Origin of the sequence: Paraburkholderia nodosa, from assembly GCF_001718195.1 — a bacterium.
In the GTDB taxonomy this organism is placed as follows: domain Bacteria; phylum Pseudomonadota; class Gammaproteobacteria; order Burkholderiales; family Burkholderiaceae; genus Paraburkholderia; species Paraburkholderia nodosa_A.
In genome coordinates this window covers 1-57671 of sequence record NZ_MCNV01000031.1, presented here as the reverse complement: position 1 = coordinate 57671, position 57671 = coordinate 1, and the positions used below count along the sequence as shown (strand labels likewise).

Sequence of the window (57671 nt, the reverse complement as noted above, 5' to 3'; positions counted from 1 at the left end):
ATCGGCTTCCGGCGCCGCCTCAACCGCGGCTTGCGGTGCGGCCTGCATCGTGGTCGACCCTGCTGCACCGCCGAATGCGCCGCCCGTTGCACCGCCGAACGCGCCGCCCGTTGCACCGCCGAACGCGCCGCCTGCATTGCCGCCGCCCTCGCCGCCCGTCGGCACGGCGTTGAGCGCGCCGTGCGCAACCGTCGACTTCTCGACGTGCGTCGCCCCCATCGTGCGCAGGTAGTACGTGGTCTTCAGACCGCGCACCCATGCGAGCTTGTAGATCTCGTCGAGCTTCTTGCCCGATGCGCCCGCCATGAAGATGTTCAGCGACTGCGCCTGATCGATCCACTTCTGACGACGCGATGCGGCTTCGACGAGCCACGTCGGGTCGACTTCGAACGCCGTTGCATACACAGCGCGTAGATCGGCCGGCACGCGGTCGATGCGCGAGAGCATGCCGTCGAAGTACTTCAGGTCGGCGACCATGACTTCGTCCCACAGGCCGCGCGCCTTCAGGTCGCGCACCAGGTAGTCGTTCACCACCGTGAATTCGCCCGAGAGGTTCGACTTCACATAGAGGTTCTGGAACGTCGGCTCGATGCAAGGCGACACGCCGATGATGTTCGAGATGGTCGCGGTCGGGGCGATCGCGATGCAGTTCGAATTGCGCATGCCGTGCGTCGCGATGCGCTCGCGCAGCGACGTCCAGTCCATCGATTCGCTCGAGTCGACTTCGACGTAGCCGCCGCGTGCTTCGGCGAGCAGCTTGAGCGTGTCCTGCGGGAGGATGCCGCGATCCCACAGCGAGCCGCGGTAGGTCGAGTAGCGGCCGCGCTCGGCTGCCAGCTCCGTCGACGCCCAGTACGCGTAGTAGCAGACGGCTTCCATCGAGCGGTCGGCGAACTCCACGGCTTCCTGCGAAGCAAACGGCGTGCGCAGAACGTGCAGGCAGTCCTGGAAGCCCATGATGCCCATGCCCACCGGACGGTGCTTCAGGTTCGAGTTGCGCGCCTTCGACACCGCGTAGTAGTTGATGTCGATGACGTTATCGAGCATGCGCATCGCCACGCTGATGGTGCGCTTGAGCTTGTCGTGGTCGAGCGCGAACGTGCCGTCGGCCTGTTCCACCATGTGCGCGACGAGGTTCACCGAGCCCAGGTTACACACGGCGATTTCGCTGTCGCTGGTGTTCAGCGTGATTTCCGTGCACAGGTTCGACGAGTGGACGACGCCCACGTGCTGCTGCGGCGAACGGATGTTGCACGGATCCTTGAACGTGATCCACGGGTGACCCGTTTCGAACAGCATGCCGAGCATCTTGCGCCACAGTTGCGCGGCCGGCAGCTTCTTGAACAGCTTGATCTCGCCGCGCGCGACCTTTTCTTCGTAAGCCGTGTAAGCCTGTTCGAACTCGGCGCCGAACTTGTCGTGCAGATCCGGGCAGGTCGAGGGCGAGAAGAGCGTCCAGTCGCCGCCTTCCATCACGCGCTTCATGAACAGGTCGGGAATCCAGTTCGCCGTGTTCATGTCGTGGGTGCGGCGGCGGTCGTCGCCCGTGTTCTTGCGCAGCTCGAGGAATTCTTCGATGTCGAGGTGCCACGATTCCAGGTAGGCGCACACCGCGCCCTTGCGCTTGCCGCCCTGGTTCACGGCGACAGCCGTGTCGTTCACGACCTTCAGGAACGGCACGACGCCTTGCGACTTGCCGTTGGTGCCCTTGATGTGCGAGCCGAGCGCACGCACGCGCGTCCAGTCGTTGCCCAGACCGCCGGCAAACTTCGAGAGCAGCGCGTTGTCCTTGAGCGCTTCGTAGATGCCGTCGAGGTCGTCGGCAACCGTCGTGAGGTAGCACGACGAGAGCTGCGAGCGATGCGTGCCCGAGTTGAACAGCGTGGGCGTGGACGACATGAAGTCGAACGACGAGAGCACGTTGTAGAACTCGATCGCGCGCGCTTCGCGGTCGATCTCGTTGAGCGAGAGGCCCATCGCGACGCGCATGAAGAATGCCTGGGGCATTTCGATGCGCGTGCCGCCGACGTGCAGGAAGTAGCGGTCGTACAGCGTCTGCAGACCGAGGTAGCCGAACTGCAGGTCGCGGCTCGCGTCGAGCGCGTTGCCGAGACGCTTGAGGTCGAACTGCTGGAGCTTGTCGTCGAGCAGGCCCGCTTCCACGCCGCGCTTGATGAACTGCGGGAAGTAGTCGGCGTAACGCACGGCCATTTCGGCTTGCGTCACTTCCTCTTCGAGAATTTCGCGACGGATCGTGTGCAGCAGGATGCGCGAGGTCACCTGGCTATACGCCGGGTCCTTTTCGATCATCGTGCGCGCAGCGAGGATGGCCGAGTCGTAGACCTGGCTCATCGGCACGCCGTCGTACAGATTCTTGACCGTCTCCGCGACGATCGGGTCGGCGTTGACCGCGTCGCCGAGACCGTCGCACGACGAGTCGATCAGCGCGCGCAGCGCCTGCATGTCGAGCGGGCGCGTCACGCCGTTGTCCGTGACGTTGATGCCGGGCGCTGCGCTCGCTGCCGTTTCCGGCGCGTTGGCGCGCTCCTGGTTGCGCTTCTCGCGATACAGCACGTAGGCGCGCGCGACGTTGTGCTCGCCGCCGCGCATCAGCGCGAGTTCGACCTGATCCTGGATGTCTTCGATGTGGAACGTGCCGCCGTTCGGACGGCTGCGCACGAGTGCGCGCACGACGTTCTGCGTGAGCTGTTCGACGAGCTCGCGAATGCGCGCAGACGCCGCGCCCTGGCCGCCGTTCACGGCGAGGAAGGCCTTCGTCATCGCGATCGCGACTTTCGAAGGTTCGAACGACACCACGCTACCGTTGCGGCGAATCACCTTGTGGTCGGCGAACTGCTGCGCGCTCGTCTGGCCGTCTTGCGGTTGGCCACCCAGCGTGTGCGCGGCGGGCGCGCCTTCATACCGGGTCGAGACGTTATCGGTCGTTTGCATGTGCAAAGCTCCTGGGTCCTGGAAAGGTGCGAAGAGAGTTCGCGGATTAAGACGGACGCCGACGTCGTGCCCCCGTGTGCACGCTCGATCGGGCAGAGAAAAAAGTCCAGCCTGGCGAGGCTGCCGGATGCGACAAGGCAGATGAATCACGGACTGCTTCGGTCTTCATCGTGGATGTCGCGATCATTGGCTGTACCTTCTCTCTCGATTACAGCCGGTGCGCCGGTTCTCTCGGCCGGCGGCACCGTACAAAGTTTCTGTTTTTTCTATGCCGGTAACGCGCGCGGCGCCTTGCGAGTGAAGCGGGGCGCCGCGGTACAACACAACATATGGTGTGAAGCCTTGTTTCGGGTACCAAGTATAGTGGAAGAAACAGTACGATCAAATGGCTTTTTTTGCTGGTCCTATCTTGACAAGACCACAAGCCAAGCGGCGCGGGGCCTGGCGGCGAATGTCCCTTCGAGTGGTCTGCGAGGCGCGCGCGAAGACCTTGCGTTTGCGCGCGAGCGGTGCTTATTTCTTGCGCAGTTTGAGAGGGTTCAGCAGGCGATCGAACGTGTCACGACGCCGCGTCCTGCGCGCCGTGCCCCTGGATATAGGGGAAGCTGGCATTGGCGAGCTGCGTATCGTGTTTGAGGCGCGCCCAGTCGAAGTGCGGGCCGGGATCGGTCTTGCGCCCGGGCGCGATGTCCGAATGGCCCGCCAGCGCCTCGATCGGATAGTGCGCGACGAGCGCCTTCACGAGCGCCGCGAGCGTCGCGTATTGCGGCGCCTCGAAGGCCGTCGTGTCGCTGCCTTCCAGTTCGATGCCGATGGCGAAATCGTTACAGCGCTCGCGCCCGAAGAAGCTCGACGCGCCCGCGTGCCACGCGCGCTCGTCACACGAGACGAACTGCTCGAGCGTGCCATCGCGATGAATGACGAAGTGCGCCGAGACGCGCACGCCGCGCAGGTTGGCGTCGAAGTACGGATGCGCGTCGCAGTCGAGGCGGTTGAGGAAGAGATCGGCGATCTCGGGGCCGCCGAAGACGTTGGGCGGCAGGCTGATGTTGTGGACGACGATGAGCGTCGGCACGGCGCCTGGCGGGCGGGCCTCGAAGTTGGGCGAAGGCAGTTGGCGTGCGCCGGGCACCCAGCCCTGCGCATCGACTGCGTACGCGCGCGATCCTGGCAGTCCTGGCGATCCAGCAGCGCTCATCGTGCGGGGCGATCCTGGGCCGTGGTGCGCGCGTCCCAGGCACGCGCGTGCTCGGAACTGCAGAACGAGCGCGCGCCGACATTCACCGATTCACTGCGCGGCGCATGCACGCCACACTCTGCGCAGCGCACCATCGGCTCGGGCAGCGCAGCCTTGCCGCTCGTGCTCGCGCCGCCAGTGGCGCTTTGCGCGGCGCTCTGCCCCGGCTGCGCGCCCTGTCCCGGTTGCGCACCGGCGCGCGTCTGCGTCTGCGCACGGCGCAGCGCCTTGACGAACCACTGTCCGACCACGAACAGCAGGACGAGGAGAAGAATCTGTCTCATCGGAACACGCGACTCACACGACTCAAACCACAGGGCGGTGCAGCAGCACCTCGAAGACGAAACGGCTGCCCACATAAGCGAGCAGCAAGGCGATGAACGATGCGATCACCCATCGCAGCGCAGCGCGGCCGCGCCAGCCGGAAATCTTGCGCGCGGTGAGCAGCGCGCCGAACATCAGCCACGAAAGAATCGCGAAGACGGTCTTGTGATCGAGCGAAAGCGGCCGGTCGATCAACTGCTCGCTGAACACGATGCCCGAGACGAGCGTGGCCGTGAGCAGCACGAAGCCCGCGCCGATCAGGCGGAACAGCAGCTTTTCCATCGTGAGGAGCGGCGGCAACGTCTCGATCCAGTTCGAGAGCCAGCCGCCGCCGCGATTGCTCGCGTTGCGCTGGAAGCCGGCGCCCTTGAGCGCATGCAGCCGGCGCTCGACGGCGAGCATCAGCACCGCATGCAGCGCGGCGATCGCAAAGAGCCCGTAGGCGATGTTCGCGATGACGAAGTGCAGCTTGAACATCGGCGCGGCCGCGTAGGGCAGCACGCGCACGCCGCCGAACACGAGCGGCAGGATCGACGCGACGGCCGCCAACGGCAGCAGCAACAGACGCAGGCCGTCGAGCGAAAAGAAAAAGCTCTCGATCCAGTAGATGCCCGCGCCGAGCCAGAACATGGCCGACAACGCGAAGGCGAAGCCGAACACCATTTCGTTGGCGGGGAAGATCGTCATGTGCAGGAGCACGCCGTGCGCGGCGAGCGCGGCGAACAGCAGCGCGCGCGAAAGCGGGCCGAAGGTCCGCGCGCGCAGGGCGTCGCCGCCCGCGCCGAGCGTCACCGGAACGGGAGGCACGCTGCCGAGCAGCGGCGCGGTGCCCGCGCGGCGCAGCGCGCGCCAGTCGGCGGCGCACAATCCGCCGTACAGGAGCACGGTGAGGGCATACAGTACAATATCCATGTTCGAAGTTTACTATAGGCCCCCTGGCCGCGCGCTCCCCTAACGAATCGGCGACGAAACGCGGCGCAGTCCGTTTTGCGCGCGCGGGCCGGGCCGCACTGCTCACCGCCTCCCCATGCTCGACAATCTCACTCAACGGATGGCGCGCGTCGTCAAGACGCTGCGCGGCGAAGCCCGGCTGACCGAAGCCAATACGCAGGAAATGCTGCGCGAGGTGCGTCTCGCCCTGCTCGAAGCGGACGTGGCGCTGCCCGTCGTGCGCGAATTCATCGCCAAGGTGAAGGAGAAGGCGCTCGGCGAAGAAGTGATCTCCAGCCTCTCGCCGGGCCAGGCGCTCGTCGGCGTGGTGCAGCGCGAGTTGACCGCCGTGATCGGCGGCGACTACGAAGGCCGTGCCGCCGAACTCGATCTCGCCGTCACGCCGCCTGCCGTCATCCTCATGGCGGGTCTGCAGGGCGCCGGTAAGACCACCACCACCGGCAAGCTCGCCAAGCTCCTGCGCGAGAAGTACAAGAAGAAGGTCCTCACCGTTTCGTGCGACGTCTACCGCCCTGCCGCTATCGCGCAGTTGAAGACGGTGACGGAACAGGTCGGCGCCGACTTCTTCCCCTCGCAGCCGGACCAGAAGCCCGTCGAGATCGCCGCCGCCGCGGTCGACTGGGCCAAGCGCCACTATCACGACGTGCTGCTCGTCGACACGGCCGGCCGCCTCGGTATCGACGAGGCGATGATGAACGAGATCACCGCGCTGCACGCCTCGCTCAAGCCCGCCGAAACACTGTTCGTGGTCGACGCCATGCTCGGTCAGGACGCGGTCAACACCGCGAAGGCGTTCAACGACGCCCTGCCGCTCACCGGCGTCGTGCTCACCAAGCTCGACGGCGACTCGCGCGGCGGCGCGGCGCTCTCCGTGCGCCACATCACGGGCAAGCCGATCAAGTTCGTCGGCGTCGCGGAAAAGCTCGATGGCCTCGAGGTGTTCCACCCGGACCGCATGGCGAACCGTATTCTCGGCATGGGCGACATTCTCGCGCTCGTCGAGGAAGCGCAGCGCGGCGTGGACGTCCAGGCCGCGCAAAAGCTCGCCGACAAGGTCAAGAAAGGCGGCGACTTCGACCTCAACGACTTCCGCGCGCAGCTCTCGCAGATGAAGAGCATGGGCGGCCTGTCGTCGCTCATGGACAAGCTGCCCGCGCAGTTCCAGCAGGCCGCCTCGGGCGCCAACATGGGCCAGGCCGAGAAGCAGATGCGCCGCATGGAAGGCATCATCAACTCGATGACGCCCGCCGAACGCGCCAAGCCCGAGCTCATCAAGGCCACGCGCAAGCGCCGCATTGCGGCGGGCGCGGGCGTGCAGGTTCAGGAAGTGAACCGCATGCTCAACCAGTACGAGCAGATGCGCACCATGATGAAGAAGCTCAAGGGCGGCAATCTGCAAAAGATGATGCGCGGCATGAAGGGCATGATGCCCGGCATGCGCTGATCTTGCGGGCCGCGCGGCGCACATCGCGCGCACGGCGGCCCCATTCGACGCGGCGCGCGACGGACCGAATGCGCGGGTTTATGCTGTAGCGCGCGCCGCCGTTATTTTCCACACTTCAATAGCTACAGCTACCTTCCCGCCAGAGTCATGAATCGCGAAGAAGCCCTGCACATTTTCCGCCACTCCGAAGAGATCGTTTCGGAGGGCGACGTCAATGCGTCGATCGGCCGGATGGCCGAAGCCATCCGCGCCGAAATCAGCGAGGACTTCCCGCTCGTGCTGTCGGTGATGGGCGGCGCCGCCGTGTTCACCGGCATGCTGCTGCCGCACCTCGACTTCCCGCTCGAGTTCGACTACATCCACCTCACGCGCTACCGCAACGCGATCAAGGGCAGCGCCGAGATGCAGTGGCGCGTGGCGCCGCGCGAGTCGGTGAAGGACCGTGTGGTGCTCGTGCTCGACGACATCCTCGACGAAGGCGAGACCATGGCCGCGATTCGCGACCGCATCATGGACATGGGCGCGAAACGTTTCCTTTCGGCCGTGCTGTGCGAGAAGACGCTGACGAAGGCCAAGCCGCTGCATCCCGACTACTGCGGTTTTTCGGTGCCGGACCGCTACGTGTTCGGCTGCGGCATGGACGCCAAGGGTTACTGGCGCAATCTGCCGACTATCCGTGCGCTGACCGAAGGCGCGTGAAGCGCGCATCGACTGTCTGACCACCATGAAAGAAGCAGCCCGCGGGCTGCTTTTTTGTTGCCTGCGACGCGCGCTGCACGCGGCGTCAGAGGTGATGCACGAAGGTCGCGATGCCCGCGAGGATCATCTCCACCGATATCGCCACGAGCACGAGGCCCATCAGCCGCTCGAAGGCCGTCACTACGCGCTCGCCGAGCCACTGCTGGATGCGCTCCGCCATCACCAGCACGACCGCGCAGATCACCATCGTCACGACGAGCGCGGTCATCCATTCGTAGAGTTTGCCCGGCGCCTGAGAGGTGAGCAGCATGACCGTGGCAAGCGCCGAAGGCCCGGCCAGCGCAGGAATGGCGAGCGGCACGATGAGCGGCTCGCCGCCCTTGTCGCCGCCACCGAACGGGCCGCCCGGATGCGGAAAGATCATCCGCAGCGCGATGAGGAACAGCACGATGCCGCCGCCGATGCGCAGCGAGGTATCGGTGAGCCCCATCATGCGCAGGAAGCTGTTGCCGGCGACCATGAAGATCAGCAGGATCACGAACGCAATCGCGACCTCGCGCAGGATCACGACCGCGCGGCGCTGCTTGGCAACGCCGCGCAGGCAACTGATGAAGAGCGGAATATTCCCGAGCGGGTCGGTGATGAGGAGCAGCAGGACCGTAGCGGACAGAAAACTGTACTCCACGCTCGCAGCGCTCCTTTAACCGGGATGGATCGTCGTTAAACCGCGAGTGCCGCGCGGATCTTCTGCGCCACCGTCTGCGCGGCCTCATCGGCCGCGAGCAGCGTCGCTTCGGTATCGCGGCGGCCCTGGTACTCGATCTTGCCGTCCTTCAGGCCCCGCTCGCCGATCACGAGACGATGCGGCACGCCGATCAGCTCCCAGTCGGCGAACATCACGCCCGGACGCTCGCCGCGGTCGTCGAGGATCACGTCGACGCCCGCTTCGAGCAGTTCGTTGTAGACGCGCTCGGCGTGCTCGCGCACGAGCTCGCTGCGGTCCATGCCCATCGGGCACACGACGACCTGGAACGGCGCGATCGACTCAGGCCAGATGATGCCCTTCTCGTCGAAGTTCTGCTCGATGGCTGCACCGAGGATACGCGTGACGCCAATGCCGTAGCAGCCCATCTGCATCGGCGCGGGCTTGCCGTTCTCGGCGAGGAACGTGGCGTTCATCGCTTCCGAGTACTTCGTGCCGAGCTGGAACACGTGGCCCACTTCGATGCCGCGGCAGATGTCGATCACACCCTTGCCGTCCGGCGAGGGATCGCCCTTCTTCACGTTGCGGATGTCGGCAACGACCGGCTCCGGCAGATCGCGGCCCCAGTTCACGCCCGTGGTGTGGAAATCGACTTCGTTCGTGCCCACGACGAAATCGCTCATGTTCGCGACCGTGCGATCGGCGATCACCTTGACCGGCTTCTCCGTGCCCAGCGGTCCGAGGTAGCCGGGCGGCGTGCCGAACCACTCGACGATTTCCGCTTCGGTCGCGAAGCGGAAGCCGCTCAGACCTTCGAGCTTGCCGACCTTGATCTCGTTCAGATCGTGGTCGCCGCGCAGCATCAGCAGCCAGATCGTGGGCTCGGCGCCTTCGTTGTCCGTCGCGAGGATGATCGACTTGATCGTGCTTTCGAGCGGGATGCCGAGAAGTTCAGCCACAGCCTCGCATTTCGCCGCGCCCGGCGTGGGCGTCTTCGTGAGCGCTTGCGTGGGGGCGCCGCGCTGCGCGATGAGCGGCAACGCTTCGGCGGCTTCGACGTTGGCCGCGAAGTCCGAGGTCGGGCAGTAGGCGATGTCGTCCTCGCCCGTTTCCGCGATCACGTGGAATTCGTGCGAGCCGCTGCCGCCGATCGAGCCGTTGTCGGCCGCGACTGCGCGGAACTGCAGGCCGAGACGCGTGAAGATGCGCACGTAGGCGTCGTACATTTTCTGGTACGAGAGCTTGAGACCTTCGACGTCCTTATCGAACGAATACGCGTCCTTCATGATGAATTCGCGCCCGCGCATCACGCCGAAACGGGGACGGATTTCGTCGCGGAACTTCGTCTGCACCTGATAGAAGTTCACCGGCAGTTGGCGATAGCTCTTGATCTGGCCGCGCGCGATGTCGGTGACGACCTCTTCGTGCGTCGGGCCCATCACGAAGTCGCTCTGCTTGCGATCCTTGAAGCGCAGCAGTTCCGGCCCGTATTGTTCCCAGCGACCCGACTCCTGCCACAGCTCGGCCGGCTGCACGGCCGGCATGAGCAGCTCGATGGCGCCGGCGCGGTTCATTTCTTCGCGCACGATCTGCTCGACCTTGCGGATCGAACGCAGACCGATCGGCAGATAGTTGTAAATGCCGCCAGCGATGCGACGGATCATGCCCGCGCGAACCATCAGCTTGTGGCTGACGATTTCCGCGTCAGCGGGCGCTTCCTTCAGGGTGCCGATAAAGAAACGGGAGGCTTTCATTCAAATTATCCAAAAGCGGCGGCCCGGTGCAGACCGCCCGAAGAAGTGACCAACGGAGGAGTTCACGAACCCGCCATTATGACAACGTGCCGCATGCCGCGCCGATGACGCGGGCCAGATGCCAGACCGATCGCGCCCCGAGACCGTTTTGCGCGGCCGCGGCCATTCGCTCAACTTTCCGGACGGCGGGTCACGGACGGCGGGTGCGTGAGGGCCGTTATCTGTTTATAATCAAAGCAATTTTAAAGGATTCGAAGGTGGTTGTATGCTGGATCGTGAGGGGTTTCGCCCGAACGTCGGCATCATCCTCTTGAACGCGCGAAACGAGGTGTTTTGGGGCAAGCGGGTTCGCGAACATTCCTGGCAGTTTCCGCAAGGGGGCATCAAGTATGGTGAAACCCCCATGCAGGCAATGTTTCGGGAGTTGCACGAAGAAACCGGTTTGCATCCGGAGCACGTCAAGATCGTCGGTCGCACACGCGACTGGTTGCGTTATGAGGTGCCGGACAAGTTCATCAAGCGCGAAGTGCGCGGCCATTATCGCGGCCAGAAACAGATCTGGTTTCTGCTGCGTATGGTCGGGCGCGACTGCGATATCTGCCTGCGGGCAACGGAGCATCCTGAGTTCGACGCGTGGCGCTGGAATGAATACTGGGTGCCGCTCGAAGCGGTCATCGAGTTCAAGCGTGACGTCTATCAACTCGCGCTGACCGAACTCTCGCGCTTCCTGCGCCGGCCCGCGCCGCGTCAGGAGCGTCTGGGCGTGCAGGCTCACGAGGTGCGCTACCCGCGCATCGTGACGTCGGCGCACGCAGACGCGGTGCACGCCGAGCCGTATGAGGCCATGCCGGAAGGCGTAGCCGCACGGACAGCGCGTACGCCGATCGAAAGCGATTGCGAGTCGGCGCAGAGTATCATCGAGCCTGCGCAGGACGAGCAGGATCAAGGGGCTTGAGCCAACGCAAAGAACGCCCGAACCGGCGGGGTCCGGCGCATCACGCGCCGGGCCCCGCCGGTTCGCATTCGCGGCGCAGTTCGTTCGTAACTGACGCCCGTGCTTCGAGGAAAACCAATTTGAAACGATTTGCTCTTGCTGCGGCATGCGCCGCAGGCGGTGTGCTGCTTGTGTCGGGACTGGCCGCGTGCTCCAGTTCCGGTCCCACGAACAAGGACGACAGCGCGTTCGTCTACCTTCTGGACCGCAAGGGCGAATGGCAGGAGAACAAGCTCGAAGGCCTGCCGCCGCTGCCGCAGGCCGGCGCGACGCTGCTGCCGTTCGATGTCTCGAACAACTCGCCGCTCAAGTTCGCCATCGACCCCGCATCGCTCACGGTCGGCACGGATGGCGTCGTGCGCTACACCATCGTCATCTCGAGCCCGAGCGGCGCGCGTAACGTGAACTACGAAGGGATTCGTTGCGACACCTACGAGTGGCGCCTCTACGCGAGCCTCGACGCCGATCACAACGGCTGGGACCAGACCGTCGCGAACAACTGGTCGCGCATCGAGGACGGCACGCTCAATGCGTACCAGTCGAGGCTCTATCAGGACTACTTCTGCGCTAACAAGATGCCGATCGCGAAGGCGTCGACCCTTATCGAGAACCTGCGCTACGGCCGCACGCAGTCGACGCTGGTGCGTTAAGCCGCGCCCCGACATGCTGTGATGGGCATGAAAAAGCCGCTGCGGCCTTTGGCCACTGCGGCTTTTTGACTTTTGGCGCTGCGCGGCTGCGCGGGAACGCTCGTCAAACCAGCACGAGATTGTCGCGGTGAATCAGTTCCGGCTCGAGCATATAGCCAAGGATGCCCTCGATCTCGCCGCTCGGATGACGCTGGATCAGCTTGGTTTCCGCGCTGCTGTAGTTGGTGAGTCCGCGCGCCACTTCCACGCCCGCGCCGTTCAGGCAAGCGATCACTTCACCTCGCGCGAACGCACCCTGCACGCCCGTCACGCCGATGGGCAGCAGGCTCTTGCCGTCCGCCGTGAGCTTCTGCACCGCGCCGTCGTCGATCACGACGTGGCCGCGCACCTGCAGATGGTCGGCCATCCACTGCTTGCGCGCCGCCATGCGCGCCGTACGCGCGATGAGCTGCGTGCCGATCGCCTCGCCCGCAGCCAGACGCACGAGCACTTGCGCTTCGCGCCCGCTTGCGATCACCGTATTCGCGCCGCTATGCGCGGCGCGCTTGGCCGCGAGGATCTTGGTGAGCATGCCGCCGCGGCCGATGCTCGACCCCGCGCCGCCCGCCATTGCCTCGAGTTCCGGCTTGCCTGCATCGGCTTCCTGCACGAGCGTCGCACCCGGGTCCTTGCGCGGATCGGCCGTATACAGGCCGCTCTGGTCGGTGAGGATGATGAGCGCGTCGCCTTCGATCAGGTTCGCGACGAGCGCGCCGAGCGTGTCGTTGTCGCCGAACTTGATTTCGTCGGTGACCACGGTGTCGTTCTCGTTGATGATCGGCACGACGCCCAGGCGCAGCAGCGTGAGCAACGTCGAGCGCGCATTGAGATAGCGTTCGCGGTCAGCCAGGTCGGCATGCGTGAGCAGGATCTGCGCAGTGCGGATATCGTGCTCGGCAAAGCGGCTCTCGTAGACCTGCGCGAGCCCCATCTGCCCGACTGCCGCGGCAGCCTGAAGCTCGTCGATTTCGCGCGGCCGCTTCGTCCAGCCGAGCCGTTGCATGCCTTCCGCGATCGCGCCCGAACTCACGAGCACGACTTCCTTACCCTGCGCACGCAGCGCCGCAATCTGCTCGGCCCAGCGGCCGATTGCCGCATGATCGAGCCCGCGGCCGTCGTTGGTGACGAGGCTCGAACCGACTTTCACTACCAGACGCCGCGAATCGGCGATGACGGAACGCATGCTGCGCGGTCTCCCAAATGACTGATGACGCGTGAAGTTTCCTTGGCGCGACCGGCGCGGCTCGCGCACCGGCCGGTGCGGCGAATTACTCCTGCGGCTGCTGCGCGTTCCCGCCCTGCCCCTCGCGGAAGCGCACGTCCGAGGCGAGGTCTTCGGCTTCGGCCGCACGGCGCGCGTCCGAGTGCGAGGAGACGTAGTCGTACACCGCGTAACACAGGTTTTCGCAGCCCTGCCCCGTGAGCGCGGAAATCTCGAACACGGGACCGTCCCACTCGAAGCGCTTCACGAAGTCGGCAATACGCTCGGCGCGCTCCTCCTCCGGCACCATGTCGAGCTTGTTCAGCACGAGCCAGCGCGGCTTGTCGTAGAGCGTCTCATCGTACTTGCGCAGCTCGCCGACGATCGCTTTTGCCTCCGCAACCGGATCGACGCTTTCATCGAACGGCGCGAGGTCGACCAGATGCAGCAGCAGGTTCGTGCGCTGCAGGTGGCGCAGGAACTGGTGACCGAGGCCCGCGCCTTCGGCGGCGCCTTCGATCAGGCCCGGAATATCGGCGATCACGAAGCTCTTGCTCGGCCCCACGCGCACCACGCCCAGATTCGGCGCAAGCGTCGTGAACGGGTAGTCGGCGATCTTGGGCTTCGCATTCGACACCGAGGCGATGAACGTGGACTTGCCCGCGTTCGGCATGCCGAGCAGGCCGACGTCGGCCAGCACCTTCAGTTCCAGCTTGAGCATGCGGCGCTCGCCGGGCTTGCCGTCGGTCTTCTGACGCGGCGCGCGGTTCGTTGACGACTTGAAATGCAGGTTGCCGAGGCCACCTGCGCCGCCCTTCGCGACCATCACCTGCTGCTCGTGCTCGGTCAGGTCGGCGATCAGCTCGCCCGTGTCCTGGTCGGTGATGACCGTGCCCACCGGCATACGCAGCGTGATGTCGTCGCCGCCCTTGCCGTAGCAGTCGGAGCCGCGGCCGTTCTCGCCGTTGCGCGCCTGGTGCTTCTTGGTGTAGCGGTAGTCGATGAGGGTGTTGATGTTGCGGTCGCCGACAGCGTAGACGCTGCCGCCGCGCCCGCCGTCACCGCCGTCCGGCCCGCCGAACGGGACGAACTTCTCGCGTCGCATCGACGCGCTGCCATCGCCCCCATCGCCGGCGATGACTTCGATCTTCGCTTCGTCAATGAACTTCATGAGTTACTCCGTCCCGTGGATATCGATATTTTGCCCGCCATGGCCAAAACTGGCCAACAACGCACCGCAAGTGAACGCAAGCCCGTTACGACCCCGAAAGACTGCGGATAAATAAAAAGGCCCCGCAAACTTCGCGGGGCCTTCCTTGCGTCGCGTGCAGCCCGCTCGCGAGCGGTCTAAAGCTTGAAAGCTCAGGCCGCTGCGGGGACGACGTTGACCGTGTGCTTGTTGGCTGCGCCCTTGGTCGTGAACGAGACATGGCCGTCGACCAGCGCGTAGAGCGTGTGGTCCTTGCCGATGCCGACGTTGTTGCCCGGGTGCATGCGCGTACCGCGCTGGCGAACGATGATGCCGCCGGCGAGGATGGCCTGGCCGCCGTACACCTTCACACCAAGTCGTTTCGACTCTGAGTCGCGGCCGTTACGTGACGACCCGCCTGCCTTTTTGTGTGCCATTTGTTTGCTCCTTTACCTGCGTGCGCTTACGCGTTGATCGCGTCGATGCGCAGTTCGGTGTAGTTCTGGCGGTGGCCGCCATGCTTCTGGTAGTGCTTCCGGCGACGCATCTTGAAGATGGTCACTTTGGCATGCCGACCTTGCGACACAACGGTGGCCTTGACGGAAGCCCCACTCACCAGCGGCGTACCGAACTTAATCGATTCGCCTTCGCCCACTGCGAGAACCTGGTCGAGCGTGATTTCTGCGTCAATGTCAGCCGGTATCTGTTCTACTTTAAGTTTTTCGCCAACGGCAACCTTGTACTGCTTGCCGCCGGTTTTTATGACCGCGTACATTGAGAACCTCACTCTTCAATAATTTCGGGACACACTGCGCGCCCGAAACCTTAGATTATACATAGAGTTAGCTGCGTGGTCAAAAGGTGTGCAAGTCCGTTGCGCGGGTGCGCGCGAGGGATCTGGCGCCCGTCGGACGGGCGCCTGGGCTATCCGTACGGCATAGCGCCAGCATCCATGCGGCCGTCGGGCCCGCGAGAAAATAGAGGGAGCCATCGGCAGGACGGTAGCGGAGCGTCCGGCATGCAGTCGATTCGCCTTATAATCCGCGGCACTACCCCTATTTGCCATCATGTCGTCCACCGCCACCCCATCCCCCAGCGCAGCCACCCTGCTTGCCCCCATCGCCAGTGACATGGAGCAGGTGAATCGTGTCATCCGGCAGAGCCTGGCGTCCGAGGTGATGCTGATCAACCAGATCTCCGAGTACATCATCGGCGCGGGCGGCAAGCGGCTGCGTCCGGCGCTCCTGCTGATGGTGGCCGGCGCGCTCGGCGACCACGGCACGGAGCGCCATGTGCTCGCAGCGGTCGTCGAGTTCATTCACACGGCCACGCTCCTGCACGACGACGTCGTCGACGAATCGGACCTGCGGCGCGGCCGCCAGACGGCCAACGCGCTGTTCGGCAACGCCGCCAGCGTGCTGGTGGGCGATTACCTGTATTCGCGCTCGTTCGAGATGATGGTGGGCGTCGGCAAGATGCGCGTGATGGAAATCCTGTCCGCCGCCACGACGATCATCTCCGAGGGTGAAGTCCTGCAGCTGCTGAACATGCACGACGCCGACGTGGACACCGACCGCTACATGCAGGTGATCCGCTACAAGACCGCCAAGCTTTTCGAAGCCGCGGCGCAGCTCGGGGCGGTGCTTTCGGGAGCGGATGCGCGCACCGAGGAAGCGGCCGCCGAATACGGGCGGCGCATCGGCACAGCATTCCAGATCATGGACGACTGGCTCGACTACACGGGCACGCCTGAATCGATGGGCAAGAACGCGGGCGACGACCTGCGCGAAGGCAAGCCCACTCTGCCGCTCATCTGGCTGATCGAGCACGGCACGGCCGCGGAAGCCGCGCTTGCACGCGAAGCGATCGAGCAAGGCGGCACGACGCGCTTCGACGAAATCTTCGCGGCAATCACGCGCTCGGGCGCGCTCGAGCACACGCTGCAATGCGCGCGCACCGAGGCCCAGGCCGCCGCCGACGCGATTTCAGCGTTCCCCCCTTCCATTTACAAAGATAGCCTGCTAGAATTATGTTCTTACTCAACGACGCGCCAGTCTTGAAACAGACGAAGCGAGTTGTGGAGTCCAGCAGTCAATTCGGGGTGTAGCTTAGCCTGGTAGAGCGCTACGTTCGGGACGTAGAGGCCGGAGGTTCGAATCCTCTCACCCCGACCAGAATTCGAGAAAAACCGCGCATGCATTGCGCGGTTTTTTTTCGCCTGTATCTCCCGCACTTCCATCCTGTCCGACAACTCGCGGCGCGTAACCGGCAACCGCCTTGTCCGTTCGGCCAACCGCCCTGGAACTGCGGTACCCCTCTGTTATAGTTTCCCCATCCGCCCCCCTCATTGTCTCGACGCGTGGACCACCTTCCCTTATGGGCGCAGATATGCGCCGTCTTCGTCCTGCTCATCTGCTCCAGTTTCTTCTCCATCTCCGAAACGGCGATGATGGCGCTCAATCGCCATCGGCTCAAATACCTCGCCAATCACGGCACGCTCGGCGCGAAGACCACCCAGAAGCTGCTCGCGCGCACCGACCTGCTGCTTTCGGTGATCCTGATCGGCAACAATCTCTTCAACACCATCATCCCGGTCCTCACGACCTCGATCGCGCTCCATACGTTCGGCCGCAATAACCTCGTGCTCTCGATCGCGACGGGCATCGTCGCGTTCCTCATCATCGTGTTCGCGGAAATCACGCCGAAGATTGTGGGCGCAACGTTTCCGGAAAAAATCGCGCTGCCCGCGAGCCTCCTGATCGCGCCGCTCATGCGTGTGACGAAGCCACTCATCTGGTTCGTCAACATGTTTGCGAACACCATCCTGCGCATCCTGCACATCAATACGCACAAGGCGCATGACCAGCGGCTTTCCACCGAGGAGTTGCGCACCATCGTGCTCGAGTCGGGCAGCTTCATGCCGACCAAACACCGCAGCATCCTGCTCAACCTGTTCGACCTGGAGAACATCACCGTCGACGACGTGATGATTCCGCGCCGGCGCATCGAGGCGCTCGACTACGACGCCCCGCTCGAAGACATCCTGCATCAGCTCGAGACCTGCTATCACAACAAGCTGATCGTCTATCAAGGCGACATCGACCGGGTGCTCGGCGTGCTGCATGTGCGCAAGACGTTGGCCGCGCTGCACAACCAGGAATTCGAGCGCGAGACGCTGCGCGAACTGCTCGCCGAGCCGTACTTCGTGCCCACGGGCACGCCCGGATTCCAGCAACTTCAGTACTTCCAGGAAAGCCGCCATCGCATCGCGCTCGTCGTGAACGAGTACGGTGAGATGGAAGGACTCGTGACACCCGAAGACATCATCGAGGAGCTGATCGGCGAATTCACCACCTCGATGCCGCGCAGCGGCACCGGACGCGGCGGCTGGAACGACGAAGGCGAATGTATCGTGCCGGGCAGCATGCCTTTGCGCGAACTCAATCGCTGGCTTCATATCAAGCTGCCCACGGATGGGCCCAAGACGCTCAACGGCCTGATCCTCGAAGTGCTCGAAGAGATTCCCGAAGGCGACGTGTGCCTGCAGATCGGCGACGTGAAGCTCGAAGTGCTACGCAGCGACGACCAGGCCGTACGCACGGTCAAGCTCTTCAAACCCGGCGCCAAGCCGCGCCAGGGCACGCTGCAAAAGGCGAAGAAGCTGCTGCCGGGACGTTAGCCGTTCGGCCGGGTGGCGGCGCAGTGCGCCTCGCGCCATGATGAAGGCGTCATCTGTTCGAGGCGGCTTCGCGCCGGCATGTCGATGCTTTATACTCCTTATCGTGCGCGCCCTTTCGCCGCCGCGGTTGCCGAAGGCGGTACGGGTGGTGGCTCGACGGCGCGCACATCTGCGCCTGTCTCTGTACCGCAGCTAGACGACGCACCCGCCGTTCGGCTGCTCTCCGAAACGCTGCGCGAAGCCGCGCGGCGCAACGCCTCCGATCTGCACATCGAGCCGATGGAACACGGCTGGCGCGTGCGTCTGCGCATCGACGGCGTACTGCACGAAATGGCGCGGCCGCCCGCGCATCTGCGCGATGCGTTCGTCACGCGCATCAAGGTGCTCGCCCGCATGGACATCGCCGAACGGCGCATTCCGCAGGACGGCAGGCTGCGGCTCGCACTCTCGGGGGCGTCGCAAGCCGCCGAGGACTATCGCGTGAATTCGCTGCCCACACTTCATGGCGAAAAGCTCGTCTTGCGCAGGCTCGAAGCGCTTCCCGCCGAACTGTCGCTAGCCGAACTCGGGCTCGATGAAGCGCAACAGCACGCCGTAGCCGAAGCGATCGGCGCGCCGCATGGTCTTGTCCTCGTCACGGGCCCTACCGGCAGCGGCAAGACGCTCTCGCTCTACTGTTTCCTGCAAAGGCTCAACGGCACGGCACACAATCTCTGCTCGGTGGAAGATCCCGCCGAAATCCAGCTTGCGGGCATCAATCAGGTCAACGTGCGCGAGAAGGCCGGGCTCACCTTTGCGGTGGCACTGCGTGCGCTGCTGCGCCAGGATCCCGACGTCATCATGATCGGCGAGATTCGCGACGAAGAAACCGCCAGCGTGGCCGTCAAGGCCGCGCAGACCGGCCACCTCGTCCTCTCGACCGTGCACACGAACGACGCCAGCGCGGCTTGCGCACGGCTCGTCGACATCGGCGTAGAGCCATACAACCTGGCGGGCTCGCTGCGGCTCGTCACGGCGCAACGCCTCGTGCGGCGGCTATGTCCGCAATGCCGCGTGCGCGGCGAGGCTTCGCCGGCGGCGCTCGTCGCGGCAGGCCTGACCACGCACGGCGGTAACATGATGCAGCCTTATGTCGCGCGCGGCTGCGAGGCTTGCCACGGCATCGGCTATCGCGGCCGCGTGGGAATCCACGAGGTCTTGCCGATCTCGGAAACCATACGCGACCTGATCGTCACAAGGCGCGGCGCGCACGAAATCGCTCGGGAAGCACGCAGAAGCGGTGTCGCAACCTTGCGCGACGCGGCGCTCGCGCGCGTGCGCGACGGCACCACGAGCCTCGCCGAAGCGCTTGTCGCAACGGATGCGCCATGAGCGCCGCGCACGCCCCTCAAGGCCCATCCGAGTGGCGCTTCGCGTGGCGCGGTCTCGATGCATCGGGCGCGACGAGGCGTGGCACGCTGATCGCGCTCGACGCCGCGGCGGTGCGCGACGCACTCAAGCGCGAGCGCATCACTGTGCTCGCCATCGAGCGCAGGTCGAGCGCGGGCGCGCCTAAAGCACGCCACGCGGACGTCACGTGCTTTACACGCCAGCTAGCGAGCCTCCTGCGCGCCGGCCTGCCACTTGCGAACGCGCTCGAACTGCTCGCGCTCTCGCCCGGGCCAAACGGCATGCCGCGCATTGCCGCGGCGCTCGCGCGCGACATCGCCGGCGGACTGCGCTTCGCCGACTCACTCGCGCAACATCCGGCGCGTTTCAACGCGCTGTATTGCCAGCTCGTTGCCGTAGGCGAAGCCTCGGGAGCGCTCGCCGCCGTACTTGCCCGCCTCGCCGACGACCGCGAGCGTGCCGCTGCGCAGCGCGCCAAAGTGCGCGCCGCGCTCACCTACCCCGTCGCGGTGCTGCTGCTCGCGCTTGTCATTACCGCGGCGTTGCTGGTCTGGGTCGTACCCACGTTCAAGCAGATCTTCGACGGCTTCGGCGCCGCACTGCCCGCGCCCACGCAAATCGTGCTGATGCTGTCGGCGGGCGCCGCGCGCTGGAGCGTGCCGGCCGCCGTAGCTGCAGCCACCGGCGCGCTCGCCATGCAAGCGGCCTTGCGCCGCTCGGAAACCGCGCGCATCGCTTTCGGACGCACGCTGCTGAAGCTCCCGCTTTGCGGCACGCTGCTCACAACGCTGTGCGCCGCCCGCTGGAGCCGCGCGCTCGGCACGCTCCTCGCCGCCGGCACGCCACTCGCCGACGCCTTCGATTCGCTCGCGCACGCAAGCGGCAACGCATTCTTCGATCGCGCGGCGAGCGCAGGTATCAGCGAGCGCCTGCGGCACGGCGAGCGGCTCGCCGCAGCCATGCGCGCGGCGGGATGCTTTCCGGCCGATGTGGTTCAGCCCGTTGCGGTCGCGGAAGAATCGGGCGCGCTCGACGCGATGTTGCTCGATGTGGCCTCGCTCGCCGACCGTCAGGTCGACGAAAAGATCGCGCTCGTCTCGAGCCTGTGCGAGCCGCTCGTGATCGTCGTGCTTGGTGCGCTGGTCGGCGGCCTCGTTGTCGCGATGTATCTTCCCATCATTCAACTGGGCAACGTGGTGTAGCATCGCTGCCAGATTCCGGTTCCGTCTCATGCCCGCCCAACTCCTGTCCGCGCCCGATACCGCAACGCCGCTCGCAGCCGCTCTCGCCGGTCTGCCATTCGGCGTGCTCATGGTCTTCGCCATTGCGTTCGGGCTCGTCATCGGCAGCTTTCTCAACGTCGTCGTGCACCGGCTGCCGATCATGCTGGAGCGCGCGTGGCGCGCCGATGTGGCCGAAGCGACCGGCACGCCCGGTCCGCTCTTCGAAGAAGACGAGTTGCCCGCGCGCTACAACCTCTGGCTCCCACGCAGCGCGTGCCCGCACTGCGGCCACGTCTTGCGCGCCTGGGAGAACATCCCTGTGCTCAGTTGGCTCGCGCTGCGCGGGCGCTGCTCGCACTGTCATGCGCGCGTGAGCGTGCGCTACCCGCTCATCGAAATCGCGAGCGGGGCCTGCGCGGTCGGCGCATTGCTCGCCTTCGGGCCCACCGGCAAGGCGCTCGCCGCCTTCGCGCTGTGCGCCACGCTCATCGCCGCAAGCGCTATCGACCTCGAACACCAGATGTTGCATGACGAGATCACGCAACCGCTGCTGTGGGCCGGGTTGCTGGTCAATTTTGCCGGCACCTTCGTCACGCTGCGCGAAGCGGTGATCGGTGCGGTCGCGGGTTATCTGGCGCTCTGGTGCGTCTATTGGGTCTTCAGGCTGTTGCGTGGCGTGGAAGGCATGGGCCACGGCGACTTCAAACTGCTCGCCGCGCTCGGCGCATGGCTCGGCTGGAGCGCGCTGCCGCAGATCGTCGTGATCGCCGCAGTGGCCGGCGCGCTCGTCGGCATCATCGCTACGTTGACGGGACGCATGCGTTTCGAAGAACCGTTGCCGTTCGGCCCGTATCTGGCCGCTGGCGCGCTCGTCACATTGTTTGCGGGCACACCGCTGTATGGCGTATTTGCGTGAGGGAACTGATCAAATGTTCGCGGTCGGATTGACGGGTGGCATCGGTAGCGGCAAGTCCACGGTTGCTGACGGCTTTGCCGCGCGCGGCGTAACGATCGTCGACACCGATCTCATCGCGCATCGCATTACCGCGCCGCACGGCGTCGCGATGGCGCAGATCGTTGCGGAATTCGGCCCTGAATTCGTCGCGCCCGACGGCTCGATGGACCGCGCGCGCATGCGCGCGCTCGTGTTCGGCGACGAGTCCGCGCGCAAGCGGCTCGAGGCCATCACGCACCCGCTGATCCGCTCCGAGACCGAACGCGAAACGCGAGAGGCCAGCGGGCCTTACGTCATCGTGGTCGTGCCCCTGCTCGTAGAGTCGGGCACCTGGAAGACGCGTGTCGATCGCGTGCTCGCCGTCGATTGCAGCGTGGAAACGCAGATCGAGCGCGTCATGCGCCGTAACGGCTTCGCACGTGAGCAAGTGCTCGCGATCATCGCGCGGCAGGCCACGCGCGAGGCACGCCTCGCGGCCGCCGACAACGTGGTGGTAAACGACAACGGCGCGACGCTCGAATCGCTCGATCAAGACGTCGACGCATTGCATCAGACGTATCTCAGGCTCGCGGCCGAAAAGGCCGGCAAGACGTAAAACGCGCCATCGGCGCGCGATTAGCGGGTCACATCGGCATAGCGCCGGGCCGGCGCGATTGCGACCGTGGTCCCACGGCATTAGAATGTCCTGCAATCCGTCACCCACCACGCCCGAGGCGAGCGCGCTTGATTCTTTACGAGTATCCCTTCAACGAGCGAATCCGAACGCTGCTGCGCCTCGAAGACCTGTTCGAGCGCTTCACGTTTTTCCTGACCCAGGAGGATCCGAGGGAACATCACGTCGCGCTCACGACGCTCTTCGAAATCGCCGAAGTCGCAGGCCGCGCCGATCTGAAGTCGGATCTCATGAAGGAACTCGAGCGGCAGCGCCAAACGCTCGCGCCGTTTCGCGGCAATCCCGGCATCGAGCAGAATGCGCTCGAAACCGTGCTGGGCGAAATCGAGCAAACGCTCGCCGGCCTCACGCAGATGCAAGGCAAGACGGGCCAGCATCTGATGGACAACGAGTGGCTCACGAGCATCCGCAGCCGCGCGATCATTCCCGGTGGCACCTGCAAGTTCGATTTGCCGTCGTATTACGCCTGGCAACAGTTGCATCCCGATCAACGCCGTCAGGACATCGCGAAGTGGGTCACGCCGCTGCTGCCTTTGCGCGACGCCGCCGCCATCGTGCTGCGTCTCGCGCGCGAGTCGGGCCAGGCGTCGAAGGTGATGGCGATGCAGGGCAGCTATCAGCAGATGCTGTCGGGCCGCGCGTATCAGCTCATGCAGGTACGCGTGGCACCGGAATTGCGCATGATTCCCGAAGCGAGCGCCAACAAGTACATGCTGTGGGTGCGCTTCACCGTGCAGGACGGCGATCTGCGTCCGCGAGCCGTCGATCAGGACGTGCCGTTCCAGCTCACGCTCTGCAGCTTGTGAAAGCAAACGCGTCGCCAGGCCAGACTCAACGCAAACCAAGTTCTATCGCATGACCACTGTCGTCAAATGTCCGAGCTGCGGCAAGGAAGTCCGCTGGGTGCCGGAGAACCGCTTCCGGCCGTTCTGCTCCGAGCGTTGCAAGCAAATGGATCTCGGTGCATGGGCAGCCGAAAAGTACCGCATTGGCGGCGCCGACGATGAAACGCCGCCGGAAGACGCGCCGCCCACGGATACGCGCCAATAAGCGAGCGCCGCGACGCGCTTGCGCCAGGCGAAAAAAAGGCCGCTGTGCGTGATGCACAGCGGCCTTTTGCATCGTGGCGGCCTCGTAGGCCGTTATTCCGCCGCAAGCCACTCCAGCACAGGAATCGTCGCAGGCAAGAGCGGCTCGACGCTCGCCGGCAGCGACTGCCAGACGAACGCCTGACCTTCGCGACCGTGCGGCTCGCCGGTCCACTCGGTCACCTTGCAGAAGTAGAGCCGTACGTAGGCGTGCGGGTAGTCGTGTTCGAGCGTGTGCCACAGGTGGCACGCCTTCACGTCGATGCCCAGTTCCTCGTGCAACTCGCGCGCGAGCGCCGCTTCGACGCTCTCGCCCGCTTCCAGCTTGCCGCCCGGAAACTCCCAGTAGCCTGCATAAGGCTTGCCTTCGGGGCGCTGGGCGAGCAGGTAGCGGCCATCGGGCTGCACCAGCACGCCCACCGCGACTTCCGTCACGGGGCGCGTCGTTGCGGAAGCGTCGTTTGCGCTGTTGGCCTCGGCGCTCATGCCTCTTGCGCCTTCTTGCCCGACCAGTCGCGTGCGAATTGCCACGCCACGCGGCCCGAACGCGAGCCGCGCTCCAGCGCCCAGACGAGTGCGTCGCCGCGCGCCGATTCGACTTCGGCGTCGTCGCAGCCGAAATGGCGCAGCCAGTGGGCGACGATCGTCAGATAGTCGTCCTGCTTGAACGGATAGAAGCTCACCCAAAGCCCGAAGCGCTCGGACAGCGAGATCTTTTCTTCCACCACTTCGCCCGGATGAATCTCGCCGTCGGGCATGTGCTTGTACGTCTCGTTGTCGCTCATGTACTCGGGCAGCAGATGGCGCCGGTTCGAGGTCGCGTAGATCAGCACGTTGTCCGATTGCGCGGCCACCGAGCCGTCCAGCGCCACCTTCAGCGCCTTGTAGCCCGATTCGCCTTCCTCGAACGAGAGATCGTCGCAGAACACGATGAAACGCTCGGGGCGCGTCGAGATGAGATCGACGATATCGCCGAGGTCATGCAGATCGTCCTTGTCGACTTCGATCAGGCGCAGGCCCTGTTGCGCGTACGCGTTCAGGCAGGCCTTGATCAGCGACGACTTGCCGGTGCCACGCGCGCCGGTGAGCAGCACGTTGTTCGCGGGCTTCTTCTGCACGAACTGGCGCGTGTTGCGGTCGATGAGATCTTTCTGCCGGTCGATGTTCTGCAGGTCGTCGAGCGAGATCAGCGAGATCGCGGGCACCGGCTGCAGGAAGCCGCGCCCTTGGCGCTTGCGCCAGCGAAACGCGACGGCCGCGTTCCAGTCGACATCGGGTGCCGACGGCGGCAACACGGCTTCGAGGCGGCCGAGCAGCGCTTCGGCGCGGGTCAGAAACTGTTCGAGCTTATCCATGTGGTGAGCGCGCTTGAAATCAGGAGCGGTAATCCGCGTTGATGCTCACGTAGTCGTGCGAGAGGTCGCAGGTCCAGATCGTGGCCTGCGCGTCGCCGCGGCCGAGCAGCACGCGGATCAGGATCTCGCTCTTCTTCATGACGCGCTGACCGTCTTCTTCGCGGTAGTCCGGGTTGCGACCGCCCGCTTTCGCCACGAGCACGTCGTCGAGATACAGGTCGATCTTGTCGACGTCGAGGTCCGTCACGCCGGCATAGCCGATCGCGGCGAGGATACGGCCGAGGTTGGGGTCCGATGCGTAGAACGCCGTCTTCACGAGCGGCGAATGGCCGATTGCATAAGCGATCTGGCGGCACTCGGCCACGTCCTTGCCGCCTTCCACCTGCACGGTCATGAACTTGGTTGCGCCTTCGCCGTCGCGCACGATGAGCTGCGAGAGTTCCTGGGCGACGGCCGTCACGGCGTCGCGCAGCGCGACGTAAGCGGGCGTGTCCGTCGACGTGATCGCGGGCAGGCTCGACTTGCCCGAGGCGATCATGATGAACGAGTCGTTGGTCGAGGTATCGCCGTCGATGGTGACGCAGTTGAACGAGCGGTCGGCCACGTACTTCACGAGTTCGTCGAGCACGGGCTGCGCAACGTTCGCGTCGAAAGCGAGGAAGCCGAGCATGGTCGCCATGTTCGGCTTGATCATGCCCGCGCCCTTGCTGATGCCCGTGAACGTGATGGTGTGGCCGTCGACCGTGACCTGGCGCGACACGGCCTTCGGCAGCGTGTCGGTCGTCATGATGGCCTGCGCGGCGTCGTACCAGTTCGCGGCCCCGCGATTCGCCAGCGCGGCGGGCAGGCCCGCCTTCAAACGGTCGATCGGCAGCGGCTCGAGGATCACGCCGGTCGAGAACGGCAGCACCTGCGAGGACTCGAGGCCGGCCAGGCGCGCGAGTTCATCGCAGGTCTCGCGGGCGTGCTTCATGCCCGGCTCGCCGGTGCCCGCGTTCGCGTTGCCGGTGTTCACCACCAGCGCACGAATGCCCTTGCCGCCCGCGCGCACCTTCGCGAGATGTTCGCGGCACACCGTCACCGGCGCGGCACAGAAGCGATTCAGCGTGAACACGCCGGCGACGCTCGCGCCTTCGTCGACGGAGATCACCAGGACGTCCTTACGATTGGGCTTGCGAATGTTGGCTTCCGCCCAGCCGAGCGTCACGCCGGCGACCGGATGAAGTTGTGCGGGATCAATCGAGGGGAAATTGACAGCCATGGTGGCGACCTGTCGAAATGGCGATGCCGGCCAGGGCGCTGGAGCCTGGCCGGCATCGGGAATCAAAACGCAAGGCCCGCCATGGGAAGCGGGCCACCGGAATCTACGTTCAAGCCTGCGTCACGCGATCTTGCCGTGACACTGCTTGTACTTCTTGCCGCTGCCGCACGGGCACGGATCGTTGCGGCCCACCTTCGGCATTTCGCTGCCCACCGGCGGCGTATGGCTCATGGCCGCGCCCACCATTGCAGCGGCGGCGTCGGCAGCCACCGGTGCGGCAGCCGCCGGAGCCGGCGCCGCGTCGGCTTCGGCGAATTCGGCATGGCGGAACTCGACGTTCTCGACATGATGGCCCTGCTCTTCGATCTGCTCGGCCGCCTGTTCGAGCTGCTCCGGCGACTGGATCTGCACGTTCATCACGATACGCGTGACTTCGAGCTTCACGGCTTCGAGCATCGCGGCGAACAGTTCGAACGCCTCGCGCTTGTACTCCTGCTTCGGGTTCTTCTGCGCATAGCCGCGCAGATGGATGCCCTGACGCAGGTGGTCGAGCGCCGCGAGGTGTTCGCGCCAGCTGCGGTCGAGCGTTTGCAGCATGACCGAGCGCTCGAACGCGCTGAACGATTCGCGGCCCACGAGCGCCACCTTCTGCTCGTAAGCTTCGTCGCCCGCGGCGAGCACGGCCTCGAGAATTTCATCGGCATCGATCGACGACGACTCGTTGATCATCTCCTGGATCGCGAGGTCGAGCTGCCATTCGTTGCGCAGCACTTCTTCGAGCTCGGGCACGTCCCACTGCTCTTCGATACTGCCGTGCGGCACGAACTGGCGCACGATGTCGGTGATCACGCCATGACGCATCGCGCCGATCGTTTCGGTGATGTCATGCGCTTCGAGCAGTTCGTTGCGCTGCTGGTAGATCACCTTGCGCTGATCGTTCGAGACGTCGTCGTATTCGAGCAGTTGCTTGCGGATGTCGAAGTTGCGCGCTTCGACCTTGCGCTGCGCCGACTCGATCGAACGCGTGACGATACCCGCCTCGATCGCCTCGCCTTCCGGCATTTTCAGGCGGTCCATGATCGCGCGCACGCGGTCGCCCGCGAAAATGCGCAGCAGCGGGTCTTCGAGCGAGAGATAGAAACGCGACGAGCCCGGGTCGCCCTGTCGGCCCGCACGACCGCGCAGCTGGTTGTCGATCCGGCGCGACTCGTGACGCTCGGTGCCGATGATGTGCAGACCGCCCGCGGCCTTTACCCGATCGTGCAGCGTTTGCCACTCGTCGTGCAGTTGCTGGATGCGGCGCGCTTTTTCGTCGGCGGGAATCGCTTCGTCGGCTTCGATAAACGCTGCCTGCTTCTCCGCATTGCCGCCCAGCACGATGTCGGTACCGCGGCCTGCCATGTTGGTGGCGATGGTGACGCGCTGCGGACGACCGGCTTCAGCGACGATCGCGGCTTCACGCGCGTGCTGCTTCGCGTTGAGCACTTCGTGCGGCAGACCGGCCTTCGTGAGCAGGTTCGAAAGCAGCTCCGAGTTTTCGATCGACGTCGTGCCGACCAACACCGGCTGACCACGCTCGTAGCATTCGCGGATATCGCGAATCACGGCGTCGTAGCGTTCATTCGCCGTCTTGTAGATCTGATCCTGCTTGTCGATCCGCTTGGGTGTCCGGTTCGTCGGGACCACCACTGTTTCGAGGCCGTAGATCTCGTTGAATTCGTACGCTTCGGTGTCGGCCGTACCCGTCATGCCCGAGAGCTTCGCGTACATGCGGAAGTAGTTCTGGAACGTGATCGAAGCGAGCGTCTGGTTCTCGCTCTGGATCTTCACGTGTTCCTTCGCTTCCACGGCCTGGTGCAGGCCGTCCGACCAGCGGCGGCCGGCCATCAGACGGCCGGTGAATTCGTCGACGATAATGACTTCGCCGTTCTGCACCACGTAGTGCTGGTCCTTGTGGAATAGCGTGTGGGCACGCAGCGCGGCGTACACATGGTGCATCAGCGTGATGTTCTGCGGCGCATAGAGGCTTTCGCCCTGGCCGATCAGGCCCCACTCGGAGAGCATGCGCTCGGCCTTCTCGTGGCCCGATTCCGTGAGGAACACCTGGCGCGCCTTTTCGTCGAGCGTGTAGTCGCCCGGCTTTTCCACGCCCGTGCCGTCGGCCTTCTCTTCGCCGATCTGCTGCTCGAGCAGCGGCGGCAGCGCGTTCATGCGCACGTAGAGTTCGGTGTGGTCTTCGGCCTGGCCCGAGATGATGAGCGGCGTACGCGCTTCGTCGATCAGGATCGAGTCCACCTCGTCGACCACCGCGAAGTTCAGCGTACGCTGCACGCGCGCCTCGGTCTCGTAGACCATGTTGTCGCGCAGGTAGTCGAAGCCGAACTCGTTGTTCGTGCCGTAGGTGATGTCCGCGGCGTACGCTTCCTGCTTCGTCGCGTGGTCCATCTGCGACAGGTTGATGCCGACGGACAAACCGAGGAAGTTGTAGAGGCGCGCCATCCATTCGGCGTCGCGCTGCGCGAGGTAGTCGTTCACCGTCACGACGTGCACACCGCGGCCCGACAGCGCATTCAGGTAGACGGGCAGTGTGGCGACGAGCGTCTTGCCTTCGCCGGTGCGCATTTCAGCGATCTTGCCGTAATGCAGCACCATGCCGCCGATCAGCTGCACGTCGAAGTGGCGCATTTTCAGCACGCGCTTGCTCGCCTCGCGGCAAACGGCGAACGCCTCGGGCAGCAGTTCGTCGAGCGATGTACCTTTGGCCACGCGCTCGCGGAACTCGGCCGTTTTTGCGCGCAGCTGCTCGTCGGTGTACTGCTCGATCTTCGGTTCGAGCGCGTTGATCGCCGCGACCGTCTTCTGATATTGCTTGATCAGGCGCTGATTGCGGCTGCCAAAGATTTTCTGTAAGAAACCGGTGGTCATCGGATCGGTGTCTGCGTCGCGGCTTCGGCCGGGATTCCTGAGGGTGGGTTCAGCGGGTTGTGCAGGGTGTGCACTACGCATCCGGACCGGCGGGACCTCGGCGGCTTTAGCCCAAAATGGTGGATTCGAATCGGGCATTTTAGCACGCGCCCTCTCACCCGCCTGTGTCAGCGCGAAGACGGCTCTGGCGCGCGCGGTGCCCGCACGGACGGCCTTCCCGCCGGGCGGCGAAGGGCCGCGATGCGGCCCTGGCCGAATGGCCTGAAGGCGCTTGAATGAGCGGTGCGCAGGCTACAATGACGACATCGCAGTCCCGCCTGCGCGCTCGCCCATCCTTACGCCACATGAGCCGTTTCTCGCCGTTTTCAAGGTCCAGGGGACCACGCGCCCCCCAGCCGCTCGCCGAAGTGCTGAGCCGCACGGACGCGTTCGCGCCGCTGCGCGCCGGCGTGGAGCAGATCGCGGCGATCCAGCGCGACCTGAATGCGCTGCTGCCCGACTATCTCGCGGCGAGTGTCGAGCCCGGCTTCATCAAGGACGGCACACTGGCCCTCTTCACTGCGCACAACGCGCTCGCCGCGCGGTTGCGGCATCTGGAGCCGCGGCTCGTGGCCGATCTGCAGGCGCGCGGCTGGGCGTTGAACAGCGTGCGCATCCGCGTGCGTCCTCAAGCCGTGAAAGATCCGGCACCGCCCAAGCAGGCGCGCATGACGCCGGTTGGCGCGGCAGCGCTTCAGGCGCTGAGCGAAACGCTCGAGGCTTCGCCGCTGCAGGCAGCACTCGCGAAGATGGCGGCGCGCCACATGAAAAAGCGCTGATCCGGTGAGCCCAGGTCTCGCGACCGCGCTCACGAAGCCGCGCAAAAAGAAAAAGGGCAGCATATCGCTGCCCTTTTTACTGCCTATACGCTCGAAACTCAGGCGAATGCGGTCTGTGCGTCGTAGCCGAAGCCGCGCGGCGCCTTCTGCGGATCGTCGAACGTGACGATCTCGTAGGCGTCCTCATTCGCGAGCAGCTCGCGCAGCAGCGCGTTATTGAGGCCGTGGCCCGACTTGTACGCGTCGTACGCTGCCAGCAGCGGATGGCCGACCACGTACAGATCGCCGATCGCGTCGAGCATCTTGTGCTTCACGAACTCGTCGTCGTAGCGCAGGCCGTCGTTGTTCAGAATGCGGTACTCGTCCAGCACGATGGCGTTGTCCATGCTGCCGCCGCGCGCGAGGCCGAGCTCGCGCATCATCTCGACTTCGTGCGCGAAGCCGAACGTGCGGGCGCGCGCGATTTCACGCACGTACGAGGTATTCGCGAAGTCCACTTCGAGCGCCTGGCCCGTCTTGTCGACAGCCGGATGGCGGAAGTCGATCGTGAACTTGAGCTTGAAGCCGAAGTAAGGCTCGAGACGTGCGAACTTGTCGCCGTCGCGGATCTCCACGGGCTTCTTGACCTTGATGAACTTCTTCGGAGCGTTCTGCTCCTCGATACCCGCCGACTGGATCAGGAACACGAACGAAGCCGCGCTGCCGTCCATGATCGGAATTTCCTCGGCGGTCACATCCACGTAGAGGTTGTCGATGCCAAGGCCTGCGCAGGCGGACATGAGGTGCTCGATCGTCGAGACACGTGCGCCGTCTTTCTGCAGCACCGAGGCGAGGCGGGTATCGCCAATCGCCATCGCCGACGCGGGGATGTCCACCGGCGTCGGCAAATCCACGCGCGAAAACACGATGCCCGTGTTCGGCGCCGCCGGACGGAGCGTCAGGTCGACCTTGCGCCCCGAATGCAGGCCGATGCCGACTGTCTTCACGATTGATTTGATGGTTCGCTGCTTCAACATGGTCTTCTTGCTCATTGAAAATCCCAATCGGGACTTTTTAATTCATAGCACGAATTATACTCCAGTTGCGCCGAGTCCGTCTTTTTCACCGGCGTGACAAACTGTTTCCCCGTGTTACCCAATGGGGATGGAGCGCGGGCCGATGCCCGGAACGGAGGCGTTCCCGGGGTAATCGGCCCGCTGGGTTCACGTAATGGCCTGTCACATTTACGCCGCAGGTGCACGTTGCTTCGGGGCAACGCCGCGCCCGCGAACGCGCTCATGCGCGGGTCAACGTGGCGAGTATGCTCGCAGCATCGCTCACTTCGAACTTGCCGGGTGCTTCGACGTGCAGCGTCTTGACCACGCCGTCGTCGACCACCATCGCATAGCGCTGGGAGCGGATTCCCATGCCACGCGCCGACAAATCCTGCTCCAGTCCGAGTGCACGAGTCAACGCTGCGCTGCCGTCGGCCATCATGCGTACCTTGCCCGAGGTACGCTGATCGCGTCCCCACGCGCCCATGACGAACGCGTCGTTGACGGACACGCACCAGACCTCGTCGATACCGGCCGCGCGCAGCGCGTCGAAGTGTTCGACGTAACCCGGCACGTGCTTCGCGGAGCACGTTGGCGTGAATGCGCCCGGCAATCCGAAGATCACCACGCGCTTGCCCGCCGCTTCCTTTTGCACGTCGAAGCTGTTCGGCCCCAGCGTGCAACCCTCGCGCGCGTCTTCGACGAACTCGAAGAGGGTCGCTTCGGGCAGCGTTTCACCCTGTTTGATCATGACTCGTCCTTCGCAACGATGCGCAAGCGTGTCGCGCTGGCGTCGTGCAATGTTGGGCAACGATGTACTCCAAGGTTACACAGGAACGCCTGGCGACACCGCGCCTTTCCCCCACGCTCAACGCGTGGCGGGCAACCGTCCCTGCCGCGCATCCTCGCGGATGCGGCCTTGCTGGTCCTGCTCGCCTTCATTGCTACGCAGCGCGCTGTCTGTCTGCGGGCGAGGGCAACACGTGCCCTGCCGCAGTCAGATCGGCTCGCGTGTCAGTCCGCCTGCTTGCGCAGGAACGCCGGGATATCGTACGTGTCGACGCCCTTTTCCTGCAGCGCCTGCACGTGCGAAGCCGCGGTGTCGCGCGACGTGCGCCACACTGCCGGCGTGTCGAGCGCGCCGTAGTCGGCCGTGTTGCCGTGGCCGCTGTGCTGCGGTGCGTACGAACCCGCCGGAGCCGGGATCGGCTGGTTGTCCGTGCCCGTACGCAGCAGTTGCATCGGCGCGGCTTGCTGCTTCTTCGCAGCGCGGCCGAGGCCCGTTGCCACCACCGTCACGCGCAGTGCGTCGCCCATCGCGTCGTCGTACACCGCACCGAAGATCACCGTCGCGTCTTCTGCAGCATAGCTCTTGATGGTGTTCATCACTTCGCGCGTTTCCGACAGACGCAGCGAACGGCTCGACGTGATGTTGACCAGCACGCCGCGCGCGCCCGACAGATCGACGCCTTCGAGCAGCGGGCTCGCCACGGCCTGTTCCGCCGCGAGGCGTGCGCGATCGACGCCGGCAACCGTCGCCGTGCCCATCATCGCCTTGCCCTGCTCGCCCATCACCGTCTTCACGTCTTCGAAGTCGACGTTCACGAGACCGTCGACGTTGATGATTTCGGCGATGCCTGCGACTGCGTTGTTCAGAACGTCGTCCGCGCACTGGAAGCACTTGTCCATCTCGGCGTCATCGCCCATCACGTCGAACAGCTTGTCGTTCAGGACGACGATCAGCGAGTCGACGTGATCCTCCAGTTGCTGCGAGCCGGCTTCCGCCACGCGCATACGCTTGCCGCCTTCGAACTCGAACGGCTTGCTCACCACGCCAACGGTGAGAATGCCCATCTCCTTGGCGATCTGCGCGACGACCGGGGCTGCGCCCGTGCCGGTGCCGCCGCCCATGCCGGCGGTGATGAACACCATGTGCGCGCCGCGCAGTGCGTCGGCGATGCGCTCACGGGCTTCTTCTGCTGCCGCGCGGCCCATCTCCGGCTTCGCACCGGCGCCGAGGCCCGTGTTGCCGAGTTGAATCACGGCCGATGCACGCGAGCGCGAGAGCGCCTGTGCGTCCGTGTTCATCACGATGAAATCGACGCCTTGCACGCCGCGGTTGATCATGTGCTGCACGGCATTGCCGCCCGCACCACCAACGCCTACCACCTTGATGATGGTGCCGTTGGTTTCGGTTTCCAGCATCTGGAATTCCATGTTGCCTCCGTCAAGAAAAAGATTCCGCTCCTCGGCCGTTATCCAGTGGAAGATCGGGCAACCTTCCACTGCGCGCTAGCCGCCGTCACCAGCGCGATTTTCGAAGCTTGTACTTCGCCTTCTGTCCTGCGACTTCTGTCGTCAGAAGTTGCCGAGGAACCAGTCCTTCATGCGTGAAAAGACCTGGCCCATCGACCCCGACTGCACTGCAACCTTGCGCCCGCGCATACGCTGCGAGCGGCCTTCGACGAGCAGGCCCATCGCCGTCGAGTAGCGCGGATTGCGCACCACGTCGGCCAGACCGCCTGCGTATTCCGGCACGCCGATGCGCACCGGCTTCAGGAAAATGTCCTCGCCCAGCTCCACCATGCCCGGCATCATCGCGGCGCCGCCCGTCAGCACGACGCCCGAGCTCAACAGTTCTTCGTAGCCCGACTCGCGCACCACCTGCTGCACGAGCGAAAAAAGCTCTTCCACGCGCGGCTCGATCACGGCGGCAAGCGCCTGGCGCGACAGCGTGCGCGGACCGCGCTCGCCCAGCCCCGGCACTTCGATCATCTCGTCCGGATCGGCGAGCGCCTGCTTCGCGATGCCGTAGCTCACCTTGATGTCTTCCGCGTCGGGCGTGGGCGTGCGCAGCGCCATGGCGATGTCGCTCGTCACCTGGTCGCCCGCGATCGGAATCACCGCGGTATGGCGAATCGCGCCTTCGCTGAAGATCGCGATGTCGGTCGTGCCGCCGCCGACGTCGACGAGCACCACGCCCAGTTCCTTCTCGTCCTCGGTCAGCACCGCCAGCGACGAAGCGAGCGGCTGCAGGATGAGGTCGTTCACTTCGAGACCGCAGCGGCGCACGCACTTCACGATGTTCTGCGCCGCGCTCACCGCGCCCGTCACGATATGCACCTTCACTTCCAGACGGATGCCGCTCATGCCGATCGGCTCGCGCACATCTTCCTGGCCGTCGATGATGAATTCCTGCGTGAGGATATGCAGCACCTGCTGGTCGGTCGGGATGTTGATCGCCTTCGCCGTTTCGATCACGCGCGCGACGTCCGCCTGCGTGACTTCCTTCTCCTTGATGGCAACCATGCCGCTCGAGTTGAAGCTGCGAATGTGGCTGCCCGCAATACCGGTGAATACGTTAGTGATCTTGCAGTCGGCCATGAGTTCCGCTTCTTCGAGCGCTCGCTGGATAGACTGCACAGTGGCCTCGATGTTCACCACCACGCCCTTCTTGAGACCTTTCGATTCGCTCTGGCCGAGACCGATCACTTCGTAGTGGCCTTCGCCCTTCAATTCGGCGACGACGGCCACCACCTTCGACGTCCCGATGTCGAGGCTGACCAGCAGATCCTTATAGTCTTTACTCATATCGTGCTCGTTGCGTGTGATGTCCTGTTACTTCTTGCCCGGAGCGGGCGTGTCACTGATGAAGCGCATACCGGCCGCCCTTATCGCAAACCCGTTCGGATAACGCAAGTCCGCGTATTCGATTGCTTTGCCCCAACGTTGCGTCACCGCCGACCATGCCGCGATGAGGCGGTGCGAACGCTCGCTCAGTGTGTCGGCGTTGCGCTCGCGGCCCAGCTCCACCTGCATGCCGTTCGAGAGCTTCACCGTCCATGCGTAACGCGGCGAGAGCGTCACTTCGTCGGGCGTGAGCCCGAGCGGCGCGAACCACTTCTCCAGGTCGCGGTAGCGCGCAACCACCTCGGGCGCGGTGCCGTCGGGGCCGTCGAACGCGGGCAACTCTTCGTCGAGTTCGCCCTGGTTCGCCGTGAACAGCTCGCCGTCCGTGCTCACGAGCTGATCGCTGCCCCACGTGCCCAGCGGTTTGTACTCTTCGAGCGTGACAGCCAATGCGTTGGGCCACACGCGGCGCACGCTCGCATGACGCACCCACGGCATCTGCTCGAACGCGGCGCGCGCCGTATCGAGATCGACCGTGAAGAAGTTGCCCTTCAGCCGGCCGACCACGCTCGCACGCACGGTGGGCGAGTTGATGTGCTCGGTATCGCCCTCGATGCGGATCTCTCGCAGCGCGAAGTTCGGACGCTGCACGAGCCAGTAGCAGCCCGCCGCCAGCAGCGCGAGCGCGAGCAGCGCGTGCAACGCGTTGGCGGCAAGGTTGAGCTGGCGTACGTTATTCCACATTTCGAGATTGTCGGTTCACTTCCGGTTCGGCAATTCGTCAGTCAGAGATTAATCAGGGGTTCAATCTTTTAGCGTCTGTGCCAGCACGCGCACCACCAGATCGCGATACTCGATGCCTACCGAGCGCGCGGCCTTCGGCGGCAGCGAGTGATCGGTCATGCCCGGCGCCGTGTTCACTTCGAGGAAGTACGCGTTGCCTGCACCGTCCATCATGAAATCGGCGCGGCCCCAGTCGGTGCAGCCGAGCACGTCGAACGCGCGGCGCGCGAGCTTCTTCAGTTCCGCCTCTTTCTCCGGCGCGACGCCGCAGGGAATCAGATACTGCGTCGTGTCGAGGATGTACTTCGCGTCGTAGTCGTAGAACTCACCCGCCGGCACGATCTTGATGATCGGCAGATCGAGGTCGCCCGCGATGCACGCGGTGTACTCGCCGCCGCCTTCGATGCTCTTTTCCACCAGCACGATCTTGTCGAACTTCGCGGCTTCTTCGAGCGCCGGCACGAGTTGGCTTTCCGCCTTCACCTTGATCACGGCCACGCTCGAGCCTTCGCTCGCGGGCTTCACGAAGAGCGGCAGGCCGAGCTTCGCGACGATCTGCGGCGCGCGCGCCGCGTAGTCGTCGCCGCGCAACACCACTTCGAACGGCGGCGTGGGAATGCCGAGCTGCTGCCACACGAGCTTGCTGCGGAACTTGTCGAGCCCGAGCGCGGAGCCGAGCACACCCGTGCCCGTATAGCGAATGCCGTAAAAGTCGAGCGCGCCCTGGATCTGGCCGTTCTCGCCGTAGCCGCCGTGCAGCGCGTTGAACGCGCGCACGAAACCTTCGTCCTTGAGCGCGGAAAGCGGGCGCTCGGACGGGTCGAACGGATGCGCGTCGATGCCGGCGCTCTGCAGCGCCTGCAGCACCAGCGTGCCCGACTTGAGCGATACCTCCCGCTCAGCGGACACGCCGCCGTACAGCACCGCGACCTTGCCAAATTGTTTCGGATCGATACTGCTCATGTCACTCACGCCTTCTGTTCCTGTTGGGCGATTCGACCCGGCACGCCGCCGATCGAACCCGCGCCCATCGTAATCACCACATCGCCGTCGCGCACGACCGCTGCGAGCGCCTCCGGCACTTCATCCACGGTCTCGACGAACACCGGCTCGACCTTGCCCGCCACGCGAATCGCGCGTGCGAGCGCGCGGCCATCGGCTGCGACGATCGGCGCTTCGCCGGCCGCATAGACATCGGTCAGCACGAGCGCATCGACGGTCGACAGCACGCGCACGAAGTCTTCGAAACAGTCGCGCGTACGCGTATAGCGGTGCGGCTGGAACGCCAGCACGAGACGGCGCTCGGGAAACGCGCCGCGCGCCGCTGCGATCGTCGCGGCCATTTCCACCGGGTGATGGCCATAGTCGTCGATCAACGTCCAGGCGCCGCCGCCGTTGACGGGAATTTCGCCATAGCGCTGAAAACGACGGCCTACGCCGTTGAATTCCGCGAGCGCGCGTTGAATATCGGCGTCCTTCACTTCGAGTTCGGTCGCGATCGCAATCGCGGCGAGCGCGTTCTGCACGTTGTGCGTGCCCGGCAGATTCAGCACGATGTCGAGCGACGGCGCGTCTTCGCGCATCACCGTGAAGTACATCTTGCCTTCTCGGGCAATCACGTTGACCGCGCGCACCTGCGCGTCGGACGCGAAGCCGTAACGGATGATCGGCTTCGAGACGAACGGCAGAATCTCCTTCACGTTCGGGTCGTCCACGCACAGCACCGCAATGCCATAGAACGGCAGGCGATGCGTGAACTCGATGAACGCCTGCTTCAGGCGCGCGAAGTCGTGCCCGTAGGTGTCCATGTGATCGGCGTCGATGTTCGTAATGACTTCGATCACCGGAAACAGGTTCAGGAACGATGCGTCCGATTCGTCGGCTTCCGCCACGATGAAATCGCCCGTGCCGAGGCGCGCGTTCGCGCCCGCACTGATCAGGCGCCCGCCGATCACGAAGGTCGGATCGAGCCCGCCCGCGGCCAGCACGCTCGCCACGAGCGAGGTCGTGGTGGTCTTGCCGTGCGTGCCTGCGATCGCGATGCCCTGCTTCAGACGCATCAGTTCCGCGAGCATCACGGCGCGCGGCACGATGGGAATGCGGCGATGGCGTGCCGCGAGCACTTCGGGGTTGTCGCTGCGCACCGCGGTCGAAACGACCACGGCATTCGCGCCTTCGATGTTTTCTTCGGCATGGCCGATCGCGATGCGCGCGCCGAGCGCGGCGAGTCGATCGGTGACCCCGTTCTTCGCGAGGTCCGAGCCGCTTACCTGATAGCCGAGGTTGACGAGCACTTCGGCGATGCCGCTCATGCCCGCGCCGCCGATGCCAACGAAATGGATATGTTTGACGATGTGTTTCATTGCTTTCCTCCCGCACTTACGCCCGCCACAGCCGCGCAGATGCGCGCGACCTGATCGGCGGCGTCGGGTTTCGCGAGCGCGCGAGCGCGCCCGGCCATTTCCGCCAGCGATGTTCTGGTCTGATGCCGCAACCAGTCGGCGAGTCCTTCCGCCGTCAGGTCGCGTTGTTGCACCACGAGCGCTGCGTCCTTGTCGGCAAGGAACGCGGCGTTGGTGGTCTGGTGGTCGTCCACGGCGTAGGGAAACGGCACAAAGCATGCCGCCACGCCCACGGCCGCGATTTCGGCCACCGTCATTGCGCCCGAACGGCAGACCACGAGATCCGCGTTGCGGTAGGCGCTCGCCATGTCGTCGATGAACGGCACGAGCTGTACCGTGTCATTCAGTTCGAGTCCGGCGTCGAGATAGTTTTGACGCAAGGCGTCGATGTGCTTCGCGCCCGCCTGATGCACGATATGCGGACGCTCTTGCGGCGCGAGCAGCGACAGCGCGCGCGGCACCACTTCGTTGAGCGCCGTCGCGCCGAGACTGCCGCCCACTACGAGCACGCGCAGCGGACCGCTGCGCGCGGCGTAGCGCGCCGCCGGCGCGTCGACGTGTTCGAGCGCCTCGCGGATCGGGTTGCCGGTCCACTCGGCATTCGGCAAGGCGCCCGGAAACGCCACGAGCACGCGCCTGGCCAGTTTCGCGAGCACCTTGTTCGCGAGACCCGCAATCGAATTCTGTTCATGCAGCACGAGCGGACGGCCCGAAAGCGCGCTCATCAAGCCCGCCGGGAACGTGATGTAGCCGCCCATGCCGAGCACGACGTCGGGCTTCACGCGGCGCAGCGCCGCGAGGCTCTGCGTGCAGGCGCGCAGCAGGTTCAGCGGCAGCATCAGCTTGGTCTTGATACCCTTGCCGCGCACGCCGCCAAAGCGCACGTATTCCATCGTGATGCCGTGCTTCGGAACGAGCGTCGCTTCCATGCCTGCGGGATTGCCGAGCCACACCACGCGCCAGCCCCACTGCTCCATGCGATGTGCGACGGCAAGGCCCGGGAACACGTGTCCCCCGGTGCCGCCGGCCATCACCATGAGCGTGCGCGTTGCTGCGGTCATACCTTGCCTCCGCGCATCAAGACCCGGTTCTCGTAGTCCACACGCAACAGCAGCGCCACCGCGATGCAGTTCAGCAAGATGCCCGAGCCGCCATAGCTCACGAGGGGCAGCGTGAGACCCTTGGTCGGCAACAGCCCCAGGTTCACGCCCATGTTGATGAAGGCCTGCGCGCCGAACCACACGCCGAGCCCCTTGGCGACGAGACCGGCAAACGTGCGGTCGAGCGCGAGCGCCTGGCGGCCGATCTCGAACGAGCGGCGCACGATCCAGTAGAACAGCAGGATCACGACGAGGACGCCGACGAAACCGAGTTCCTCGCCGATGACGGCGAGAATGAAGTCGGTGTGCGCTTCCGGCAGATAGTTGAGCTTTTCGACGCTGCCGCCAAGACCCACGCCGAACCACTCGCCGCGACCGAACGCGATGAGCGAGTGCGTGAGCTGGTACGCCTTGCCCTGCGCGTAACGGTCGTCCCACGGATCGAGGTACGCGAAGATCCGCTCGCGGCGCCACGGCGACGCCCACACGAGCAGCGTGAAGGTGCCCACTGCCGTGGCCACGAGGCCGCCGAACAGCTTGCCGTTCACGCCGCCGAGGAACAGCACGCCCATGGCGATCGCGGCGATCACCATGAACGCGCCCATGTCAGGCTCGAGCAGCAGCAGCGCGCCGACCACGCCCACGGCGAATGCCATCGGCAGGAAGCCTTTCGCGAAGCTATGCATGTATTCCTGCTTGCGCACCGTGTAGTTCGCAGCGTAGATCGTCACGGCGAGCTTCATGATTTCCGACGGCTGCATGTTCGTGACGCCGAGCGGAATCCAGCGACGCGCGCCGTTCACGCCCTTGCCGATGTGCGGAATCAGCACGACCACCAGCATGGCGAGCGAGATGAGAAAGAGCTTGGGCGCGTAACGCTCCCACGTCGAAACGGGAATACGGAACGCAACGAGCGCCGCAACGGTAGCGATCACGAGCGAAACGAGGTGGCGCACGAGGAACGCCCAGTCGCGGTACGAGGCGTACTTGGGCGAATCGGGCATGGCGATCGAGGCGGAGTACACCATCACCACGCCGAGGCCCAGAAGCGCGATGACGGCCCACAGCAGCGAGTGGTCGTAGTCGAGCATGCGCGAGCGTCCGGGACGCACGCCGTTGACGACGCTCGCAAGACCGCCCGAGCGCGCGCCGCCGCTCGACGAGCCGCCGGCCTGGCCGTTTTCGCGCGAGAGGCGCGCACCGAATCGCTCGGACCAGCTCATATCATCGTCCCCCGTTCTGCAGCGATTGCTTCTACGGTGTCGTGGAACACGGCTGCGCGATGCGCGTAGTTGCGGAACATGTCGAGGCTCGCGCAAGCGGGCGAAAGCAGCACGACGTCACCGGGTTGCGCGAGCGCCGTCGCCGCGCGCGTGGCTTCTTCGAGCGTGGCGTGGTCGCTCATCGCGATGCCGGTTTCTTCGAGCGCCGCGCGGATCTTCGAGGCGTCGCGGCCGATCAGCATCACGGCGCGGCACCAGCGCGCAACCGGCGCGACGAGCGGATCGAAGTCCTGGCCCTTGCCGTCGCCGCCGGCGATCAGCACCGTGCGCTGCGCGAGGCCGTCGAGCGCTGCCACCGTCGCGCCGACGTTCGTGCCCTTGCTGTCGTCCACGTAGTCGATGCCGTCGATCGATGCGATCAGCTCCACGCGATGCGGCTCGCCGCGATACTCGCGCAGGCCGTGCAGAAGCGGCGCGGGCGCGAGATCGATCGCGCGCGTGAGCGCGAACGCCGCGAGCGCGTTGGCCGCGTTATGCAGACCGCGAATGCGCAGGGCGTCGGCGGGCATGAGGCGCTTCATGCCGAGGTTCACGGGCGCCGCTTCCTGCTGCTTGCGACGACGCGGGGAGACAGGTACGTCGGCCGCGTCGAGGTCGTGGGCCTGCACGAGCCACTGCATGCCGTTCTCGCGCAGCAGACCCAGGTCGCCGTCGTTCCCGGGCTCGTTCAGGCCGAAAGTCACGATCTTCGCGTCGCCACTCGCCTTCACGCTCGCGAGCGACATGACGCGCGCGTCGTCGCGGTTGAGCACGCGTGTCGTGCGCGGCCCGAAGATGCGGCCCTTCGCGGCCGCGTAAGCGTCGAGGCCGCCGTGCCAGTCGAGATGGTCCTGCGTGATGTTGAGGACCGCGGCGGCGTCCGGCTCGAACGTGTGCGCCGTTTCCAGCTGGAAGCTCGACAGTTCGAGCACCCAGACGTCGGGCAGCGCGGTGTTGTCGATGGCCTCGGCGAGCTTGTCGAGCATCGCCGGGCTGATGTTGCCCGCCACCGCCACGCGCTTGCCCGCGCGCTCGCAGAGCATGCCTGTCAAGCTCGTCGTGGTGGTCTTGCCGTTCGTGCCGGTGATGGCGAGCACCTTCGGTGCGTAGCCGCTCTCGCCCAGATGGCGCAGCGCCTGCGCGAAGAGTTCGAGTTCCCCCCACACTTCGATGCCGCGTTCGCGTGCCGCCGCGATCAGCGGCACGAGGTCTTCGGCGAGCGGCGAGAGGCCCGGGCTGATTGCGACGAGCTCCACGCCGTCGAGCAGCGCCGTCGTGAACGGACCGCCGACGAAATCGGCGTCGATGCCGCGCGCGGCGAGTTCGGGAAGATTGGGCGGCGCTTCGCGCGTGTCGGCAATGCGCAGGCGGCAACCATGCCGCGCGCACCAACGCGCCATCGCGAGACCCGATTCCCCGAGTCCCAGCACGAGCACCATCGGCTTTTGCCGATCCCGAAACTTCTCGCCGAACATCGCTTGCTTCCCTTGCTTACTTAGAGGCTCAACGCAGCTTGAGCGTGGACAGACCGATCAGACACAGCATCAGCGTGATGACCCAGAAACGCACGACAACCTGCGTTTCCTTCCAGCCAGACAGCTCGAAATGGTGATGCAGCGGCGCCATCTTGAAGATGCGGCGCCCTTCGCCGTAACGCTTCTTCGTGTACTTGAACCAGGTGACCTGCAGCATCACCGAGAGCGTCTCCGCAACGAAAATGCCGCCCATGATGAAGAGCACGATTTCCTGACGCACGATCACCGCAATGGTTCCCAGCGCGCCGCCGAGCGCGAGCGCGCCCACGTCGCCCATAAACACTTGCGCTGGATACGTGTTGAACCAGAGGAACGCGAGCCCTGCCCCGCCCATCGCCGAACAGAAGATGAGCAGTTCGCCGGCTCCGGCAATATGCGGAAAGAGCAGATACTTCGAGTAGACCGAGCTGCCCATCACGTAGGCGAACACGCCGAGCGACGCGCCAACGAGCACGACCGGCATGATCACGAGACCGTCGAGGCCGTCGGTGAGGTTCACGGCGTTGCTCGCGCCGACGATCACGAAGTACGTGAGCGCGATGAAGCCCCACACGCCGAGCGGATAGCTGATCGACTTGAGGAACGGCAGCAGCAAGTCGGCGCGCGCGGGCAGGCCCATCGACAGGCCGCTACGCACCCACGCCGTGAAGAGATCGAACACGCGCACGTTGCTCGCTTCGGACACACTGAACGCGAGGTACACCGCTGCGAACAGACCGATCACCGACTGCCAGAAGTACTTCTCGCGCGAAGACATGCCGCGCGGGTCCTTGTAGACGACCTTGCGATAGTCGTCGACCCAGCCGATCGCGCCGAAGCCGAACGTGACGAGCATCACGATCCAGATGAAGCGGTTCGTAAGATCGCCCCACAGCAAGGTAGAAACCGCGATGCCCAGCAGAATGAGCACGCCGCCCATGGTGGGCGTACCGGACTTCACGAGGTGAGTTTGCGGGCCGTCCGTGCGCACGGCCTGGCCGACCTTCATTGCGGTGAGCTTGCGGATCACCCACGGGCCGAGGAAAAGCCCGATCGCCATCGCGGTGATGGTGGCCATCACCGCACGGAACGTCAGATAACTGAACACGCGCAAGAAGCTTGCGTCATTCTGCAGCCATTGCGCCAGCGCCAGTAGCATGCCTTGTATTCCTTCGTATTTCAGTGCGCACCGGACTTCGCGTCCGGCGCAGGGTTTTGCGGATTCGTGAGTGCCGCTACTACGCGCTCCATCTGCATGAAGCGCGAGCCTTTCACGAGAATCGTTGCGCCCGCGCCGTAACCGGCACCAGCCAGTGCGCGCACGAGTTCGCTCACGTCGGCGGCATGCAGCGCCTGCGCGCCGAACGCCGTCGCGCTGTCACGCGCTGCGTCGCCGAGCGTGTAGAGCGCGTCGATGCCGCGTTCCTTCGCGTAAGCGCCCACCTCGCGGTGAAAGGCGGGACCGTCGTCGCCGACTTCGCCCATGTCTCCGAGCACCAGCACGCGCGGCGACGTGCGCAAAGCCAGCACGTCGATCGCTGCACGCACCGAGTCGGGATTCGCGTTGTAGGTGTCGTCGATCACCGTCGCGCCCGTCAGCTCGCCAAGCGCCGCGCGCTTCACCTGCAAGCGGCCCTTCACCGGCTCGAACGCCTCGAGCCCGCGGCCGATCGCTTCGAGCGAGACGCCCGACGCAATCGCCGCCGCCGTGGCCGCGAGCGCGTTGTGCGCGTTGTGTGCGCCCAGCACCTTCAACTCCACTTCGAGATGGCCTTCCGGCGTCGCGATCGCGAGACGGTTGCCCGCGAGCCTGTCGACGAGCTTGCCGGTGACTGCCGCTTCAACCGCACGCGTATCCGTATGCAGCGCGAAGTCGAGGATGCGCGAACCCGTCGCCGCCACGCGCCAGATGCTCGCGTAGGCATCGTCGGCGGGAAACACCGCGACGCCCGTGGGCTTGAGCGTGTGAATCACGCTCGCATGCTCGAGCGCGACGGCTTCCACCGTCGCCATGAATTCCTGATGTTCGCGCTGCGCGTTGTTCACCACCGCGACCGTCGGCTCGGCGAATTTCGCCAGCAACTCGGTCTCGCCCGGGTGATTCATGCCGAGTTCGACCACCGCCAGCCGATGAGCGCCGCTCAAACGCAGCAACGTTAACGGCACGCCGATGTCGTTATTGAGGTTTCCGGTGGTCGCGAGACGCAAATTTTCTCCAACGGCCGCCGCGAAGATCGACGCGATCATTTCCTTGACCGTCGTTTTGCCGTTACTGCCCGTCACGGCGACGAGCGGCATCGAGAAGCGGCGGCGCCAGCCGAGCGCGAGCGCGCCGAGCGCCTTGCGCGTGTCGTCCACGCGCAGCGCGGGGATGCGCCAGTCGCCGGGGCTGCGCGAAACAAGCGCCGCGCTCACCTGGCGGTTCGCTACTTCGCCGAGAAAGTCGTGCGCGTCGAAGCGGTCACCCTTGAGCGCGACGAAGAGATCGCCGGGGCCGGTGGTGCGGCTGTCGGTCGAAATGCGCTCGAACGTGGCGTTCTCGTCGCCGAGTACGCTCGCGCCGGGAATCAGCGCCGCGGCTTCCCGCAGGGAAAGCATCGTCATTCACCACCTCCGCGCCCGTGCGTGGCACGGGCGGCGAGTGCAAGCCGCGCGTGGTCCTGATCGGAGAACGCGCGCTTCTTGCCCATGATTTCCTGGGTCGCCTCGTGGCCTTTGCCGGCCAGCACGACGACGTCTTCGCGCGCCGCGCCGCGCACCGCCTGCAGGATCGCACTCGCACGATCCTCGATGCGGCGCGCCTTCGCGGCGTCGCGCATGCCTTGCGCGATCTGCTCGATGATCGCGGCCGGCGACTCGCTGCGCGGGTTGTCGCTCGTCACGACGACCTGGTCGGCGAGGCGTTCCGCGATCGCGCCCATGAGCGGGCGCTTGGTCGCGTCGCGATCGCCGCCGCAGCCGAACATGCAGACGAGCTGGCCGCCGCGTGCGGCCGCCATCGGGCGCAGCGCTTCGAGCGTTTTTTCGAGCGCGTCCGGCGTATGCGCGTAATCGATCACGATGAGCGGCTCGTCGTGATCGGCGCGGCCGCCAAGACGCTCCATGCGGCCGTTCACCGGCTGCAGCTTCGAGATCTCGTTGAGCGCCGCGACGAGCGGCACGTTCGCCGCAAGCAGCGCGCCGAGCACGCCGAGCAGATTGCTCACGTTGAAGAGGCCGAGAACATGCGCCTCGACTTGCGCCTCGCCCCAATCCGACGTTTCCAGATGAAACGCCGTGCCGGTGGCGGTCGCGCGCACGTCGTTCGCGCGCAGCCACGCGTCGGCGACGGGTGCGTCGGCGGCGGGCGTCGCCACGCTGTACGCAATCGTGCGAGCCTTGCCGCGCGTCGCGGCGATCAGGCGGCGGCCCGCTGCGTCGTCGGTGTTGATGATCGCGGCGCGCAGGCCCGGCCATGCGAACAGACGCGCCTTCGCGGCCTCGTAGGCCTCGAACGTGTGGTGATAGTCGAGATGGTCTTGCGTGAGATTCGTGAAGACGCCGATGTCGAACGACGTGCCGTTCACGCGGCCCTGATGCAGCGCGTGCGAGGAGACTTCCATCGCGATCGCCTGTGCGCCAGCGCCGCGCAATTGCGCGAGGCTGCGCTGCAGCTGCGGCGCGTCGGGCGTGGTGAAGCCCGTATGCACGAGCTGACCCGGAAAGCCCGTGCCCAGCGTGCCGACGATCGCGCACTTCTGGCCGATGGCCGTCAACGCCGAGGCGATCCACTGGCTGCACGACGTCTTGCCGTTTGTTCCCGTTACGCCGACCACGAGCATGGCATCGCTCGGGTGGCCATACCAGCCGCTGGCGATTTCGCCCGCGAGCACGTCGAGCTGCGGTACAGCCAGCGCAATCGACGCGTCGAGCTTCTCGCCCGCATACCCTTCCGGCTGATACAGCACGGCTGCAGCGCCCCGCTCGATCGCGTTGGCGATGTGCGGGCGGCTGTCCGCGCCCTCGACGGCGTAGGCGAGAAACACATCGCCCGGCTTGAGCGAGCGCGTGTCGGCGTGCAGGCCCGCTTCTGGCGCGACGTGCGCGCGCAGCCATGCGAGCGCGTCCGCGATCTGCCGGTGCGCGGGATGCTGGGTGCGCGTGGCGCTCATCGGACGACTCCGGGTCGATTTTTCGCGTTGTCCGCGACGGTCATGTGATGCGCGGCTGCGGCGCTTTTCGCGGTAGGCGTGTTCGCCGCGTGCTTCACGGGCGCAGCGGGCGCGTTCGCGACGGCCGGGGCCGAGGCGGCGGCGCTGTTATCCTCGACGACGAGCTGCTTCACCGGCATATCCGGCGGAACGTTGAGCGAGCGCAGCGTATCGCCGACGATGCCCGAGAACACCGGACCCGACACGGCACCGCCGAAGTGGCTGCCGGCCGTCGGTTCGTCGACCGTGACGGCCACGACGATGCGCGGATTCGGCATCGGCGCCATGCCGACGAACGACGCGCGGTATTTCGAATGATCGTAGCCGTGCGGGCCGTGCTTGTACGCCGTACCGGACTTGCCGCCCACGCGGTAGCCGGGCACGGCGGCGTCGGGCGAAGTGCCGTCCTTCGACACCACGCTCTCCAGCATCGTGCGCACTTCACGCGCCGTGGTCGGCGCGAAGACCTGGGTGCCCTGCACCGGCTGCGTGTCGCCGGGGTGGCGGAAGATCGTGACCGGCAGAATCTGGCCGTCGTGCGCGATCGCCGTGTACGCGCGCGCGAGCTGGAACAGCGAAACGGAGAGGCCGTAGCCGTAGGACATCGTCGCCTGCTCGATGCGGCGCCAGCTTTTCCACGGACGCAAACGGCCCGCCGCCGCGCCGGGGAACCCGACCTTCGGCGCCTGACCGAGACCGATGCTGGTGTACATGTCCCACATTTCTTCGGGCTTGAGCGTCATCGCGATCTTGGTCGCGCCGATGTTGCTCGACTTCTGGATCACGCCGCCCACCGTCAGCACGCCAAAACCGGCGTCGTCGGTGATGGTCGCACCGTCGAGGGTGAAGTGGCCCGCGCCCGTATCCACCAGTGTACTCGGCGAGACGCGGTGCAGATCCAGCGCAAGCGACACCGTGAAGGGCTTCATGATCGAACCCGGCTCGAACACGTCGGTGAGGATGCGGTTGCGAAGCTGCTCGCCCGTGAGATGCGAGCGGTCGTTCGGGTTGTAGGTCGGATAGTTCACGAGCGCGAGCACTTCGCCCGTGCGCACGTCCACCACCACCGCAGCGCCGGCCTTGGCCCTGAACTTCTCGACGGCAGCCTTCAGGTTCGAATAGGCGATGTACTGAATCTTGCTGTCGATCGACAGTTCGACGTCCTTGCCATCGTGGGGCACGACCGTCTCGTCGACGTCCTCGACGATGTGGCCCATGCGGTCCTTGATGACGTGGCGAATGCCCGGCACGCCCGCGAGCACCTTCTGGTCCGACAGCTCGACGCCTTCCTGGCCCTCGTCCTCGACGTTGGTGAAGCCGATCAAGTGCGCGGTGACGTCGCCTTCCGGATAGAAGCGCTTGTATTCGTTGCGCTGGTAAATACCCGGAATGTCGAGCGCCGTCACTTTCTGCGCGACGTCGAGCGGCACCTGGCGCTTCACATAGACGAAGGTCTTGTCTTCGTGGAGCTTCGCACGCAGCTCTTTCGTGTTCATGCCGAGCAGCGCGCCGAGCTGGTTGAGCTTGTCGGCGCCGAGATCGTCGGGCACGGCTTCGGGAATCGCCCAGATCGCGCGCACGGGCAGGCTCGTGGCGAGCACGAGGCCGTTACGGTCGAGAATCTTGCCGCGCGTGGCCGGTAACTCGATCGTGCGCTGGTAGCGGCTTTCGCCCTGCTTCTGATAGAACGCGTTGCCTGGCCCCTGAATCCAGAATGCGCGCGCGGCAAGCGCGACGAACGCCATGAAGAGCAGGAATACGACGAGCTTCGAGCGCCACATCGGCAGGCGCACGGAGAGAATGGGGTTGGCGCTGAAGGCAACGCTCTTGCGGCGATTGTCCTTTTTCATCGCGTGCCTCCGCGGCGGGCAGGCGTAGGCGCGGCGCCCTGCGGGGGCGCCGAGGTCGGCACGGGTGCGTCGACGGCGGTTGCGCTGCCGGGCGCGAGCGTCAGATATTGCGTGCGTCCGGTCGTGACGGGCTGCATCTTGAGCGAGTCGGTGGCGATCTGTTCGATGCGCGACGTTCTCGACAGCGCGCTCTGCTGATATTGAAGCTGTGCGTAGTCCTGCTGAAGCTGATGCTCCTGCGACTGCGCACGTTGCAACTGGATGAAGATCTGGCGCTGCTGATTGGTGGCGTTCACGACGGAAAGCGCGCACCCCATGACGACGATCAGCAGGAAGATGTTCAGACGATTCATGGCGTGACGCGCTCCGCGGTGCGCATCACGGCCGAGCGGGCGCGCGGATTCGCGGCGACTTCTTCGTCGCTCGCGAATACGCGGCCGAGCAGCTTGAGCGGCGGGCTCGGCAGGTCGACGGCGCGGATCGGCAAGCGGCGATCCACCGCCGGCGCGCTTGCGTGCGCCTGCATGAACCGCTTGACGATCCGGTCTTCGAGCGAATGAAAGCTGATGACCACCAGCCGCCCCCCCTGTTCCAGCAACGACAGTGCTGCTTCTAGAACGACCTGCAGCTCCGCAAGCTCTTGATTGACGTGAATCCGTATAGCTTGAAAGGTGCGGGTTGCCGGGTCCTTACCCTTCTCACGGGTTTTGACGACGTTAGCCACGATTTGGGCAAGCTCGCCCGTGCTGTCGAGAGGCCCGAGACGGTCGGACTCTGCCCGGCGAGCAACAAGCGCCTTTGCAATCTGAAAAGCAAACCGTTCTTCCCCATAATCCCGAATTACCTCCGTCAGTTCCTGCAACGTGGCCCGAGCGAGCCAGTCAGCGGCGGACTCGCCGCGCGTCGGGTCCATCCGCATGTCGAGCGGACCATCCGCGCGGAAACTGAAACCGCGCTGCGGATCGTCGAACTGCGGCGACGACACGCCAAGGTCCAGCAATATTCCCGACACACGCCCTACCCCGCGCGACGCGAGCTCGTCGCGCAGCGAAGCAAAACTCTCATGCACGATCGAGAACCGCGCGTCGTTCACGGTTTGCGCCGTCGCGATCGCCAGCGGGTCCTTGTCGAACGCGATCAGGCGCCCGGCCTCGCCGAGACGCCCGAGGATCGCGCGACTGTGCCCGCCGCGACCGAACGTGCCGTCCACATAGACGCCGTCCGCGCGCGTGACCAGCGCGTTCACCGCTTCGTCTAGCAGCACCGTGCGATGCTGCAGTCCCTGTCCCATCGCAGATGCCATAGCGTTTTGAACCGCGATCAGAACGTGAAATTTTTCAAGGCGTCGGGCATGCCCTGCGCCATCGCCGCCTGTTCCTTGGCGGCGTAGGTCTGCGCATCCCACAACTCAAAATGACTACCCATGCCGAGCAGCATGACTTCCTTTTCCATTCCTGCCGCCAGACGCAATTCAGGTGAGACGAGCACGCGGCCAGCACTATCGACATCGACGTCGGACGCATTGCCCAGAAAAATACGGCGCCACCAGTGCGCGTCCATCGGCAACGCGGCGACCTTCGAGCGGAACACTTCCCATTCGGGGCGCGGAAATAGCAACAGGCAGCCGTCCGGGTGCTTGGTGATCGTCACCCGTCCTTCTGCCTGTTGTTGCAGCGCTTCCCGATAGCGAGACGGAATCGACATCCGTCCTTTCGCATCGAGTGTTAGCGCCGACGCCCCCTGGAACAATTTGCTCCCCCTTATGCGGCGCTTTTGGCCGCCCGCCTAAATCCCGGAAAATCTACCTGAATACGCGCCTGAAATCACACAAAAATACACTTTCTCACACTGTCTCCCACTTTAGAGGAACGCCCAACGAGGGTCAAGGGAGACCGGACGTTTTTTGACGAAATTTATCCGCTAGAACAAGGACTTAGCGGCACTTGTTGAAGTCGCGACAAAAGCCAAAAACCGTTATGAATGAATGAGCTAACGCAGGTTCTGAAGGTGATACGTGAAAAGCGCGGCGATAAACGGCCTACGGAGGGATCGAGCGGGGGGCTTGCGGGGATTAAAACCGGGGGCTGAAAGCTCTGAAAGATTAATCCGAGTATGGGCCGACAGCGATTGCCGGCCCATACGCATTAATCAGATGTAGTAGGCGGTTCGCGTCATCACTTTCGATGCTACACGCATTAGCGAACGCACCGGCAAAGGCAATTCGACTCCGCCCAGATCGGCGGCCGATTTTGCGTGCGAGATTTCGTCGGCGCGCATTTGCTCGACAACCGCGCGCGACTCGAGATCGGCGGGCGGCAAGCTGTCGAGGTGGCTGTCGAGATGATGCTCGACCTGGCGCTCGGTTTCGGCCATGAAGCCGAGGCTCACCTTGTCACCCAGGCGGCCGGCGGCGAAGCCGATCGCGAGCGCGCCTGCGTACCAGAGCGGATTAAGGAGGCTCGGACGCGAGTCGAGCGCCTGTAGCCGGCGCGAGGTCCACGCGAGGTGGTCCTCTTCCTCGCGCGCGGCTTGCTCGAAGGCCGCCCTGAGCGAGGGCGAGCGCGCCGAGATTTTCTGCGCCTGATACAGCGCCTGCGCGCACACTTCGCCGACGTGATTGACGCGCATGAGGCCGGCGGCGTGCGTGCGCTCGGCAGGCGTGAGTTCGCTGCCGGCTGGTACGGCATCGCCCTCGGGCGTCACTTCGATGGTCACGGGGGAAGGCTGCGGCATCGGACGCGTCATGCGGGACACGCCGGTGAGAGAGCGCAGGCCCCGGTCGAATTCGGTAATCAAGTCATCTAGCGTCATCCAGCCTCCCTTTCATTTCGTTGGCGAGCCGGATTGGTCGCTCGCCCGGACTGCCCTTTCACCACTACACAAACTCACGGACATCCGTCAATCCGGGGCAGCGCCGATAGATAGCTGCATATTCTAGACCATGTTGTGTAAACGAAACAGGTACTTAGCGAGGCCCAGGCTTTTCCTTTGTGACTGTTAACCCTTTTGTTACATTACGTGCAACTTCTCGCGAAGTTAGAAGGACAGGACCCTACGCAAGATAAAAAACTGGTCCCGTTAAAAGACGCAAAAGATTCGCAAACACTGGAGATCATTCAATGAAGAAGTCGCTTCTCGCGCTGGCTGCGCTGGGCGCGTTCGCGGGCGTTGCTCACGCTCAGAGCAGCGTCACGCTGTACGGTATCATCGACGAAGGTTTCAACATCAACACGAATTCGGGTGGCAAGCACCTGTACAACCTGTCGAGCGGCGTGATGCAAGGCAGCCGTTTCGGCCTGCGCGGCGCTGAAGACCTCGGCGGCGGCCTGAAGGCAGTCTTCGTGTTGGAAAATGGTTTTGACGTGAACACCGGCAAGCTCGGTCAAGGCGGCCTGATGTTCGGTCGTCAGGCTTATGTCGGCCTCTCGAGCGCACAGTTCGGCACGGTCACGCTGGGTCGCCAGTACGACTCCGTCGTCGACTACGTCGGCCCGCTCGAAGCAGGCGACCAGTGGGGCGGCTACATCGCTGCTCACCCGCAGGATCTGGACAACTTCAACAACGCCTACCGTACGAACAACACGGTCAAGTTCACCAGCGCCAACTACGCTGGCCTGACGTTCGGCGGCACGTACAGCTTCGGTGGCCAGGCAGGCAACTTCTCGGCGAACCAGATCTGGTCGTTGGGCGCTGGCTACAACAACGGTCCCCTCGTCCTCGGCGTGGGCTACCTGAACGCACGTACGCCGAACGCTACCGGCGGCCTGTTCAACAACGGCGGCTCGGCTGGTGCTTCGGCAGCGCTGACGGCTGCTGGCAATCCGGTGTACGGCGGCTTCGCATCGGCCAACACGTACCAGGTCATCGGCGCAGGCGGCGCATACACGTTCGGCGCAGCAACGCTCGGCCTGACGTACTCGAACGTCAGCTTCCGCAACCTCGGCCAGACGTCGACCTCGCTGTTCCAACGCGGCACGAATGCCAACTTCAACAACGTCGAAGCGAACATCAAGTACCAGTTCACGCCGGCCCTGCTGGCAGGCTTCGCGTTCGACTTCACGGACGGCAGCAGCGTCACGCGTGCGAACGGCACGAGCGAAAGCGGCGCGAAGTACTTCCAGTACGCACTGGGCACGGACTACTTCCTGTCGAAGCGCACGGACGTCTACCTGATTGGCGTGTACCAGCACGCTACGGGCTCCGACTCGACGGGCAACACCGCTGTCGCGTCGATCAACGGCCTGACGCCGTCGAGCACGAACAACGTGTTCACGGCTCGCGTTGGTATCCGTCACAAGTTCTAAGAAGAACAGTCGCTGTAATCTCGAAGGCGCCTCCGGGCGCCTTTTTTCTTGGGTGCGTTTTGTCGTTTCGCCACAGTGCGCACGACAAAAAAGCGGCCTGCCCTCGACGGGCAGGCCGCTCTTCGCTTTTGACTCGCTGGCCTTTCGCTTCGCTCTTGCGTTTTCAGGCGCGACCGTCGCGCAGCTCGCGGCGCAGGATCTTGCCGACGTTGCTCTTGGGCAGATCGTTGCGGAACTCGATGATCTTCGGCCGCTTGTAGCCGGTGAGCTGCGTCTTGCAGTACTCGAACACGTCCTTGTCGGTGAGCGCCGGGTCCTTCTTGACGATATAGAGCTTCACCGCCTCGCCCGAATTCTGGTCCGGCACGCCCACCGCCGCCACTTCGAACACGCCCGGCAGCTTGGCCACGACATCCTCGACCTCGTTCGGATACACATTGAAGCCCGAGACCAGAATCATGTCCTTCTTGCGGTCGACGAGCTTGATGTAGCCGCGCGCGTTGATGAGACCGATGTCGCCCGACTTGAAGTAGCCGTCCGGCGTCATGACCTTCGCCGTTTCTTCGGGCCGCTGCCAGTAGCCCGCCATCACCTGCGGCCCACGGATGCAGATCTCGCCCGCCTCGCCGATCGGCAGTTCGTTGCCGGCGTCGTCGCGAATCGAGATTTCAGTGGAGGGCAGCGGCAAGCCGATCGTGCCGGTGTATTCCGTCGCCGTGACCGGATTGCAGGTCACGCTGGGTGAGGTTTCCGAGAGGCCATAGCCTTCGACGATCGGCGTATGCGTGCGCTCGTACCAGCGCTTGGCCACCGCTTCCTGCACCGCCATGCCGCCGCCGTTCGCAACGAGCAGGTGCGTGAAGTCCAGATTGCCGAATTCCGGATGGTTGAGCATCGCGTTGTAGAGCGTATTCACCGCGGGGAAACACGTGATCGAGTACCCGCGCAGCTCTTTGATCATGCCCGCGATATCGCGCGGATTCGGAATCAGGATCGCGAGACCGCCGGTGCGCAGCGTCAGCAGCCCGCAAACGGTCAGGGCGAACACGTGATAAAGAGGCAGCGCCGCGACCGTCACCGGTTGTGTACCGGACGGCAATTTCGCCAGCGCGGGCTCGGTCCATGCCGCCGACTGCAGCACGTTGGCGATCAGGTTGCGATGCAGCAGCGTCGCCCCCTTGGCCACACCGGTCGTGCCGCCCGTGTACTGCAGGAAGGCGACGTCCTCGGGCGTCTGTTCGACGCGCTTGAAGCCAGTGCGCGCACCTTCGGCGAGCGCGTCGTTGAAGCGCACGTGGCCGGGCAGGTTCCAGGCAGGCACCATCTTCTTCACGCTTCGCACGACAAAGTTGACGATGAAGCCCTTCGCGCCAAGGAGGTCGCCCATCGCCGCGACCAGCACGTGTTTCACGCGCGTATTGGCGACGACCGCGCTTACGGTTCCGGCAAAATTCTCGAGGACGACGATCGCCTCGGCGCCGCTGTCCTTCAACTGGTGTTCGAGTTCGCGCGGCGTGTAGAGCGGGTTCACGTTCACGACGACATACCCCGCGCGCAGCACTGCGGCGAGCGCGACCGGATACTGGAGCACGTTGGGCATCATGAGCGCGATGCGCGCACCACGTGCGATGCCGCGCGACTGGAACCACGCGGCCAGACGCTGGGAGAGCTGGTCCAGCTCGCCGTAGGTGATCGTCTTGCCCATGCAGGCGAAAGCGGGCTTTGCACGGAATTCGCTGAAGCTCTCCTCGAGCAGCGCAGTGATGGACGCGTAACGGCTTGCGTCGATTTCAGCGGGAACGCCGGGCGGGTACGATTTCAGCCAGACTTTTTCCATGCAGCGTCTCCTCCTTGATTTTTCGAATGGTCGTGCTAAAAAATTGGATCGTAGCATGGCGACCCAGCTTTTATGTCAGCAAATCAGCGAGTTAGAAAGGCCCCTCGAACGCACGTTGCGGGGCGGCTAGCGGTAGCTTGAGGCGCTTTCAGGCGCGCTCGACCTCGACGAGGCAGTCATAGAAAGTCGCTGAGCCGCCAAGATCGGTAAGCGCCTGGCTCGTCACTTCGTTGGCGTTGCGGCCATCCGGCGCAAGCTTCTTCCACCAGATCGACAGGCCGACCACGAGACCGCTGCGCGCCCGATCGGTCACACGCGCCCGCGCGCGCATCGAGCCGCGGTCGTTGAACACGCGAACCTCGTCGCCGTCGGCAATCTCGCGGCGGGCGGCGTCGGCCGGATGGAGGTCCACGTGCGGCTCCCCTTCGGTCGCGCGCAAGCTTTCCACGTTCACGAAGGTACTGTTCAGGAAGTTGCGCGCAGGCGGCGAGATCATCGCGAGCGGATAACGCGCGGCGAGTTCGGGCGCGCCATCCGCCGACTCGTGCGGCGGCAGGTAATCGGGCAGCGGATCGAGCCCGGCCTTCGCAAGCGCCTCGCTATGGAACTCGCACTTGCCCGTCGGCGTGCGAAAACCGCCGTTCGCAAACGGCGCTTCGGGGATGTTCAGCTTCAGCCAGCCTTCGCGCTTGAGCGCCGCCCAGTCGGCGCCGCCCAGTGCGGGATCGTTCCAGTCGAATGCATGGGCCGCCACGTCTTCATCGCTTTCGAACAGCGCCGGCTCGGTCAGACCCATCGCGCGTGCGATGCAGCGGAAGATTTCGGTATTCGGCCGCGCCTCGCCAACGGGCGCGATGGCCGGCAAGTTCGCCATGACGTGCGTGTGGCCGTACGACTTGTGGACGTCGAGATGTTCGAGCTGGGTCGTGGCCGGCAGAAGTAGATCGGCGTAATCGGCGGTGTCGGTCTGGAACTGCTCGAGCACGATCGTAAAGAGGTCCTCGCGCGCGAAGCCAGCCGCGACCTTCGCCGACTCGGGCGCAACCGCAACGGGATTCGAGTTGTAGACGACGATCGCTTCGACCTTCGGCCCGAATGCGGCGTCGCCTGCGTGCGTGAGCGCGTTGCCAATCTGGTTCATGTTGACGATGCGCGGCTGATGCTGCGGCCAGCCCGGGATCAGATCCGGACGCTGGAGCGCGTTCGCATCGACGGGCGCCCAGCCAGACGACGAAAGCAGCACGCCGCCCGCGCGCTCGCGCCATGCACCGGTCAACGCGGGCAGGCAGGCGATGGCACGCACGGCGTTGCCGCCGCCGCGCACGCGCTGCAGGCCATAGTTCATGCGAATTGCCGCCTTGCGCGTCGAGGCGTAGAGGCGCGCGAGATCGACGACTGCCTGCTCCTCGATGCCGCAGATCGCGGCGACACGTGCGGGCGTGTAGGTCAGCGCACGCGCCTTCAGCGCGTCGAAACCGTGCGTGTGGGCCGCAATGTAATCGTGATCGAGACGGTCCTCGGTGATCAGTACGTGCATCATGCCGAGCGCGAGCGCGCCGTCCGTGCCGGGCTTAAGCGCAATGTGCTGATGGCACTTTTCGGCCGTCAGCGAGCGATAGGGGTCGATCGCGATCAGCTTCGCGCCGTTGCGTTTCGCTTCCTGCGCGCGGGTCCAGAAGTGCAGGTTCGACGCAATAGGGTTGGCGCCCCAGATCAGGATCACTTCGCTTTCCGCGAAATACTCGGTGAGCATGCCAAGGCTCGAGCCGAACGTATAACGCAGGCCGGCGGCGCCTGCCGCCGCGCAGATCGCGCGATCGAGACGCGATGCGCCGAGCTTGTGGAAGAAGCACTGGGCGATGCTATCGCCCTGAACGAGTCCCATCGTGCCGGCATAGCTGTACGGCAGAATCGCTTCGGGCGCGCGCTGCGCGATTTCGCCGAGGCGTTCGGCCGCGATGCGACAGGCTTCCTCCCAGCTGATCGGCTCGAAACGCCCTTCCCCCTTGCGCCCCACACGCTTCATCGGCTGCGTCAAACGTTTCGGATGATGGACGCGCTCCGCATAGCGGGTCACCTTCGTGCACAGCACGCCTTGCGTGGGCGGGTGGTCGGGGTCGCCGCTCACCTTGATCGCCCGGCCATTTTCGACGCTCACGCGCATCGCGCAGGTATCGGGACAATCGTGCGGGCAAACTGCACGGGCAAATTCGGCTGGGGCGTTCATCGGAAATCCGTGGGTGAGGCGTTTTGTCGTAAAAGCGATTTTATTATGTTCGGGGTGCGGGCCCTGTACGCACCCTGTGCTTGGCGCGAAAAAAAAGGTTCGGCGTAGAATGGTCCGTCTAGACCCGGCCTATTTTGGAGACGAAGGCCGGGCGACCACTTTTCGAGCACCGTCCGCCATGAAACTGATCCCGGAAATCCAGGCCGCCCAAGGCGAAATTCAGGGCCTCCGACGAACGATCCACGCGCATCCCGAACTGCGCTACGAAGAAACCCAAACCTCCGACCTCGTTGCGGCAAAGCTCACGGAATGGGGCATTGAAGTGCATCGCGGCATGGGCCAAACCGGCGTTGTCGGCGTGCTCAAACGCGGCACCGGCAAACGGATGGTCGGATTACGCGCCGATATGGACGCGTTGCCGATCCAGGAACTCAATACGTTCGACCATCGCTCGCGCAACGAAGGCAAGATGCACGCGTGCGGCCACGACGGCCATACCGCGATGCTGCTTGGCGCGGCGCAATATCTCGCGCGGCACGGACAGTTCGACGGCACGATCGTCTTCATTTTCCAGCCCGCCGAAGAAGGCGGCGCCGGCGCGAAAGCCATGATCGAAGATGGCCTCTTCAAACAATTTCCCGTGGACGCCGTATTCGGCATTCATAACTGGCCGGGCATGCCGGCCGGCTACTTCGGCGTGACCGAAGGGCCGATTATGGCCTCGAGTAACGAATTCCGCATTGAAATCAAGGGCGTAGGTTCGCACGCCGCGTTGCCGCACAACGGCCGCGATCCGGTCTTCACGGCGGTGCAGATCGCGAACGGGTTGCAGAGCATCATCACGCGCAACAAGAAGCCGCTCGATACGGCCGTGCTCTCGATCACGCAGATTCATGCGGGCGACGCGGTCAACGTGGTGCCGAATACGGCATGGATCGCGGGAACGGTGCGTACCTTCACGACGGAAACGCTGGATCTGATCGAATCGCGACTGCGCAAGATCGCCGAGAGCACAGCTGATGCGTACGACTGCTCGGTCGACATCACCTTCCATCGCAACTATCCGCCGACGGTGAACAGCAGCGCGGAGGCGCAATTCGCCGCGGAGGTCATGCGCGAGGTTGTCGGCGCCGATCACGTCGATGCGAACGTCGAACCGACCATGGGCGCCGAGGACTTCTCGTTCATGCTGCTGGAGAAACCGGGCTGCTACGCGTTTCTCGGCAACGGCGAAGGCGGTCACCGTGATGCAGGGCACGGCGCAGGGCCTTGCATGCTGCACAACGCGAGCTATGACTTCAACGATCAACTGCTGCCGGTCGGTTCGTCGTTTTGGGTGCATCTGGCGACGAAATTTCTGGCGCAGCAGTAATTCGAGGCACCAATGCAAAAAGCCGTCCATTGGACGGCTTTTTTGTTTTCTGCATCTGAAGAAGCGCAAACGCCAGAACCCCGGTTCTCTTTCGGAGACACCGGGGTTCTGGACTTGCTGCATAAGGAGCCTGACGATTACCTACTTTCACACGGGCAATCCGCACTATCATCGGCGTGGAGCTGTTTCACGGTCCTGTTCGGGATGGGAAGGGGTGGGACCAGCTCGCTATGGTCATCAGGCTTGACGGGTTGCTGCGTCGCGCTTTGTGTTCGCGCCACAGCCAATCGGGAAGAAGCGTAAAGAGGGTGATGCTGAATTGGGGTTGTGTTGTTTCAGGCACAACACACATAGTGTGGGTTCTACGTAAATGCTGAAGCATTAACGTAGACCGACACGTGATCTCAACCGTGCGTCTTTAAAAACACACCTGTTATAGGATCAAGCCTTACGGGCAATTAGTATCAGTTAGCTTAACGCATTACTGCGCTTCCACACCTGACCTATCAACGTCCTGGTCTCGAACGACCCTTCAAGGGGATCAAGTCCCCGGGGAAGTCTCATCTTGAGGCGAGTTTCCCGCTTAGATGCTTTCAGCGGTTATCTCTTCCGAACATAGCTACCCGGCGATGCGACTGGCGTCACAACCGGTACACCAGAGGT

At 64.6% G+C, this 57671-nt stretch carries 48 protein-coding genes, 1 tRNA gene, 2 rRNA genes and 1 pseudogene (1 of these 52 running past the window's edge); 16 read left to right on the top strand and 36 right to left on the bottom strand.

Annotated features, from left to right (window positions below):
• The 4 genes from BFD71_RS33435 to BFD71_RS33420 form a co-directional block, all read right to left on the bottom strand.
• A protein-coding gene (locus BFD71_RS33435; RefSeq protein WP_069268514.1) for a ribonucleoside-diphosphate reductase subunit alpha crosses the window boundary here: on the bottom strand, positions 1–2952 show its 5' portion. It extends 63 nt beyond the left edge of the window; only the first 2952 of its 3015 coding nucleotides appear in the window; it begins with the start codon at positions 2950–2952; its stop codon lies beyond the left edge, outside the window.
• A 559-nt stretch (positions 2953–3511) separates the two neighbouring features.
• Positions 3512–4150, bottom strand: a complete 639-nt coding sequence (gene ampD / locus BFD71_RS33430) for a 1,6-anhydro-N-acetylmuramyl-L-alanine amidase AmpD (RefSeq protein WP_069268513.1) — start codon at positions 4148–4150, stop codon at positions 3512–3514.
• Positions 4147–4473: a PP0621 family protein gene (locus BFD71_RS33425; protein ID WP_069268512.1), complete on the bottom strand. Its 327-nt coding sequence runs from the start codon at positions 4471–4473 to the stop codon at positions 4147–4149. Before BFD71_RS33425 ends, ampD begins: the two co-directional genes overlap by 4 nt.
• Before the next feature lie 22 nt (positions 4474–4495).
• The gene (locus tag BFD71_RS33420; protein WP_069268511.1) at positions 4496–5425 is read right to left on the bottom strand and encodes a cytochrome C assembly family protein; all 930 of its coding nucleotides are present in this window, start codon (positions 5423–5425) and stop codon (positions 4496–4498) included.
• Positions 5426–5540: 115 nt separating this feature from the next.
• Between BFD71_RS33420 and ffh the strand changes: the two genes are divergently transcribed.
• The gene (gene ffh, locus BFD71_RS33415) at positions 5541–6908 is read left to right on the top strand and encodes a signal recognition particle protein (protein ID WP_069268510.1); all 1368 of its coding nucleotides are present in this window, start codon (positions 5541–5543) and stop codon (positions 6906–6908) included.
• Between the two features lie 147 nt (positions 6909–7055).
• On the top strand, positions 7056–7607 hold the full coding sequence (locus BFD71_RS33410) for a hypoxanthine-guanine phosphoribosyltransferase (protein WP_028207817.1): 552 nt from the start codon (positions 7056–7058) through the stop codon (positions 7605–7607).
• 85 nt (positions 7608–7692) lie between these two features.
• Here the strand turns inward: BFD71_RS33410 and BFD71_RS33405 are convergent, their stop codons facing one another.
• Together BFD71_RS33405 and BFD71_RS33400 are read right to left on the bottom strand one after the other, a co-directional pair.
• On the bottom strand, positions 7693–8292 hold the full coding sequence (locus BFD71_RS33405; RefSeq protein WP_069268509.1) for a MarC family protein: 600 nt from the start codon (positions 8290–8292) through the stop codon (positions 7693–7695).
• A gap of 35 nt (positions 8293–8327) precedes the next feature.
• Entirely contained in the window at positions 8328–10064 is a 1737-nt protein-coding gene (locus BFD71_RS33400) for a proline--tRNA ligase (RefSeq protein WP_069268508.1), read from the bottom strand.
• A 265-nt stretch (positions 10065–10329) separates the two neighbouring features.
• On the opposite strand from BFD71_RS33400, the pseudogene BFD71_RS33395 reads away from it, so the two are divergent.
• Positions 10330–10863, top strand: a pseudogene (locus tag BFD71_RS33395) (RNA pyrophosphohydrolase); the annotation flags it as partial.
• 275 nt (positions 10864–11138) lie between these two features.
• Positions 11139–11708 (top strand): CNP1-like family protein, encoded by a 570-nt coding sequence (locus BFD71_RS33390; RefSeq protein ID WP_069268506.1) that lies wholly within the window; start codon positions 11139–11141, stop codon positions 11706–11708.
• A 103-nt stretch (positions 11709–11811) separates the two neighbouring features.
• Here BFD71_RS33390 and proB read toward each other — a convergent pair whose 3' ends face one another.
• The 4 genes from proB to rplU form a co-directional block, all read right to left on the bottom strand.
• Entirely contained in the window at positions 11812–12930 is a 1119-nt protein-coding gene (gene proB / locus BFD71_RS33385; protein WP_069268505.1) for a glutamate 5-kinase, read from the bottom strand.
• Positions 12931–13015: 85 nt separating this feature from the next.
• On the bottom strand, positions 13016–14119 hold the full coding sequence (gene cgtA, locus BFD71_RS33380) for an Obg family GTPase CgtA (protein WP_069268504.1): 1104 nt from the start codon (positions 14117–14119) through the stop codon (positions 13016–13018).
• A 191-nt stretch (positions 14120–14310) separates the two neighbouring features.
• Positions 14311–14574, bottom strand: coding sequence for a 50S ribosomal protein L27 (gene rpmA / locus BFD71_RS33375; RefSeq protein WP_042270345.1), 264 nt, complete (start codon positions 14572–14574; stop codon positions 14311–14313).
• 26 nt (positions 14575–14600) lie between these two features.
• Positions 14601–14912 carry a 50S ribosomal protein L21 gene (rplU, locus tag BFD71_RS33370; protein ID WP_007180329.1) on the bottom strand — a complete coding sequence of 104 codons (312 nt, stop codon included), beginning with the start codon at positions 14910–14912 and terminating at the stop codon, positions 14601–14603.
• 292 nt (positions 14913–15204) lie between these two features.
• Between rplU and BFD71_RS33365 the strand changes: the two genes are divergently transcribed.
• The 9 genes from BFD71_RS33365 to BFD71_RS33325 all read left to right on the top strand — a co-directional run bounded on the left by BFD71_RS33365 (position 15205) and on the right by BFD71_RS33325 (position 23106).
• A complete protein-coding gene (locus tag BFD71_RS33365) occupies positions 15205–16197 on the top strand; it encodes a polyprenyl synthetase family protein (RefSeq protein WP_069268503.1) in 993 nt (330 codons plus the stop codon).
• Between the two features lie 37 nt (positions 16198–16234).
• Positions 16235–16311: transfer RNA gene (locus BFD71_RS33360), tRNA-Pro, on the top strand.
• Between the two features lie 185 nt (positions 16312–16496).
• Positions 16497–17816 (top strand): HlyC/CorC family transporter, encoded by a 1320-nt coding sequence (locus BFD71_RS33355; protein WP_083245610.1) that lies wholly within the window; start codon positions 16497–16499, stop codon positions 17814–17816.
• Between the two features lie 84 nt (positions 17817–17900).
• The gene (locus tag BFD71_RS33350; RefSeq protein WP_083245613.1) at positions 17901–19187 is read left to right on the top strand and encodes a GspE/PulE family protein; all 1287 of its coding nucleotides are present in this window, start codon (positions 17901–17903) and stop codon (positions 19185–19187) included.
• Entirely contained in the window at positions 19184–20407 is a 1224-nt protein-coding gene (locus BFD71_RS33345) for a type II secretion system F family protein (protein WP_069268501.1), read from the top strand. The genes BFD71_RS33350 and BFD71_RS33345 overlap by 4 nt, the downstream gene beginning before the upstream one ends.
• 28 nt (positions 20408–20435) lie before the next feature.
• Positions 20436–21344 carry a prepilin peptidase gene (locus BFD71_RS33340; protein WP_069268500.1) on the top strand — a complete coding sequence of 303 codons (909 nt, stop codon included), beginning with the start codon at positions 20436–20438 and terminating at the stop codon, positions 21342–21344.
• Positions 21345–21357: 13 nt separating this feature from the next.
• Positions 21358–21978: a dephospho-CoA kinase gene (gene coaE / locus BFD71_RS33335; RefSeq protein WP_069268499.1), complete on the top strand. Its 621-nt coding sequence runs from the start codon at positions 21358–21360 to the stop codon at positions 21976–21978.
• 128 nt (positions 21979–22106) lie between these two features.
• Positions 22107–22862, top strand: coding sequence for a cell division protein ZapD (gene zapD, locus BFD71_RS33330; protein WP_028207804.1), 756 nt, complete (start codon positions 22107–22109; stop codon positions 22860–22862).
• Between the two features lie 49 nt (positions 22863–22911).
• The gene (locus BFD71_RS33325) at positions 22912–23106 is read left to right on the top strand and encodes a DNA gyrase inhibitor YacG (RefSeq protein ID WP_069268498.1); all 195 of its coding nucleotides are present in this window, start codon (positions 22912–22914) and stop codon (positions 23104–23106) included.
• 92 nt (positions 23107–23198) lie between these two features.
• On the opposite strand, the gene mutT is transcribed toward BFD71_RS33325, so the two are convergent.
• From mutT to secA, 4 genes are all read right to left on the bottom strand, one after another.
• Entirely contained in the window at positions 23199–23630 is a 432-nt protein-coding gene (gene mutT / locus BFD71_RS33320) for an 8-oxo-dGTP diphosphatase MutT (RefSeq protein WP_069268497.1), read from the bottom strand.
• Entirely contained in the window at positions 23627–24499 is an 873-nt protein-coding gene (locus tag BFD71_RS33315; RefSeq protein ID WP_069268496.1) for an ATP-binding protein, read from the bottom strand. The genes mutT and BFD71_RS33315 overlap by 4 nt, the downstream gene beginning before the upstream one ends.
• 19 nt (positions 24500–24518) lie before the next feature.
• Positions 24519–25760, bottom strand: coding sequence for a bifunctional glutamate N-acetyltransferase/amino-acid acetyltransferase ArgJ (gene argJ / locus BFD71_RS33310; protein ID WP_069268495.1), 1242 nt, complete (start codon positions 25758–25760; stop codon positions 24519–24521).
• Positions 25761–25880: 120 nt separating this feature from the next.
• Positions 25881–28685: a preprotein translocase subunit SecA gene (gene secA, locus BFD71_RS33305; protein ID WP_069268494.1), complete on the bottom strand. Its 2805-nt coding sequence runs from the start codon at positions 28683–28685 to the stop codon at positions 25881–25883.
• Between the two features lie 344 nt (positions 28686–29029).
• On the opposite strand from secA, the gene BFD71_RS33300 reads away from it, so the two are divergent.
• Positions 29030–29503 (top strand): DUF721 domain-containing protein, encoded by a 474-nt coding sequence (locus tag BFD71_RS33300; RefSeq protein WP_069268493.1) that lies wholly within the window; start codon positions 29030–29032, stop codon positions 29501–29503.
• A gap of 98 nt (positions 29504–29601) precedes the next feature.
• Here BFD71_RS33300 and lpxC read toward each other — a convergent pair whose 3' ends face one another.
• The 18 genes from lpxC to coq7 form a co-directional block, all read right to left on the bottom strand.
• Entirely contained in the window at positions 29602–30519 is a 918-nt protein-coding gene (gene lpxC / locus BFD71_RS33295; RefSeq protein ID WP_069268531.1) for a UDP-3-O-acyl-N-acetylglucosamine deacetylase, read from the bottom strand.
• 259 nt (positions 30520–30778) lie between these two features.
• Complete coding sequence (locus BFD71_RS33290) at positions 30779–31288, bottom strand: peroxiredoxin (RefSeq protein WP_069268492.1); 510 nt, start codon at positions 31286–31288, stop codon at positions 30779–30781.
• Positions 31289–31551: 263 nt separating this feature from the next.
• Positions 31552–32754 carry a cell division protein FtsZ gene (gene ftsZ / locus BFD71_RS33285; RefSeq protein ID WP_028207795.1) on the bottom strand — a complete coding sequence of 401 codons (1203 nt, stop codon included), beginning with the start codon at positions 32752–32754 and terminating at the stop codon, positions 31552–31554.
• A 141-nt stretch (positions 32755–32895) separates the two neighbouring features.
• Positions 32896–34128, bottom strand: coding sequence for a cell division protein FtsA (ftsA, locus tag BFD71_RS33280; RefSeq protein ID WP_042270315.1), 1233 nt, complete (start codon positions 34126–34128; stop codon positions 32896–32898).
• Between the two features lie 27 nt (positions 34129–34155).
• The gene (locus tag BFD71_RS33275; protein WP_069268491.1) at positions 34156–34911 is read right to left on the bottom strand and encodes a cell division protein FtsQ/DivIB; all 756 of its coding nucleotides are present in this window, start codon (positions 34909–34911) and stop codon (positions 34156–34158) included.
• Between the two features lie 60 nt (positions 34912–34971).
• On the bottom strand, positions 34972–35913 hold the full coding sequence (locus BFD71_RS33270) for a D-alanine--D-alanine ligase (protein WP_069268490.1): 942 nt from the start codon (positions 35911–35913) through the stop codon (positions 34972–34974).
• A gap of 5 nt (positions 35914–35918) precedes the next feature.
• Positions 35919–37313: a UDP-N-acetylmuramate--L-alanine ligase gene (gene murC / locus BFD71_RS33265; RefSeq protein WP_069268489.1), complete on the bottom strand. Its 1395-nt coding sequence runs from the start codon at positions 37311–37313 to the stop codon at positions 35919–35921.
• On the bottom strand, positions 37310–38413 hold the full coding sequence (murG, locus tag BFD71_RS33260; RefSeq protein ID WP_069268488.1) for an undecaprenyldiphospho-muramoylpentapeptide beta-N-acetylglucosaminyltransferase: 1104 nt from the start codon (positions 38411–38413) through the stop codon (positions 37310–37312). Before murG ends, murC begins: the two co-directional genes overlap by 4 nt.
• Positions 38410–39675 (bottom strand): putative lipid II flippase FtsW, encoded by a 1266-nt coding sequence (ftsW, locus tag BFD71_RS33255; RefSeq protein WP_069268487.1) that lies wholly within the window; start codon positions 39673–39675, stop codon positions 38410–38412. Before ftsW ends, murG begins: the two co-directional genes overlap by 4 nt.
• Positions 39672–41189, bottom strand: coding sequence for a UDP-N-acetylmuramoyl-L-alanine--D-glutamate ligase (gene murD / locus BFD71_RS33250; protein ID WP_069268486.1), 1518 nt, complete (start codon positions 41187–41189; stop codon positions 39672–39674). Before murD ends, ftsW begins: the two co-directional genes overlap by 4 nt.
• A 28-nt stretch (positions 41190–41217) precedes the next feature.
• Entirely contained in the window at positions 41218–42387 is a 1170-nt protein-coding gene (mraY, locus tag BFD71_RS33245; protein ID WP_069268485.1) for a phospho-N-acetylmuramoyl-pentapeptide-transferase, read from the bottom strand.
• A gap of 20 nt (positions 42388–42407) precedes the next feature.
• Positions 42408–43832 (bottom strand): UDP-N-acetylmuramoyl-tripeptide--D-alanyl-D-alanine ligase, encoded by a 1425-nt coding sequence (locus BFD71_RS33240; protein ID WP_069268484.1) that lies wholly within the window; start codon positions 43830–43832, stop codon positions 42408–42410.
• The gene (locus tag BFD71_RS33235) at positions 43829–45379 is read right to left on the bottom strand and encodes a UDP-N-acetylmuramoyl-L-alanyl-D-glutamate--2,6-diaminopimelate ligase (RefSeq protein ID WP_069268483.1); all 1551 of its coding nucleotides are present in this window, start codon (positions 45377–45379) and stop codon (positions 43829–43831) included. Before BFD71_RS33235 ends, BFD71_RS33240 begins: the two co-directional genes overlap by 4 nt.
• Positions 45376–47268, bottom strand: coding sequence for a peptidoglycan D,D-transpeptidase FtsI family protein (locus tag BFD71_RS33230; RefSeq protein WP_069268482.1), 1893 nt, complete (start codon positions 47266–47268; stop codon positions 45376–45378). Before BFD71_RS33230 ends, BFD71_RS33235 begins: the two co-directional genes overlap by 4 nt.
• Complete coding sequence (ftsL, locus tag BFD71_RS33225) at positions 47265–47621, bottom strand: cell division protein FtsL (RefSeq protein WP_028207784.1); 357 nt, start codon at positions 47619–47621, stop codon at positions 47265–47267. The genes BFD71_RS33230 and ftsL overlap by 4 nt, the downstream gene beginning before the upstream one ends.
• A complete protein-coding gene (gene rsmH, locus BFD71_RS33220) occupies positions 47618–48571 on the bottom strand; it encodes a 16S rRNA (cytosine(1402)-N(4))-methyltransferase RsmH (RefSeq protein WP_069268481.1) in 954 nt (317 codons plus the stop codon). The genes ftsL and rsmH overlap by 4 nt, the downstream gene beginning before the upstream one ends.
• A 17-nt stretch (positions 48572–48588) precedes the next feature.
• The gene (mraZ, locus tag BFD71_RS33215; RefSeq protein WP_028207782.1) at positions 48589–49017 is read right to left on the bottom strand and encodes a division/cell wall cluster transcriptional repressor MraZ; all 429 of its coding nucleotides are present in this window, start codon (positions 49015–49017) and stop codon (positions 48589–48591) included.
• 399 nt (positions 49018–49416) lie between these two features.
• Entirely contained in the window at positions 49417–50079 is a 663-nt protein-coding gene (gene coq7 / locus BFD71_RS33210) for a 2-polyprenyl-3-methyl-6-methoxy-1,4-benzoquinone monooxygenase (protein ID WP_069268480.1), read from the bottom strand.
• A 308-nt stretch (positions 50080–50387) separates the two neighbouring features.
• Between coq7 and BFD71_RS33205 the strand changes: the two genes are divergently transcribed.
• Positions 50388–51572 (top strand): porin, encoded by a 1185-nt coding sequence (locus BFD71_RS33205; protein WP_069268479.1) that lies wholly within the window; start codon positions 50388–50390, stop codon positions 51570–51572.
• Positions 51573–51735: 163 nt separating this feature from the next.
• Here BFD71_RS33205 and BFD71_RS33200 read toward each other — a convergent pair whose 3' ends face one another.
• Together BFD71_RS33200 and BFD71_RS33195 are read right to left on the bottom strand one after the other, a co-directional pair.
• On the bottom strand, positions 51736–53409 hold the full coding sequence (locus BFD71_RS33200; protein WP_069268478.1) for a long-chain fatty acid--CoA ligase: 1674 nt from the start codon (positions 53407–53409) through the stop codon (positions 51736–51738).
• 148 nt (positions 53410–53557) lie between these two features.
• Positions 53558–55636, bottom strand: a complete 2079-nt coding sequence (locus BFD71_RS33195) for a molybdopterin-containing oxidoreductase family protein (RefSeq protein WP_069268477.1) — start codon at positions 55634–55636, stop codon at positions 53558–53560.
• A gap of 178 nt (positions 55637–55814) precedes the next feature.
• On the opposite strand from BFD71_RS33195, the gene BFD71_RS33190 reads away from it, so the two are divergent.
• Positions 55815–57008: a M20 aminoacylase family protein gene (locus BFD71_RS33190; RefSeq protein ID WP_069268476.1), complete on the top strand. Its 1194-nt coding sequence runs from the start codon at positions 55815–55817 to the stop codon at positions 57006–57008.
• A 128-nt stretch (positions 57009–57136) separates the two neighbouring features.
• Here the strand turns inward: BFD71_RS33190 and rrf are convergent.
• Positions 57137–57250: ribosomal RNA gene (rrf, locus tag BFD71_RS33185) — 5S ribosomal RNA — on the bottom strand.
• 195 nt (positions 57251–57445) lie between these two features.
• Positions 57446–57671: ribosomal RNA gene (locus tag BFD71_RS33180) — 23S ribosomal RNA — on the bottom strand; the annotation flags it as partial.

What these genes read in the sequence shown, in the direction of transcription:
- ampD (WP_069268513.1), bottom strand. Translation starts at nt 4,150, where the DNA reads ATGAGCGCTGCTGGATCGCCAGGACTGCCAGGATCGCGCGCGTACGCA.
- BFD71_RS33425 (WP_069268512.1), bottom strand. Translation starts at nt 4,473, where the DNA reads ATGAGACAGATTCTTCTCCTCGTCCTGCTGTTCGTGGTCGGACAGTGG.
- BFD71_RS33420 (WP_069268511.1), bottom strand. Translation starts at nt 5,425, where the DNA reads ATGGATATTGTACTGTATGCCCTCACCGTGCTCCTGTACGGCGGATTG.
- ffh (WP_069268510.1), top strand. Translation starts at nt 5,541, where the DNA reads ATGCTCGACAATCTCACTCAACGGATGGCGCGCGTCGTCAAGACGCTG.
- BFD71_RS33410 (WP_028207817.1), top strand. Translation starts at nt 7,056, where the DNA reads ATGAATCGCGAAGAAGCCCTGCACATTTTCCGCCACTCCGAAGAGATC.
- BFD71_RS33400 (WP_069268508.1), bottom strand. Translation starts at nt 10,064, where the DNA reads ATGAAAGCCTCCCGTTTCTTTATCGGCACCCTGAAGGAAGCGCCCGCT.
- proB (WP_069268505.1), bottom strand. Translation starts at nt 12,930, where the DNA reads ATGCGTTCCGTCATCGCCGATTCGCGGCGTCTGGTAGTGAAAGTCGGT.
- cgtA (WP_069268504.1), bottom strand. Translation starts at nt 14,119, where the DNA reads ATGAAGTTCATTGACGAAGCGAAGATCGAAGTCATCGCCGGCGATGGG.
- rpmA (WP_042270345.1), bottom strand. Translation starts at nt 14,574, where the DNA reads ATGGCACACAAAAAGGCAGGCGGGTCGTCACGTAACGGCCGCGACTCA.
- rplU (WP_007180329.1), bottom strand. Translation starts at nt 14,912, where the DNA reads ATGTACGCGGTCATAAAAACCGGCGGCAAGCAGTACAAGGTTGCCGTT.
- BFD71_RS33365 (WP_069268503.1), top strand. Translation starts at nt 15,205, where the DNA reads ATGTCGTCCACCGCCACCCCATCCCCCAGCGCAGCCACCCTGCTTGCC.
- BFD71_RS33350 (WP_083245613.1), top strand. Translation starts at nt 17,901, where the DNA reads ATGCTTTATACTCCTTATCGTGCGCGCCCTTTCGCCGCCGCGGTTGCC.
- BFD71_RS33345 (WP_069268501.1), top strand. Translation starts at nt 19,184, where the DNA reads ATGAGCGCCGCGCACGCCCCTCAAGGCCCATCCGAGTGGCGCTTCGCG.
- BFD71_RS33340 (WP_069268500.1), top strand. Translation starts at nt 20,436, where the DNA reads ATGCCCGCCCAACTCCTGTCCGCGCCCGATACCGCAACGCCGCTCGCA.
- coaE (WP_069268499.1), top strand. Translation starts at nt 21,358, where the DNA reads ATGTTCGCGGTCGGATTGACGGGTGGCATCGGTAGCGGCAAGTCCACG.
- BFD71_RS33325 (WP_069268498.1), top strand. Translation starts at nt 22,912, where the DNA reads ATGACCACTGTCGTCAAATGTCCGAGCTGCGGCAAGGAAGTCCGCTGG.
- mutT (WP_069268497.1), bottom strand. Translation starts at nt 23,630, where the DNA reads ATGAGCGCCGAGGCCAACAGCGCAAACGACGCTTCCGCAACGACGCGC.
- BFD71_RS33315 (WP_069268496.1), bottom strand. Translation starts at nt 24,499, where the DNA reads ATGGATAAGCTCGAACAGTTTCTGACCCGCGCCGAAGCGCTGCTCGGC.
- argJ (WP_069268495.1), bottom strand. Translation starts at nt 25,760, where the DNA reads ATGGCTGTCAATTTCCCCTCGATTGATCCCGCACAACTTCATCCGGTC.
- secA (WP_069268494.1), bottom strand. Translation starts at nt 28,685, where the DNA reads ATGACCACCGGTTTCTTACAGAAAATCTTTGGCAGCCGCAATCAGCGC.
- BFD71_RS33300 (WP_069268493.1), top strand. Translation starts at nt 29,030, where the DNA reads ATGAGCCGTTTCTCGCCGTTTTCAAGGTCCAGGGGACCACGCGCCCCC.
- lpxC (WP_069268531.1), bottom strand. Translation starts at nt 30,519, where the DNA reads ATGTTGAAGCAGCGAACCATCAAATCAATCGTGAAGACAGTCGGCATC.
- BFD71_RS33290 (WP_069268492.1), bottom strand. Translation starts at nt 31,288, where the DNA reads ATGATCAAACAGGGTGAAACGCTGCCCGAAGCGACCCTCTTCGAGTTC.
- ftsZ (WP_028207795.1), bottom strand. Translation starts at nt 32,754, where the DNA reads ATGGAATTCCAGATGCTGGAAACCGAAACCAACGGCACCATCATCAAG.
- ftsA (WP_042270315.1), bottom strand. Translation starts at nt 34,128, where the DNA reads ATGAGTAAAGACTATAAGGATCTGCTGGTCAGCCTCGACATCGGGACG.
- BFD71_RS33275 (WP_069268491.1), bottom strand. Translation starts at nt 34,911, where the DNA reads ATGTGGAATAACGTACGCCAGCTCAACCTTGCCGCCAACGCGTTGCAC.
- BFD71_RS33270 (WP_069268490.1), bottom strand. Translation starts at nt 35,913, where the DNA reads ATGAGCAGTATCGATCCGAAACAATTTGGCAAGGTCGCGGTGCTGTAC.
- murC (WP_069268489.1), bottom strand. Translation starts at nt 37,313, where the DNA reads ATGAAACACATCGTCAAACATATCCATTTCGTTGGCATCGGCGGCGCG.
- murG (WP_069268488.1), bottom strand. Translation starts at nt 38,413, where the DNA reads ATGACCGCAGCAACGCGCACGCTCATGGTGATGGCCGGCGGCACCGGG.
- ftsW (WP_069268487.1), bottom strand. Translation starts at nt 39,675, where the DNA reads ATGAGCTGGTCCGAGCGATTCGGTGCGCGCCTCTCGCGCGAAAACGGC.
- murD (WP_069268486.1), bottom strand. Translation starts at nt 41,189, where the DNA reads ATGTTCGGCGAGAAGTTTCGGGATCGGCAAAAGCCGATGGTGCTCGTG.
- mraY (WP_069268485.1), bottom strand. Translation starts at nt 42,387, where the DNA reads ATGCTACTGGCGCTGGCGCAATGGCTGCAGAATGACGCAAGCTTCTTG.
- BFD71_RS33240 (WP_069268484.1), bottom strand. Translation starts at nt 43,832, where the DNA reads ATGACGATGCTTTCCCTGCGGGAAGCCGCGGCGCTGATTCCCGGCGCG.
- BFD71_RS33235 (WP_069268483.1), bottom strand. Translation starts at nt 45,379, where the DNA reads ATGAGCGCCACGCGCACCCAGCATCCCGCGCACCGGCAGATCGCGGAC.
- BFD71_RS33230 (WP_069268482.1), bottom strand. Translation starts at nt 47,268, where the DNA reads ATGAAAAAGGACAATCGCCGCAAGAGCGTTGCCTTCAGCGCCAACCCC.
- ftsL (WP_028207784.1), bottom strand. Translation starts at nt 47,621, where the DNA reads ATGAATCGTCTGAACATCTTCCTGCTGATCGTCGTCATGGGGTGCGCG.
- rsmH (WP_069268481.1), bottom strand. Translation starts at nt 48,571, where the DNA reads ATGGCATCTGCGATGGGACAGGGACTGCAGCATCGCACGGTGCTGCTA.
- coq7 (WP_069268480.1), bottom strand. Translation starts at nt 50,079, where the DNA reads ATGACGCTAGATGACTTGATTACCGAATTCGACCGGGGCCTGCGCTCT.
- BFD71_RS33205 (WP_069268479.1), top strand. Translation starts at nt 50,388, where the DNA reads ATGAAGAAGTCGCTTCTCGCGCTGGCTGCGCTGGGCGCGTTCGCGGGC.
- BFD71_RS33200 (WP_069268478.1), bottom strand. Translation starts at nt 53,409, where the DNA reads ATGGAAAAAGTCTGGCTGAAATCGTACCCGCCCGGCGTTCCCGCTGAA.
- BFD71_RS33195 (WP_069268477.1), bottom strand. Translation starts at nt 55,636, where the DNA reads ATGAACGCCCCAGCCGAATTTGCCCGTGCAGTTTGCCCGCACGATTGT.
- BFD71_RS33190 (WP_069268476.1), top strand. Translation starts at nt 55,815, where the DNA reads ATGAAACTGATCCCGGAAATCCAGGCCGCCCAAGGCGAAATTCAGGGC.